Annotated in this window: 53 protein-coding genes and 1 riboswitch (2 of these 54 cut by a window edge); of the genes, 35 read left to right on the forward strand and 18 right to left on the reverse strand. The window is 54.6% G+C overall.

The window, feature by feature from the left end; all coding sequences use genetic code 11:
- The 6 genes from EDC52_RS14270 to EDC52_RS14295 all read left to right on the forward strand — a co-directional run.
- A protein-coding gene (locus EDC52_RS14270; RefSeq protein ID WP_131866018.1) for an alpha-2-macroglobulin family protein crosses the window boundary here: on the forward strand, window positions 1-1,346 show its final stretch. 3,655 nt of this gene lie to the left of the window's left edge; the window shows 1,346 of its 5,001 coding nt (coding positions 3,656-5,001); its start codon lies beyond the left edge, outside the window; it ends in the stop codon at window positions 1,344-1,346.
- Between the two features lie 27 nt (window positions 1,347-1,373).
- On the forward strand, window positions 1,374-3,704 hold the full coding sequence (gene pbpC, locus EDC52_RS14275; RefSeq protein ID WP_268990368.1) for a peptidoglycan glycosyltransferase PbpC: 2,331 nt from the start codon (window positions 1,374-1,376) through the stop codon (window positions 3,702-3,704).
- 243 nt (window positions 3,705-3,947) lie between these two features.
- Window positions 3,948-4,778, forward strand: coding sequence for an ABC transporter substrate-binding protein (locus EDC52_RS14280; protein ID WP_131866020.1), 831 nt, complete (start codon window positions 3,948-3,950; stop codon window positions 4,776-4,778).
- Between the two features lie 13 nt (window positions 4,779-4,791).
- On the forward strand, window positions 4,792-5,616 hold the full coding sequence (locus EDC52_RS14285) for an amino acid ABC transporter ATP-binding protein (RefSeq protein WP_131866022.1): 825 nt from the start codon (window positions 4,792-4,794) through the stop codon (window positions 5,614-5,616).
- Window positions 5,616-6,443, forward strand: a complete 828-nt coding sequence (locus tag EDC52_RS14290) for an amino acid ABC transporter permease (protein WP_131866024.1) — start codon at window positions 5,616-5,618, stop codon at window positions 6,441-6,443. The genes EDC52_RS14285 and EDC52_RS14290 overlap by 1 nt, the downstream gene beginning before the upstream one ends.
- Window positions 6,433-7,119 (forward strand): amino acid ABC transporter permease, encoded by a 687-nt coding sequence (locus tag EDC52_RS14295; RefSeq protein WP_131866026.1) that lies wholly within the window; start codon window positions 6,433-6,435, stop codon window positions 7,117-7,119. The genes EDC52_RS14290 and EDC52_RS14295 overlap by 11 nt, the downstream gene beginning before the upstream one ends.
- A 17-nt stretch (window positions 7,120-7,136) precedes the next feature.
- Here EDC52_RS14295 and EDC52_RS14300 read toward each other — a convergent pair whose 3' ends face one another.
- From EDC52_RS14300 to EDC52_RS14340, 9 genes are all read right to left on the reverse strand, one after another.
- Entirely contained in the window at window positions 7,137-7,736 is a 600-nt protein-coding gene (locus tag EDC52_RS14300) for a trypsin-like peptidase domain-containing protein (RefSeq protein ID WP_131866028.1), read from the reverse strand.
- Between the two features lie 222 nt (window positions 7,737-7,958).
- On the reverse strand, window positions 7,959-8,243 hold the full coding sequence (locus EDC52_RS14305) for a hypothetical protein (RefSeq protein ID WP_131866030.1): 285 nt from the start codon (window positions 8,241-8,243) through the stop codon (window positions 7,959-7,961).
- A gap of 228 nt (window positions 8,244-8,471) precedes the next feature.
- The gene (locus EDC52_RS14310; RefSeq protein WP_131866032.1) at window positions 8,472-9,497 is read right to left on the reverse strand and encodes a magnesium transporter; all 1,026 of its coding nucleotides are present in this window, start codon (window positions 9,495-9,497) and stop codon (window positions 8,472-8,474) included.
- 72 nt (window positions 9,498-9,569) lie between these two features.
- A riboswitch (M-box (ykoK) riboswitch) is annotated at window positions 9,570-9,740 on the reverse strand.
- 244 nt (window positions 9,741-9,984) lie between these two features.
- Complete coding sequence (locus EDC52_RS14315) at window positions 9,985-10,560, reverse strand: TerD family protein (RefSeq protein WP_131866034.1); 576 nt, start codon at window positions 10,558-10,560, stop codon at window positions 9,985-9,987.
- A 73-nt stretch (window positions 10,561-10,633) separates the two neighbouring features.
- Window positions 10,634-11,212 (reverse strand): TerD family protein, encoded by a 579-nt coding sequence (locus EDC52_RS14320; protein ID WP_131866036.1) that lies wholly within the window; start codon window positions 11,210-11,212, stop codon window positions 10,634-10,636.
- Between the two features lie 54 nt (window positions 11,213-11,266).
- Entirely contained in the window at window positions 11,267-12,298 is a 1,032-nt protein-coding gene (locus EDC52_RS14325) for a TerC/Alx family metal homeostasis membrane protein (RefSeq protein ID WP_131866038.1), read from the reverse strand.
- A 12-nt stretch (window positions 12,299-12,310) separates the two neighbouring features.
- Window positions 12,311-12,766 (reverse strand): tellurite resistance TerB family protein, encoded by a 456-nt coding sequence (locus tag EDC52_RS14330; RefSeq protein WP_131866040.1) that lies wholly within the window; start codon window positions 12,764-12,766, stop codon window positions 12,311-12,313.
- A 19-nt stretch (window positions 12,767-12,785) separates the two neighbouring features.
- On the reverse strand, window positions 12,786-13,991 hold the full coding sequence (locus EDC52_RS14335; RefSeq protein ID WP_131866042.1) for a TerD family protein: 1,206 nt from the start codon (window positions 13,989-13,991) through the stop codon (window positions 12,786-12,788).
- Entirely contained in the window at window positions 13,991-14,575 is a 585-nt protein-coding gene (locus tag EDC52_RS14340) for a TerD family protein (protein WP_131866044.1), read from the reverse strand. Before EDC52_RS14340 ends, EDC52_RS14335 begins: the two co-directional genes overlap by 1 nt.
- Window positions 14,576-15,130: 555 nt before the next feature.
- Here EDC52_RS14340 and EDC52_RS14345 point away from each other — a divergent pair.
- From EDC52_RS14345 to EDC52_RS14365, 5 genes are read left to right on the forward strand one after another with little or no spacing between them, the layout of a single operon-like run.
- Window positions 15,131-16,180 carry an ATP-grasp domain-containing protein gene (locus EDC52_RS14345; protein WP_131866046.1) on the forward strand — a complete coding sequence of 350 codons (1,050 nt, stop codon included), beginning with the start codon at window positions 15,131-15,133 and terminating at the stop codon, window positions 16,178-16,180.
- A gap of 7 nt (window positions 16,181-16,187) precedes the next feature.
- A complete protein-coding gene (locus EDC52_RS14350; protein ID WP_131866047.1) occupies window positions 16,188-17,306 on the forward strand; it encodes a phosphoribosyltransferase domain-containing protein in 1,119 nt (372 codons plus the stop codon).
- The gene (locus EDC52_RS14355; RefSeq protein WP_131866049.1) at window positions 17,299-18,063 is read left to right on the forward strand and encodes a hypothetical protein; all 765 of its coding nucleotides are present in this window, start codon (window positions 17,299-17,301) and stop codon (window positions 18,061-18,063) included. The genes EDC52_RS14350 and EDC52_RS14355 overlap by 8 nt, the downstream gene beginning before the upstream one ends.
- A gap of 10 nt (window positions 18,064-18,073) precedes the next feature.
- Window positions 18,074-19,156 (forward strand): cysteine protease StiP family protein, encoded by a 1,083-nt coding sequence (locus tag EDC52_RS14360; RefSeq protein ID WP_131866051.1) that lies wholly within the window; start codon window positions 18,074-18,076, stop codon window positions 19,154-19,156.
- On the forward strand, window positions 19,156-20,100 hold the full coding sequence (locus tag EDC52_RS14365) for an HpcH/HpaI aldolase/citrate lyase family protein (protein ID WP_131866053.1): 945 nt from the start codon (window positions 19,156-19,158) through the stop codon (window positions 20,098-20,100). Before EDC52_RS14360 ends, EDC52_RS14365 begins: the two co-directional genes overlap by 1 nt.
- Before the next feature lie 29 nt (window positions 20,101-20,129).
- On the opposite strand, the gene mdtI is transcribed toward EDC52_RS14365, so the two are convergent.
- Together mdtI and mdtJ are read right to left on the reverse strand one after the other, a co-directional pair.
- Window positions 20,130-20,459 (reverse strand): multidrug/spermidine efflux SMR transporter subunit MdtI, encoded by a 330-nt coding sequence (mdtI, locus tag EDC52_RS14370; RefSeq protein WP_131866055.1) that lies wholly within the window; start codon window positions 20,457-20,459, stop codon window positions 20,130-20,132.
- Window positions 20,446-20,811, reverse strand: a complete 366-nt coding sequence (gene mdtJ / locus EDC52_RS14375) for a multidrug/spermidine efflux SMR transporter subunit MdtJ (RefSeq protein WP_131866057.1) — start codon at window positions 20,809-20,811, stop codon at window positions 20,446-20,448. The genes mdtI and mdtJ overlap by 14 nt, the downstream gene beginning before the upstream one ends.
- A gap of 733 nt (window positions 20,812-21,544) precedes the next feature.
- Here mdtJ and EDC52_RS14380 point away from each other — a divergent pair.
- From EDC52_RS14380 to fusA, 3 genes are all read left to right on the forward strand, one after another.
- Window positions 21,545-23,062, forward strand: a complete 1,518-nt coding sequence (locus EDC52_RS14380) for a sensor domain-containing diguanylate cyclase (RefSeq protein ID WP_165911724.1) — start codon at window positions 21,545-21,547, stop codon at window positions 23,060-23,062.
- A gap of 213 nt (window positions 23,063-23,275) precedes the next feature.
- On the forward strand, window positions 23,276-23,974 hold the full coding sequence (locus EDC52_RS14385) for an extensin-like domain-containing protein (RefSeq protein ID WP_230468064.1): 699 nt from the start codon (window positions 23,276-23,278) through the stop codon (window positions 23,972-23,974).
- Window positions 23,975-24,081: 107 nt separating this feature from the next.
- Window positions 24,082-26,178: an elongation factor G gene (gene fusA, locus EDC52_RS14390; RefSeq protein ID WP_131866063.1), complete on the forward strand. Its 2,097-nt coding sequence runs from the start codon at window positions 24,082-24,084 to the stop codon at window positions 26,176-26,178.
- A gap of 122 nt (window positions 26,179-26,300) precedes the next feature.
- Here fusA and EDC52_RS14395 read toward each other — a convergent pair whose 3' ends face one another.
- Window positions 26,301-27,005: a DUF2076 domain-containing protein gene (locus tag EDC52_RS14395; RefSeq protein WP_131866065.1), complete on the reverse strand. Its 705-nt coding sequence runs from the start codon at window positions 27,003-27,005 to the stop codon at window positions 26,301-26,303.
- 199 nt (window positions 27,006-27,204) lie between these two features.
- On the opposite strand from EDC52_RS14395, the gene EDC52_RS14400 reads away from it, so the two are divergent.
- From EDC52_RS14400 to ppnP, 9 genes are all read left to right on the forward strand, one after another.
- Window positions 27,205-27,858 carry an epoxyqueuosine reductase QueH gene (locus EDC52_RS14400; RefSeq protein WP_131866067.1) on the forward strand — a complete coding sequence of 218 codons (654 nt, stop codon included), beginning with the start codon at window positions 27,205-27,207 and terminating at the stop codon, window positions 27,856-27,858.
- A gap of 528 nt (window positions 27,859-28,386) precedes the next feature.
- The gene (locus EDC52_RS14405) at window positions 28,387-29,610 is read left to right on the forward strand and encodes an L-lactate MFS transporter (RefSeq protein ID WP_131866069.1); all 1,224 of its coding nucleotides are present in this window, start codon (window positions 28,387-28,389) and stop codon (window positions 29,608-29,610) included.
- Between the two features lie 151 nt (window positions 29,611-29,761).
- Entirely contained in the window at window positions 29,762-30,124 is a 363-nt protein-coding gene (locus EDC52_RS14410; protein WP_131866071.1) for a type III secretion system chaperone family protein, read from the forward strand.
- The gene (locus EDC52_RS14415; protein ID WP_131866073.1) at window positions 30,121-30,771 is read left to right on the forward strand and encodes a hypothetical protein; all 651 of its coding nucleotides are present in this window, start codon (window positions 30,121-30,123) and stop codon (window positions 30,769-30,771) included. Before EDC52_RS14410 ends, EDC52_RS14415 begins: the two co-directional genes overlap by 4 nt.
- Before the next feature lie 90 nt (window positions 30,772-30,861).
- Entirely contained in the window at window positions 30,862-32,403 is a 1,542-nt protein-coding gene (locus EDC52_RS14420) for an FAD-dependent oxidoreductase (protein ID WP_230468065.1), read from the forward strand.
- A 368-nt stretch (window positions 32,404-32,771) separates the two neighbouring features.
- Window positions 32,772-33,296 carry a shikimate kinase AroL gene (gene aroL, locus EDC52_RS14425; RefSeq protein ID WP_131866075.1) on the forward strand — a complete coding sequence of 175 codons (525 nt, stop codon included), beginning with the start codon at window positions 32,772-32,774 and terminating at the stop codon, window positions 33,294-33,296.
- Window positions 33,297-33,406: 110 nt separating this feature from the next.
- On the forward strand, window positions 33,407-33,598 hold the full coding sequence (locus tag EDC52_RS14430) for a YaiA family protein (RefSeq protein WP_131866077.1): 192 nt from the start codon (window positions 33,407-33,409) through the stop codon (window positions 33,596-33,598).
- A gap of 270 nt (window positions 33,599-33,868) precedes the next feature.
- Window positions 33,869-34,639 carry an IclR family transcriptional regulator gene (locus EDC52_RS14435; protein WP_131866079.1) on the forward strand — a complete coding sequence of 257 codons (771 nt, stop codon included), beginning with the start codon at window positions 33,869-33,871 and terminating at the stop codon, window positions 34,637-34,639.
- Window positions 34,640-34,760: 121 nt separating this feature from the next.
- Window positions 34,761-35,048 (forward strand): pyrimidine/purine nucleoside phosphorylase, encoded by a 288-nt coding sequence (gene ppnP / locus EDC52_RS14440; RefSeq protein WP_131866081.1) that lies wholly within the window; start codon window positions 34,761-34,763, stop codon window positions 35,046-35,048.
- Between the two features lie 208 nt (window positions 35,049-35,256).
- Here ppnP and rdgC read toward each other — a convergent pair whose 3' ends face one another.
- Window positions 35,257-36,168 carry a recombination-associated protein RdgC gene (gene rdgC, locus EDC52_RS14445; RefSeq protein WP_131866083.1) on the reverse strand — a complete coding sequence of 304 codons (912 nt, stop codon included), beginning with the start codon at window positions 36,166-36,168 and terminating at the stop codon, window positions 35,257-35,259.
- A 365-nt stretch (window positions 36,169-36,533) separates the two neighbouring features.
- Here rdgC and mak point away from each other — a divergent pair, with 365 nt between their 5' ends.
- Window positions 36,534-37,439, forward strand: coding sequence for a fructokinase (mak, locus tag EDC52_RS14450; protein ID WP_131866085.1), 906 nt, complete (start codon window positions 36,534-36,536; stop codon window positions 37,437-37,439).
- Window positions 37,440-37,482: 43 nt separating this feature from the next.
- On the opposite strand, the gene EDC52_RS14455 is transcribed toward mak, so the two are convergent.
- Together EDC52_RS14455 and sbcD are read right to left on the reverse strand one after the other, a co-directional pair.
- Window positions 37,483-41,175, reverse strand: coding sequence for an AAA family ATPase (locus EDC52_RS14455; RefSeq protein ID WP_131866087.1), 3,693 nt, complete (start codon window positions 41,173-41,175; stop codon window positions 37,483-37,485).
- A complete protein-coding gene (sbcD, locus tag EDC52_RS14460; RefSeq protein WP_131866089.1) occupies window positions 41,172-42,404 on the reverse strand; it encodes an exonuclease subunit SbcD in 1,233 nt (410 codons plus the stop codon). The genes EDC52_RS14455 and sbcD overlap by 4 nt, the downstream gene beginning before the upstream one ends.
- Window positions 42,405-42,613: 209 nt before the next feature.
- On the opposite strand from sbcD, the gene phoB reads away from it, so the two are divergent.
- From phoB to proY, 6 genes are all read left to right on the forward strand, one after another.
- Complete coding sequence (gene phoB, locus EDC52_RS14465) at window positions 42,614-43,303, forward strand: phosphate response regulator transcription factor PhoB (RefSeq protein ID WP_131866091.1); 690 nt, start codon at window positions 42,614-42,616, stop codon at window positions 43,301-43,303.
- A gap of 24 nt (window positions 43,304-43,327) precedes the next feature.
- The gene (gene phoR, locus EDC52_RS14470; protein WP_131866093.1) at window positions 43,328-44,665 is read left to right on the forward strand and encodes a phosphate regulon sensor histidine kinase PhoR; all 1,338 of its coding nucleotides are present in this window, start codon (window positions 43,328-43,330) and stop codon (window positions 44,663-44,665) included.
- Complete coding sequence (locus EDC52_RS14475; RefSeq protein WP_131866095.1) at window positions 44,662-45,600, forward strand: PstS family phosphate ABC transporter substrate-binding protein; 939 nt, start codon at window positions 44,662-44,664, stop codon at window positions 45,598-45,600. Before phoR ends, EDC52_RS14475 begins: the two co-directional genes overlap by 4 nt.
- Window positions 45,601-45,805: 205 nt before the next feature.
- On the forward strand, window positions 45,806-46,909 hold the full coding sequence (locus EDC52_RS14480; protein WP_131866097.1) for a cobalamin-independent methionine synthase II family protein: 1,104 nt from the start codon (window positions 45,806-45,808) through the stop codon (window positions 46,907-46,909).
- Between the two features lie 361 nt (window positions 46,910-47,270).
- Window positions 47,271-48,587: a branched-chain amino acid transport system II carrier protein gene (gene brnQ / locus EDC52_RS14485; protein ID WP_131866099.1), complete on the forward strand. Its 1,317-nt coding sequence runs from the start codon at window positions 47,271-47,273 to the stop codon at window positions 48,585-48,587.
- A 76-nt stretch (window positions 48,588-48,663) separates the two neighbouring features.
- Window positions 48,664-50,028 (forward strand): proline-specific permease ProY, encoded by a 1,365-nt coding sequence (gene proY, locus EDC52_RS14490; protein WP_131866101.1) that lies wholly within the window; start codon window positions 48,664-48,666, stop codon window positions 50,026-50,028.
- A gap of 80 nt (window positions 50,029-50,108) precedes the next feature.
- Here proY and EDC52_RS14495 read toward each other — a convergent pair whose 3' ends face one another.
- Window positions 50,109-50,711, reverse strand: coding sequence for a peroxiredoxin C (locus EDC52_RS14495; protein WP_131866103.1), 603 nt, complete (start codon window positions 50,709-50,711; stop codon window positions 50,109-50,111).
- A gap of 188 nt (window positions 50,712-50,899) precedes the next feature.
- Window positions 50,900-51,499, reverse strand: a complete 600-nt coding sequence (locus EDC52_RS14500; RefSeq protein WP_131866105.1) for an acyl carrier protein phosphodiesterase — start codon at window positions 51,497-51,499, stop codon at window positions 50,900-50,902.
- A 105-nt stretch (window positions 51,500-51,604) separates the two neighbouring features.
- Here EDC52_RS14500 and queA point away from each other — a divergent pair, with 105 nt between their 5' ends.
- The 5 genes from queA to secF all read left to right on the forward strand — a co-directional run bounded on the left by queA (window position 51,605) and on the right by secF (window position 57,114).
- A complete protein-coding gene (gene queA / locus EDC52_RS14505; RefSeq protein WP_131866107.1) occupies window positions 51,605-52,678 on the forward strand; it encodes a tRNA preQ1(34) S-adenosylmethionine ribosyltransferase-isomerase QueA in 1,074 nt (357 codons plus the stop codon).
- A 98-nt stretch (window positions 52,679-52,776) separates the two neighbouring features.
- On the forward strand, window positions 52,777-53,925 hold the full coding sequence (tgt, locus tag EDC52_RS14510) for a tRNA guanosine(34) transglycosylase Tgt (RefSeq protein ID WP_131866308.1): 1,149 nt from the start codon (window positions 52,777-52,779) through the stop codon (window positions 53,923-53,925).
- Window positions 53,926-54,261 (forward strand): preprotein translocase subunit YajC, encoded by a 336-nt coding sequence (gene yajC / locus EDC52_RS14515; RefSeq protein ID WP_131866109.1) that lies wholly within the window; start codon window positions 53,926-53,928, stop codon window positions 54,259-54,261.
- A gap of 27 nt (window positions 54,262-54,288) precedes the next feature.
- Complete coding sequence (secD, locus tag EDC52_RS14520) at window positions 54,289-56,136, forward strand: protein translocase subunit SecD (protein WP_131866111.1); 1,848 nt, start codon at window positions 54,289-54,291, stop codon at window positions 56,134-56,136.
- 9 nt (window positions 56,137-56,145) lie between these two features.
- Window positions 56,146-57,114 (forward strand): protein translocase subunit SecF, encoded by a 969-nt coding sequence (gene secF / locus EDC52_RS14525; RefSeq protein ID WP_131866113.1) that lies wholly within the window; start codon window positions 56,146-56,148, stop codon window positions 57,112-57,114.
- A 262-nt stretch (window positions 57,115-57,376) separates the two neighbouring features.
- Here secF and EDC52_RS14530 read toward each other — a convergent pair whose 3' ends face one another.
- Window positions 57,377-57,671, reverse strand: partial view of a cupin domain-containing protein gene (locus tag EDC52_RS14530; RefSeq protein WP_131866115.1) — the 3' portion only. It continues 29 nt past the right edge of the window; the window shows 295 of its 324 coding nt (coding positions 30-324); the start codon falls outside the window, past its right edge; the stop codon is at window positions 57,377-57,379.

Genomic DNA, 57,671 nt, shown 5'->3' on the forward strand with positions numbered 1-57,671 from the left:
AACTGGCCTCATTGGGCATCAAAGGTGAGAATGACGACACGCGCCGACAGGCGATTGATATCGGTATTGAACATCTGCTCGGTATGCAGCGGGATAACGGCGGCTTCGGGCTGTGGAGCCAGAGCTCTCAAGAAGAATACTGGTTAACGGCCTATGTTACCGATTTTCTGGTACGCGCTCGGGAACAGGGCTACAGCGTCTCTTCCCAGGCGCTGGACAAGGCTAACGAACGGTTAAAACGCTATTTGCAGGATGCCAGCCAGATAGATGTGCCCTACAGTTCCCAGCAGGATTACACCCGCTTTGCGGTGCAGGCTTATGCCGGACTGGTGCTGGCGCGGCAACAGCAGGCGCCGCTTGGGGCCCTGCGGCAAATCTACCAGCATCGGGATCAGGCGCTATCCGGCTTGCCGGTAGTACAGCTTGGCATAGCGCTGCGACTGATGGGCGATATGCCCAGGGCGCAAACCGCCATTGCGGCAGGACTCGCACTGCCGCGGCAGGAAGACAGCGACTCTTTGGCGGATTACGGCAGTCCGGTGCGCGACAGTGCCTTGATACTGGCCCTGCTCAACGAATATCAGTTGCTGCCGACCGAACGCGACAAGCTGATGATATCGCTGGCCGACCAGCTCTACGGCAGGAATTGGCTGTCTACCCAGGAGAGCAACGCGGTCTTTTTGGCCGGCCGTAATCTGATTGGCGCTAGCGAACCTGCCTGGCAGGTCTCTTTCAATCAGGGCAGTCCGACCGTCAGCCAGAAAGCGCTGAACCTGAGTTACGATGCCCGCCAGCTCGAGGGCGGACTGCAGTTGACCAACACGGGTGATGCGCCGCTTTACAGCCGTTTTGACCTGACCGGCTATCCGCAGCAGCCGCCGGCAGCCTCGGGCGACAGTATGTCAATCAGCCGGGAATACTTTGATCTCAACGGCAATCATCTGTCGCTGGCACAGATACACAGCGGCCAGTTGGTGCTGGTGCATCTTAGGGTAACTGCCGAAGTACGGGTACCCGATGCGCTGGTTGTTGACCTGCTGCCGGCCGGGCTTGAACTGGAAAACCAGAATCTGACCCAAAGTAGCGCCAGCCTGGGAGAGGCCGCCAGCGGCGTCAATTCCCTGCTTGAGGCCATGGAGCAAGCGGATATCAAACATCAGGAGTTCAGGGATGACCGCTATGTCGCGGCGGTGGATATCTCGCCGCATATGCCGGTTTCTTTGCTGTACCTGTCGCGGGCGGTCACGCCGGGAAACTATGCCGTACCGCCGCCGCAGGTCGAGTCAATGTATGTTCCCCAGCGGCGCGCCACTGGGGAAACGCCTGAGCGGCTTAATGTCCGCTGAGGCCGAGAGAAATAAGGGGGCCGGAGATTGCCGATAGACCCTCGGCCCCGGCGACGTCATGCTTGGCTGGCAATGATTATCCTGCTGCCGCCGCTCTTATTGTCGGCGGCCAACAGGTTGTTTCCGCTGCCGTTGGGCGAGGTGGTCAATGCCCGGGTAGTGACCGCCAGGGACGGCACGCCGCTGTGGCGCTTTGCCGACAGCGAGGGTGTCTGGCGCTACCCGGTCACTGTCGCCGAGGTATCGCCTTATTACCTTGACGCGCTGTTAACCTATGAAGATCGCTGGTTTTGGCATCATCCGGGCATCAATCCGCTTTCGCTGGTCCGGGCCGCTTGGCAGGACCTGCGCTACGGCAAAGTGGTGTCAGGCGGTAGCACGCTGTCGATGCAGGTCGCCAGACTGATTGACCCCCACCCCCGTACCCTTGGCGGCAAAGTGCGTCAGGTATGGCGGACGCTGCAGCTGGAGTGGACCTTATCCAAAACACAAATCCTTGAGCTCTATCTCAACCGGGCACCCTTTGGCGGCACCCTTCAAGGTATCGGCGCCGCCAGCTGGGCCTATCTGGGTAAGCCGCCATCAGCGCTAACGCCCGGCGAGGCGGCGCTGATGGCGGTTTTACCCCAAGCGCCCAGCCGACTGCGGCCCGATCGCTATCCTGAACGCGCGCAGGCTGCCAGGGATAAAGTGCTTGAACGGCTGGCGCAATATAACGTCTGGCCACGACGGCAAGTAGACGAAATACGCCAGGAAGCTATCTGGCTGGCGCCAAGACAGGTGCCGCAACTGGCGCCTCTGCTGACCCGACGACTGGCCACGTCGGCTTCCGGTGCGGTGGTGGCGACGACCATAGATGCCGGTCTGCAGCGCCGGCTGGAGGAAATGGCCCAGGACTGGGGTAGCCGGCTGCCTGAAAAAACGTCTCTCGGTCTGCTGGTGGTTGATCACACTACGATGGAGGTCAAGGCTTATCTGGGCTCGGCAGATTTTACCGATAATAGTCGTTTTGGCCATGTGGATATGATCAGTGCCCAGCGATCGCCGGGCTCGACGCTGAAACCCTTTCTATATGGTCTGGCGCTGGACAGCGGCCTCATCCATGCCGAGTCTCTGCTGCAGGATGTGCCGCGACGTTTCGGTGACTATCGGCCGGGTAATTTCGATACCGGCTTTCACGGGGCGGTCAGCGCCAGCGAGGCGTTGACCCGATCGCTGAATCTGCCGGCAGTGCAGCTGCTGGAGGCTTACGGCCCCAAGAGTTTCACCGCCAATCTGCGCAATGCCGGCATTAACCTGCGCTTTCCGGCCGGTAGCGATCCCAGCCTGGCGTTAATACTCGGCGGTACCGGCAGCAGCCTCGAGCAACTGGTGCAAGGGTACAGCGCCTTTGTCCGGCGAGGAAAAGTGGCCGGCCTGATTCTTCAGCCAGGCCAGCCGCTGGTCGAACGGCAACTGATGTCACCCGGGGCTGCCTGGATTATTCGGCGCATCCTGGGCGGTCAGGCGCTGCCGCAGCCTGACGGCGTTTTGCCGGCGACAGTGCCGCTGGCTTGGAAAACCGGTACCAGCTATGGCTACCGCGATGCCTGGTCTATCGGCATGAATCCACGTTATCTGATCGGCGTCTGGGTCGGCCGCCCGGACGGCACACCGGTAGCAGGGCAGTTTGGCTTCGCTACCGCCGTGCCGGTCATGAATCAGGTGAATAACCTGCTGATGGCTTCCCTGCGTCAGCAACACGCGATGATACCGGCGGATCCCCGTCCGCCCGAGGTCAGCCGGGCCGATATTTGTTGGCCGGGTGGACAGCCGTTGCCGGCTGGGGATAGCAATTGCCGTCAGCGTCGTCAGGCATGGATCCTGTCGGGGACCTGGCCGCCGACGCTGTCAGCGCCGGGCCAGGAAGCGACCGGCGGCGCTGCACTGACGCTATGGGTCAATGAGCAGGGGGAGCGGGTGGCCTCTGATTGTCCATCTGCCAAATCGGAACGATTGCTGTTGTGGCCCACCCCATTGGATCCCTGGCTGCCATTTGCCGAGCGTCGGGCCCAGCGGTTGCCGCCGGCGTCAGTCGCCTGTCCGCCACAGGCAGCGCCGTCTTATCCGCCGGTGGTTATCCTCGGCGTGACCAATGGGATGGTGCTTAAACGGCTGCCAGGCAGGAAAAGCCTTGATCTGCGGCTGCATGCCCAAGGCGGCAGCGGCACCCGTTGGTGGTTTATCAACGGTACGCAGATAGGGGAAACCACGCCGACCGGCTCTCTCGGCTATAGTCTGTCAACAGCCGGTAGCTACCAGCTCACGTTACTCGATGAAGGCGGCAGCGTCAGCCAGCTGGGCTTCAGCGTGGAGTAATCCGCAGGGTTGACACGCTGCGGCGCAGCATCATGAGATGCGGCTTTTATCCCTGTACGTGAGTTAATGTCCGGTTGCCGAAATGTCATAAGATTCGCTTATGTCTTAATCGTATTAAAATAGATGAATTTGTAAGTAGTGCCGTCCCGAGGGCTGTGCAATATTCCAGACATAATAAGTGTTTAAACCGCCGTTGATTGAACCCACGGCCGTTTTCCCCGCTATCATGTTAAGGAAAAACCTATGGCTACCTCCTCCTTTTTAAACGCCAGGCAACTGACCGCATCCGGCCTGTTGTCATTGGCCATCGCGGCATCATTCGGCGTCCAGGCAGATCAACTGGCCGATATCCAGAAAGCCGGCGTGGTGCGAGTCGCCACCTTCGACTCCAACCCGCCGTTCGGATCGGTTGATCCCAAGACCCACGCCATTGTCGGCTATGATGTGGATTTCGCCAAGGCGCTGGCGGCTAAACTGGGCGTCAAACTGGAGCTGGTAGCGACGAATCCGGCTAACCGCATTCCACTGCTGCAGTCCGGTAAGGCTGATATCATTGTTGCTGATATCACTATCACCCCGGAACGTGCCAAGGTCATTGATTTTTCAATCCCTTATTTTGTGACCGGCCAACAGTTCCTGGTACCAAACTCGTCATCCGATAAACTGGATGACTATGGCAAAGCCCGCATCGGCGCGGTCAAAGGCACCACCGGCGAGCAGGAATTACATAACCGCTTCCCGGACTCACGGGTCCTTTCCTATGATGATATCCCTCAGGCCCTGACCGCCTTGCGTAACGGCAATGTCCAGGCTATCACTCAGGACAGCACTATTCTGGCTGGCCTGCTGGATGGCGCCCCGGACAAAGATAAATACAAGGTATTGCCTGAGCTGCTGAGCAAGGAAGAGATAGGCGTCGGCGTTAAGAAAGGCGAAACCGCACTGCTGAAACTGATTAACGATGAATTGCTGACGCTTGAACAAAACGGCCAGGCAACCTCGATTTATGACACCTGGTTCGGTCCCGGAACCACATCGCCTCAGCCGCGTTTATTCAAAATAGAAGCTCGCTAATCAGGTCATTACTATGCATTCCCTGCATTATCCTTCTCAATCCGCTGACACGTCAGCGGATACGCATTTTGGTGCCCCGGCGGCGGTGGAACTCTGTCAGGTCGATAAATATTTTGGCCAGCACCATGTTATTCGGCAGGTCGAATTCAGCGTGGCCAAAGGCGAAGTGGTGGCTATCTGCGGACCCTCAGGTTCGGGAAAATCGACCCTTATTCGCCTTATCAATCAACTGGAAACCCTGAGTAGCGGTGAGATCTTCATTGAGGGGCAGCCCACGTCCGGCCTGAAGGGAAAAGCGCTGCGAAAATTGCGTACCCGCATCGGCTTTGTCTTTCAGCAGTTCAATCTGTATGCCCATTTGACTGCCCTGCAGAATGTCAGCCTGGCGCTGGTGCATGTGCTGCAGATGCCGACAGATAAAGCTCGGATCAAGGCTGAAAATCTGCTGGCCAGGGTTGGGCTGGCGGATAAAGCGGGCCATTTCCCGTCCCAGTTATCCGGCGGCCAGCAACAGCGGGTGGCGATTGCCCGTGCGCTGGTTACCGACCCGGCCATTATCTTGTTTGATGAACCGACCTCGGCGCTGGATCCGGAAATGATCGGTGAAGTACTGCTGGTAATGCAGGAATTGGCGCAAAGCGGTATCACGATGATAGTGGTAACCCATGAAATGAGCTTTGCCCGGGAAATTGCCGACCGGGTAGTCTTTATGGATGGCGGCGTGATTCTGGAACAGGCGGACCCGAAAACCTTTTTCAGCGCCCCCGCGCATCCCCGGGCGCAGCGCTTCCTGCAAAAAGTGCTGTTCCCGCTGCATGCGCAGCCAGGAGAGGAATAATGGACTGGCATCCCGACTGGGCCGGTGTGCTGACCGGCCAGCCATGGCAGTGGATCCTCTCAGGCTTTAGCGCCACCTTGTATATTACCTTGGTCAGCAGTCTGCTGGCGACCGGCCTGACCGTGCTGCTGCTGGGGCTGCGGCTGGTGCCTGGGCGGCTTTGCCGGGGGCTGGTGGCGGTGTATGTGTCGATATTCCGTAATACGCCGCTGCTGGTGCAGTTGCTGTTCTGGTATTTTGCGGCCTGGGCCGGACTGCCGCAATCATGGCGATTCTATATCGGCGACGTCCATTCCTGGGCGATACTGCCGGTCAACGTCTCCTGGCTGGCACCGGAGTTCCTGTCCGCTGCCTGGGGGCTGGGGCTGTTTGGCGCCGCATTTTTTATCCAGGAGATCCAGGCCGGGCTGAACGCAGTGCCGGCCGGGCAGCGTGAAGCCGCCCTATCTCAGGGGTTCTCCTCTTGGTCGCTGTACCGACTGATCTTGCTTCCGCAAGGACTGACCAACGCCTGGCAACCTCTGGTCGGGCAATATCTCAATCTGATGAAACTTTCTTCGCTGGCGAGCGGCATCAGCTATGCCGAGCTGACCTATCAAATCAGCCGGATCGAAAGCTATAACGCCCATGCTCTCGAAGGGTATGCGGTGGGCACGCTAGTGTATCTGCTGATTGGCGTGGTGATGAGTATGCTGCTGTTAGCCGTCGGACCTGAACGTCAACACCGTGCGCGACTGGCCGCCAGTGGCGTTAATCCCACTGAAACGCTGTTTCCGGGAGCGGTCGCTGCATTGCATGATCAGGAGAGGCGAAAGGATGACGCTTGATTTCAGCGTAATTATCGACAATCTGCCCTATCTGCTGTGGCGCAGGGCGGCACAAGGCCAGCCGGGCGGTGTATTGCTTACGGTGCTGATGGCCGTGGGTGCGGGGGCTTTGGCATTTATCGGCGGTCTGCTGATGGCCGGTTTAGCCTGGCGTTTCCCCGGCTGGCCGCGACGGCTCATCATCATCTGGGCTGAATTTATCCGCGGCATTCCGCTGATTTTTGTTATTTTCTGGCTGTTCTTCCTGTTACCTATGCTTTTTGGCAGCGCCATTCCCGGCCCGATGACCGTAGTGCTGGCACTGGCATGGTTTTCATCTGCGGCAGTGATGCATGCCACCCTGGCCGGCCTTCAGGCGCTGCCCCCCGGCCAGACCGAGGCGGGGGTAGTGTCTGGCCTAAGCGAATGGCAGATTCTCAGATGGCTGCTGCTGCCGCAGGCGATGCGTAACGTGCTGCCCTCTTACATTGGCCTGATGGTGTCACTACTGAAAGATACATCGCTGGCGTTTATCGTCAATGTCCCGGAACTGACCACGGTTGCCGGCCAGGTTAACAACCGGGAGCAAATCTACCCGGCAGAGATTTTTATTTTCACCGGTGTGGTGTATTACCTGTTCTGCGCCAGCCTGTCGCAACTGACCACCAGGCTGGGCAAGGCCAAAGCGGCCGCCTGAGGCTGTGGGCCGGTAATTTAGAGGACAGCGCTTACCGTTTCTTTTTCTACCCAGGCGGATATCTGCTGCCAGGGGACAAAAAGCGTCTGCTGGCGGGCGGAGTGGGTCGCTGTGAATATGCCGACCACTGCGCCGTCCTTGCCATAGACCGGACCGCCGCTCATGCCCTGGATCCCGCCGGCATTGCTGAGGCCCATCTGGCAACTGACCTCGGGTTGGTCCCACCAGCCAAACTCATCCACGGTACCGGTAGAGGAAGTCGGCATGGCGGTATAGGCGTTGTAACCATAGATAGCAATGCCGTCGCCCTGCTTGGCCGATTGCAATTGCGGCAATTTCCGGCCTTTATTATCGCGATAGATAATCGCCACGTCACACAGCGGGTGATAGGCTTTTACGCGTACCAGCATAAATTTTGCCACATGACCGGCAGTGAGGCTGTACTGTTCAGTGAGCGGGAAGCTGCTGCCGATAGCGCCGGCCAGCACCGGAATGCCAATGAAGTGTAAATCGGCCCGCTCTCGGGCGCCAGCATCCATGTGATAATCACCCACTGCACTGCAGCCGGCCAATAGGGTCGCTGCAATCCCTGCCAACCCTTTTTTCTTGAAAACCATAATCTGACGCCTGTATGAACCTCACCCGGAGAAAAGGTCTCAAGGCAGGATCATTATCGGCAGCAACAGAAGATACTTGAGGCAAAAAAAAGCGCATCAGTCAGAGCTGGCCGAGGGCTATGATTGATGGCGACAGGAGGCTAAGACACCGACAGGGAACGTTGCGCTGCTGGACGCTCCCGACGAGTTGATGAGGTGTAGCAATATGTCGAACGGAGGAGCTTAGGACAGTGGACGAGGTTTGGCAGCAGCGTTACTGATAAGATCGTCAATCTCGGCACTGCTTAACTGCGGGCCGGCTACCGCAACCAGGTAACGTCTCCCATTGGCGCTGGTGTGAACAAACGATTCATAATCCTTGGGTAGCATAACCTGATTCAGCTTGGCGCCATGAGCTATTCCCTGCAGGGTTATTTTTTGTACCAGTGAGATTTTACCAATCTCGAATTCCGCTTTATGAATTGAAGTTTTACCGTCGTGTTCTATTAAAAAAAAATCAGCTTCCATTTATCACCCCTATTGTTGATTTTAGGACGTTATACGTCGGGTAATGAGGCAAGCATCTTACGCTAACTTAAGTAAATAAACACTGTTTTACCCAAGGTTAAGCCGCATATAAAGGGGAATTTAGTGTTAATGAAAGGAACTTCAACCTGGCGGCAGGCTGAAATTCCTTTTTTTTCAAGCAGGCTATCCATGGTCGGCAGGCATAATGTCCTGCCAAACTGCCTCGGGTCATCTCAACTCGGTCATCACCAGTTTGGCTATTTCGAAGTAGATTATCAGGCCGGTGCCATCAATGAAGGTGGCGATAAACGGGGCTGAAACAACTGCCGGGTCAACCTTGAAGCGCCTGAGGACCAAAGGAATGATTGATGAAACAATGGCACTCCATACGGTAATCGCTGCCAGACTTAAACAGACTACCAGGGTAATCTGGGGACCGACATCAAGGAACCAGGCGCGGATCCAGGCAACCATACCAATGGTTGTGGCGACCAGAAAGGACGTCGGGATCTCTTTTTTCAGCACCGTGCCGAGATTGCGCAGGCTGACTTCCCCCAGCGCCATGGCACGCACCAGCGTCGAGGTTATCTGTGTCCCGCTGTTTCCGCCGGTCCCTATCAACAATGGAATAAAGAAAGCCAGGGCAATGGCGGCTTCCAGCTGATCTTGGAAAGATTTCAGTACGGTACCGGTATAGGCTTCGGCTACAAATAACAGCATCAGCCAGGTGATACGCTTTTTCCATAATTGCCAAGGCGTGGTGGCCAGATAGGCGACATCCAACGGCAGGCTTGCCCCTTGGCGCTGGGCATCTTCCGTATCTTCATCCTTGATAAGGCGGGCAATGTCTTTTTCATTCAGCACCCCGACCAGTTGGCCCTGTGTGACCACCGGCACCATGCTGAATCCACCGCGGATGAGGATGTTTGCCACTTCGTGACGCTCTTGCTCTGGAGAAACCGAGAAAAAAGGTTGCCCCATTAATTCGGACACTGCGAGGGCAGTATCTGGCTCTGAGAAAAGTTTCTTAACCGAGAGTTGGCCAAATAAAAAAGAATTGTCGCCGGTAATGAATATCTGCGATGGTAATTCATCACCCGCTATATTATTTAGAATATGATCTCTTGCAACACCTACCGACATATTTCCCGGAATTGAGATGAAGTTTTCATCCATATAATAAGTGATGGTTGCGTCAGCGTTTTTTTCGCCAATAAAGAGGTCGTTATTCACTACTTGAGTTGAATGATGCATGATGGTCCCCATAATCTGTTGTAAACTGCAACAGTTCTCAATAGGGGCGTAAACCTGAAAATGGAGGCAGAAAGCCTATCTCCGCGTCAAGGTTTTGGCACTATACAACGTATCTTTATCACTAAAGAAGTTACTTGGGCTGAACCTTAATCCGATAAAGCCTGTCTTAACCTTGGGCGTCTCTCGACGTCGTCAGATCAGTAACCTGTGTTTGTATAGGAGCCTCGCCAAACGAGATACTGCATAATTAAAGCGCCCGAATTATAGGCTTTCAATCTGTTTTTAGATAACTAAGATCGACTATTGTTTAATAAGCATTTAGGAAGTGGCGATTATCTCGCGAATAAGACGTCAAAATAAATGAATGAGTTTAATCAGTGGTTGGCGTGCGGTACCAACAGGTGGCAGCAAATGGCAAGCGGGGGAATTAACCGCGGCAATAAAGCGCCCCGCCAAAAGGCGGGGCAGAAACGGCAATCGGCAATGATTAGATATTAACGCCGTGCTGGGAAGCCAGGGCCGCCAGTCCGCCGGCAAACCCCTGGCCGACGGCTTTAAACTTCCACTCTTCTCCATTACGGTAAAGTTCACCGAAGATCATCGCGGTCTCGGTGCTGGCATCTTCAGTCAGATCGAAGCGAGCGATCTCCTGATTATTGTCGTGATTAACCACGCGCATAAAGCTGTTGCTGGTCATGCCAAAATTCTGTTTACGTGATTCAGCTTCATGGATCGTCACGGCAAATACCAGTTTCTTGACGGCGGAGGGGACGTTGGTCAGGTCTATTTTGAGCTGTTCATCGTCACCATCGCCTTCACCCGTGCGGTTGTCGCCGAGATGCTCGACCGAACCGCATTCGCTTTTCTTGTTATTGAAGAAAATAAAAGCAGCGTCAGACAGGACTTTGCCATCATCGCCGACCATGAAAACCGAGGCATCCAGATCGAAGGCAGCGCCGTCGGTGACCCGCATATCCCAGCCCAGACCCGCGATAATCACTTTCAGGCCGGGAGCCTCTTTTGTCAGCGATACATTACCGCCTTTAACCAGGGAAACTGCCATCTTCAACTCCTTAATGAGATGAGGGTATCGGTCCGTCGCATGACGGACCGCAAAACGAGCATGTGCCGTGAATTCAGGAGGCGTTAACGCCGAATTGAGCACACATGGCCTGCAGGCCGCCAGCATAACCCTGGCCAACCGCGCGGAATTTCCATTCATTATTGTGGCGATACAGCTCGCCGAAAATCATGGCGGTTTCGGTTGACGCGTCTTCTGACAAATCATAGCGCGCCGCTTCGACGCCGGACTCTTCATTTACCAGTCGAATAAAGGCGCCTGAAACCATGCCAAAGCTCTGACGACGGCTGGCGGCATCGTGAATGGTCACGGTGAAAACGATTTTGTCTACATCGGCAGGCACCTGGGCCAAGGTGACTTTTAGCACCTCATCGTCACCATCACCGGCGCCGGTGCGGTTATCGCCGGTATGTTCAATCGATCCCTCAGCGGAGCGAAGGTTGTTGTAAAAGATAAAGTCAGCGTCGCTGCGTACTTTGCCGTTTGCCGCCAGGATAAAAGCGGATGCGTCCAGATCGAAGTCTTGTCCGTCAGTGGAGCGGGTATCCCAGCCCAGGCCGATCAACACTTTACGCATTGAGGGGTCTGTTTTAGTCAGTGAGACGTTGCCGCCTTTTGATAAAGACACACTCATGGTTTAATCCTCTTTTTGGCTAATTAATTGACATCGTAAGTTATTTCCGGCCGGTTAATCTTTAACGTCCGGTTTGCCGGGGAACAACCAACTGGCCACGATGCCGACCGCCAGAACCACCAGAACAACGATAAGGCTGGCCGTGGCGGATATGGCGTAATCATGGTGCCAGATATGCGCGGTCGCGTTTAACCCCAGTTTGAAAGCAATAAAGAACAGCAGGACGATAACCGCCTTTTCCAGATGCACCAGATACTGCTTCATGGCTTCCAGCACGAAATACAGCGTACGCAGGCCCAGAATGGCAAACATCATGGCGCTGTATACGATAAGCGGCTCGCGGCTGACCGCTATGACTGCTGGCACTGAATCGAAGGCGAACATCACATCCGACAGCTCAACCACCGCCAGGCACAACATCAGCGGCGTGGCGTAAAAGGTGGCTTTCTGGGTAAAACTTTTCTTAAGCTCGCTGTTTTCGGGTTTAACCAGTTCGGCATCCACTTCTTTTTGCGTCAGCAAAAAGGTATTGCTGGACAGTTTTGGCCAAATCGGGAAAAACCGCTTCACCAGTCGGTAAGCAAAATGCTGGGAATAATCCTCGATTTCGTCGTCGTCGTCGCCGCTTTTGATCATCATCACCGCCGTCCAGCCAACGATCACCGCGAACAGCAGCTCCACCCAGGGACCCAGCATCAGCAGGCCGGTACCGATGGCGACAAAAATGCCGCGGAATACGATAGCGCCAATAATGCCCCAATATAGGACGCGGTGACGGTAACCATCCGGAACGGCGAACCAGGAAAAAATCGCCATCATCACGAACAGGTTATCAACCGAGAGGACTTTCTCCAGCGCGTAACCGGTAACAAACAGACTTGCGGTTTCCGCACCATGATGAATATAGAGAAAGCCTGCGAACAACAATGAAACCAGGATCCAGAATAAAGACCAAAGAACTGCGCTCTTGAACGGAATCGGTTTGTTGCCCCGATGCATAAATAGATCGATGAAAATGGCACCAACCGACAGCACCACGAACACGGCGACGGTCTCGAGCGGAAAACCTAAATGGGAAGATTGCATGTTTCAGTCTGCTTAAAGTTGATAATCTGCGGGCGAAAGGCCCAGTGCTAAACATATCTCCCTGGCGGTCGCCTGTTCGGCGCTGTCAAAATCGCCGTCGCTTTTGGCAACCGCTATCCCGACACGCAGCGCCAGTTGAGCGGCGTCAGGTTGATCTTTAAGGCGAAGGATAAATTTCATTGCTTCACCCTTGCCGATATCTTTATCGAAATCGAAGTTGGCGGTCAGTTTGTTAAAGAAATCGATGACATCATGGGTATCGAATACGCCCAGTTCAGGCGAGCTTTTGATAAATGCCATCATCTTCTGCTTTTCTTCCGCGCCGGCTCCGTTACTTGACATGGCTATGGCTGCGCATACCGCCACGGTGCCTTCCATGAACTTACGGTTCTTGAAGCGTCCTACCTGATTTTTCAATTCAGTCCTGCCGCCTTCAAACGCCGTTTTTACTTTATTGAAAAATGACATTGCAGTTACTCCTGTTGAATTAGTCTTTGCTGCCGCGGCTCCAGTTGAAGCCCCAGTTAAATGCGTTGTCCATTTTTTTATGACCGGCAAAGTACTGATTAATTCGCTCTACCTGAATCGCGCCGTTGCGATTTACCAATCGGGCGATAGCGCACATGCCCATTCCGCGCTCGCCTTCGGTCATACGGGTTTCAATCGGCGGTTGATCAGGTATGTGCAGCGTGACTACACCGTCGGTGCTGCCCCAGTTAGGCGCCCCTTCGTAGATAAAAGCGTAAATAAGTACTTCTTCAATGTCCTTCCAGCGGCGACCATTGATATCAAGCCATTCGCCATCGGAGACGGCGCCGGTGCGATCATCACCCTGCAGTTTCACGTAAGGTTGGTCATCAAAATTGCCAAATGCATTACCCAACGCCTGGATAACGTGCTTGCCGCCATCACGGGTGCGGACAAATGCGCCCAAATCCAAATCAACCCCTTTGCTGGATGAGGAACCAAAAATCCCTCCCAATAAGCCTTTGGGCTGTCCCTGGGCCTGGGTACCCCGATTCCAGTTCAGGTTGATGCGTATCTTGCCAAAGTCGTCCTTCTTCTCCAGGCTGATACTGGGCTTCTCTTTGGTCAGGGAGACCTTGCTGAGATTAACCGGCCTGGGGACAGGCGATGGGGCGGGTGGCGGCGTAGGCGCCGGAGGAGGCGTGGCGTTGCTCGCCGTCGGCACATCCTCCGCTGCAACGTCGATGCCGTAAAGCTCAGCCAGTGGTTTCAGCCCGCCCTGGAAGCCTTGGGCCACCAGCCGAAATTTCCACTCATTATTGCGCCGATAAAGCTCACCCAGAATCAGCGCCGCTTCATTGCGCCCACTGATATCAATATGGCCGCGCAGCAAAATATTGCCTGTCTGTTCAACCTGTATGCTCAGTGAAGACAGGCCGCTCACGTTCTGTCCGGCTTCACAAGACAGGGTAAAAGCCACTTTCTGCACCTCGGCGCGCATCTTGATAAGGTCTACATTGAAGGTGGTATTAGTGCCTTCATGGGTGAGTTCCACGGTGCGGTCGTCATTGTATTTTTGACCATAAAAAACCATGTCACTGTCGCCATTGACTTTACCATTGGCATATAAGCGAAAAGCGCTGATATCAGCGGCACGCCCGGAAATAATCCGGACAGTCAGCAGGGCGGTGCTTACCGCCGCGTTTCCTCCAGGCGTCAATTCCATCAGCGTAATACCTCTTCCTTGATTTCAGGCAGCATATCTTCGACCGTACGTCCACGGCAGGCTTTACCGTGGGCCTTGAATACCCATTCGCCGCCTTGGCGGGACAGCGAAGCAATCAGAATACCGGTGTGGGAGCCTTGTTCGGCCAGCTTATAATTGACCAGTTCTTCCCGGCCATTGTTCACAACGCGGCAGAAGGCATTGTCCACATCATTGAAGCTTTGTCCGCGAAAGCTGTTTACCGTAATGGCAATGTATTCGACCGCGGCGGGAAGACGCGTCAGGTCGACATTGATCACTTCGTCATCTCCATCGCCTTCACCGGTCAGGTTATCGCCCTGGTGTACCACTGACCCACATTTTGAGGTCAACTGCCGAAACCAAATCTGATCGGTTACCTGGCCCTGGGCATCCAGCAGGACGCAAGAAGCGTCTAAATCAATCGAACCGCCTCCTCCGCGCAATGCAGCGAAGAACCCGCTTTTTTTAATCGGATCCCACCCCAGGCCAATGTTAATTACGCTCAGCGCGGATGCGGACGTTTTGCTCAATGAAACGGTCTGATTCTTTTGCAGCGAAACCATTTTTTAGCCTCTTGTTTGATGTAACAAACTATTTAATACTTTACTTTCTATTCATATTTACCGCAATAATGTCTAGTATTCAGATCATTGATAACACAGATCTGTTAATTAGGCTGTTAATTAGTTCAAATGGCAGTAATTTATGAGTAAGTAACTGATAACATTTGATTTGATTTATCAGGTTCAGGCGCCGCAATCAGATAATTCCTAACCGAAACGTAAAGAACAGTACAACCCTTCCTTGGCCCGGTGTGACGAAGATCAGCCGGTCGTTCGGTTGTTTTTGACCAGTCCGCTGTCGCGCGAATCGGGCCGGCGTGATAAATGATCCGGCGGATAACCCGTGAGCAATTTGGAACTTAAGTTTCCAGTTGTTATCACAGGAGATATATTGGCTTTATAAGGTTTGTTGTTCGTCACATTTCCGTTATAACGGCGGAGACGGGAAAGCATTCATTTTATTTAGTTTAATTTATTGAAATTTATGAAAAGTAATGACGCTATCTATGGAAAAAGGATGGTTTCCTCCGTTCTGTCAGCTAGGTGTGAGAAACAATGAAGCCGAGTATCTGGTTCGTGGAAGGACTTTCGTCCCAACGAGAAATCCTGCAGTTGGCAAAGCAGGTGGTGGGTGATAAAGGGCAGGTTTTAGCCTCTCATCGCCAGTTAAGGCCGGAGATTCTGTCTGTTGCTGATTGGGGATTTATCGAGCCTGAATCCGATCATCAACGTTTACAAATAATTACAGAGACAGTGGCAAAGTTTCAGGTTAAAGCCATTGTTGCGGGTCGTAATTGCCAGTGGTTTGAGCAACACCGGCGACAGATTGAGCAAACCGGGACACGTGTCATTACCGGCGCCACATCGCTGGCAACCCATCAATTGGCGGACGATAAACTGCGTTTTGCCGAATTGATGGCGGGTTATCAACTGCCGGTGGTGCCGGCGATCCTTATTGAGGAAGCCGGTGAGCTGCGCCGTCAACTGGCGCTCAGACCTTTCGGCGACGCTGCGGTTTGTATCAAACCGGTGACCGGTATTTATGGCATGGGATTCTGGCGCTTTGATGATAACTGTTCACCGATGGCGTGCTTTAGCTCTCCTGAGCAGCGTCGAGTAAGCCCCAATATCTATTTACAGATCCTGGAGCAGGCGCCGCTAACGGCACCCATGATGCTGATGCCTTACCTGCCAGGGCCGGAGTATTCGGTCGATATGCTGGTTGAACAGGGCAGGGTCATCGCCGCCGTCGGACGGCGCAAGCAGGACGGTTGCCAGTATCTTGAAAATCAGGGGCCGGCTATCGATTTAGCCAGACACTGTGCCCGTATTTTACAGGCTGACGGACTGGTGAATGTACAGACTCGCAACGACAGCCGGGCTAAGCCCGTGCTGCTTGAAATCAACCTGCGGCCCTCCGGCGGCATTGGTTACACCCGCCACAGCGGAGTGAATCTGCCGGGACTGCTGACGCTGCGCCAGCTTTCACTTGTTACCCAGAGCCAGGCGGAAGCTATGGCCCTACAGGCCTTTTCCCCGGCCACTGTTCGTGCCATTTCCGATTCAGTAAATGTGACCGGCCTGCAATTTCCAGCTATTCCATAAGGAAGCCATGTACCAGAAAACATTATCCACCGGCACGTTGACTGTCACTCCCCGGGCCGGCGCATGGGACCTTGATGCACTATTTGACATCGCCGAGCGTAACAACCCGAAGCGATCCTTCCTGTTTGTCAGTAAAGTGCTGGGACGGCATATTCCAGTCAGGCCGGCGGTGATGCGTTCGGTATATGTTGATTTAGCCTGCCGATTGCCGGCAGATCTCACCGGACCGGTGGTATTTATCGGCATGGCCGAGACCGCGGTCGGCCTGGCGGCCGGCGTATTTCAGGAAGCGCGCAAGTGGTTAACGGAAAGCGTGCTGCTGACCACGACCCGTCATCCTGCCGCCAATGGACGCTTGTTGTGCGAATTTCAGGAAAGTCACAGCCATGCTACCGATCATCTGGTCTACTGGCCTGCCGACGAGGAAAATGTCCAATTATTCCAGCGGGCTGAAACCCTGGTGCTGATAGACGATGAGGCAACTACCGGCAATACCTTCGCCAACTTGCTCAGTGCTCTTGCCGCAAGGGGGCATAACCAGTTTTGTCGCGTGATTACCGTTACGCTGACCGACTGGTCAGATAATGCTTTGTCAACGCGTACTGATCTGCCGGTGCAGCCGATCGCGCTGGCTTTTGGCGACTGGCACTGGCAGGCCCGGCCGGATGCGCCGATACCGGTAATGCCAGATGTCAATGTGACCGCTACCGGCAGTGTCAATATCAGCTCGCGCCAGAGCTGGGGCCGTCTGGGGATGACCGATACGCAGGACGATCTGGGCGCCGATCTCGTCACTGCGCCGGGCGAGCGGATCCTGATTCTGGGCAGCAGCGAATTCATCTGGTTGCCGTTCCTGCTGGCAGAACGTCTTGCCCGCCAGGGGGCAGAGGCCTATTTCTCATCAATCACCCGTTCCCCCATCGCCCAGGGTCATGCCATACAGTCGATCATGGCATTCAGGGATAACTACGGCCTGGGAATTCCTAATTTTCTTTACAACGTCATTCATCAGCGATGGGACCGGATCATTATCGGCTGCGAGACACCGGCTGCGTCGATCGATCCGGCGTTCCTGGACCAGTTGCGTACGGTTGCTCAACGGGTAGAGGTGATTGCCTATGACTAAGCCGGTATTCCTGGTCGATCTGGACGATACCTTGTTTCAGACCCAACGCAAAATGCGCGACGAACTGGGACAGATCCCTTGGCGGGTAGGCGCGCTGGACAGACAGAATCAGTGTCGCAGTTTTATGACTGAAGAACAGGCGATGCTGGTGGACTGGTTGCTGGAACAGGCCGATCTGATTCCGGTAACCGCGCGCGGAACCGAGGAAATCAGCCGCGTTACCATCAATTTCACCTCGTGGGCGGTCACCACGCACGGGGCGGTGATTCTGACACCGGCTGGCCTGGCCGATGCCGGCTGGCAGGATATCGTCCTGTCCAGGCTGGCCAGCTATAGCCATCGTATCCTTGATATGCAATCGGGCATCACCCGCCTGCTGGCCAGCCGCAACATCGATGGCTGGGCGCGTATCAACCATGAGTATGACGGTACGCCGATTTATCTGGTGATGAAGCATCGGGACAGCAGCCGGCTGGATGAACTTTACGCCGTGGCGGACCAGGTCGCAGAGCAATTCAGCCTTGAGGGATTTTATGTTCATCGCAATGGCAATAATGTTGCCTGGCTGCCCACTTGTATCGACAAGGGACAAGCGGTGGCTTACCTGCTGGAGCGGCTTCGTGCCGAACGCGGCGTCTTCCCGATCATCGGTCTGGGAGACAGCCTGAGCGATCACCATTTTCTCAGATTATGCACCTGGTTTGGCATGCCTTCCCAAAGTCAGTTTGCCAATCGTATCCAATCGCTCTTTTCATGAAGGATTGCCAATGACAACAGTGGTTACGCCATTTTCTGGGACGTATCTGCCCGGTGATGTTGAATTCCTGCTGCGACCGGTGCAGCTTGAAATGACGCCGGTTGAAGAAAAGGAAACGTTGATACAGTCGGGCGCCAGACATTATTCAGACATGCTCAGCCAGGAGCCAGAGCCTTCGGCCGCCCATTTGGCGCTGTTCGAGCAGGCGCTGGCGCAGGGTGCCGATCGGTTAGCGCGGGAAGTCGCGGGACTGGCTGCGGCGCTGGCTGAGCGTTTTGGCGATACGCCGATTATTCTGGTCAGTCTGGTCAGGGCAGGCGTTCCGCTGGGCGTGATGCTCCAGCAGGCTTTACGCGACATGGGCCGGGCTTCATTCCATTACGGTATCAGCATCATTCGCGATCGGGGAATCGACCCGATTGCGTTGTCGCATATCGAGCAGCGACATGGTACGGATGGCATCGTGTTTGTCGATGGCTGGACCGGAAAAGGCGCTATCGGTAGCGAACTGCAACGCTCGTTGAGCCGCCGACCGGGTTATGGACCTGAGCCTCGATTGGCGGTATTGGCCGACCCGTGCGGCAATGCCTGGCTTGCCGCCTCCCTTGATGACTGGCTGATTCCCTTCGGCATTTTGGGGGCGCCGGTTTCCGGCCTGGTGTCCAGATCGCTGTGGTCAGAGGATAACCTACATGGCTGCGTCATCTGCCACCACCTGAGCGGCTATGATTGCAGCCGGCGACTGGTTGATAACGTAGCCCGACGACGGGCGATGCTCAGCGCTGGCGAGGCAACCGCCGCCCTTTGGGCGATGCAGAGCAAACCTGAATTATTCGCCGCCAGTGCAGCGGTGGTCAGTCTGCTGGCCGCACGCTATGACATCAGCAGCCGCAATCGTATCAAACCCGGCATTGCCGAGGCTACCCGCGCCGTCTTGCGCCGCGTGCCTGATCATATCCTGGTCAGGCGTCTTGATGATCCTGATGTCGCGTTGCTGGCCCATTTGGCGGGACAGAAAAACCTGGAAATCACCGAAATGGGCGATCTATTGGGGCCCTATCGTGCAGTCACCATTATCAAAAAGGTACTGTAATGAATACACTTTCACCCAATAGCCTGGGCGCGACGCTTTACATGCCCGCTACCCGGCACGATATTGTCGATGTGGTGCTGAACAATAAAATTCCCGGCTTACGCTCGTTGGTGATTTGTCTGGAAGATGCAGTCAGTGAGATTGATGTACCGCTGGCACTGCGAAACCTGCATCCGATTACCGACCGACTGGCCTCGGCCGGGTACCATTCGGCCCAGCCGGTCGTGTTTATCCGGCCACGCGATGCCGATATGGGCGATTACCTGACGCAACATTATAATCTTAAAGGTATCGCCGGCCTGGTGCTGCCGAAATTTACCCATGCTTCCCTGGCGCGGTGGGAACGGATCCTCAGCGGCAGCCACCTGTACTGGATGCCGACGCTTGAGACCGAAGAAGTATTCGACGTGGTCCAGATGCGCGAGCTGGCGCTGGCCTTGAGCGAGCATGCCTGCCGCGATCGTATCCTGGCGCTGCGCATCGGTGGCAATGATTTGATGAATATCCTGGCGCTGCGCCGCTCCAGAGACTCGACGCTGTATGACGGACCGATGGGCTATGTGATTAAGATGCTGGTCAGCGTGTTTGGCGCCAGAAATTTTTCCCTGACTGCGCCGGTGTGCGAATTGATCGATAATCCGTCGATGCTTGAGAAAGAACTGCGGCAGGACATTGAACATGGCATGGTAGGCAAAACGGCTATACATCCCTGTCAGATAGCCCCGATTCATCAGGCGCTGATGGTCAGCCAGACTGATCATCAGGATGCGCTCAGGATAATGAACTCCAACCAAGCGGTGTTCAAGCATAATGGCGCGATGTGTGAGCCGGCGACCCACAAACGTTGGGCGAACAGCATCATGCTCCGCTCTCAATTCTTTGGCGTTAGTCCGTCGGTCGGGCAGGTCAGCGGCAAAACTTTGCTGCTCGGTAGCAATCAATGAACCCGCAGTCGGCCGTTCCGGCGGCGGTATCAGGCCAGTTTGATCATTACCATGCCGGCCAGCAGCAAACCGAGCCCGATCCATCCCCGGACGTTGATGCGCTGGTTGAACATGATCCAGCCGGCGGCGATGGTCGCCGCTATACCAAAGCCGCCCCAGAGCGCATAGGCGATAGACAAGTCCATTCCCTTCACCGCCTGCGCCAGGGCGCTAAAGGCGCCAAGCACCGCGACCAGGGACAGCATGCCCATCGTCAGCTTTTTGAAGCCATCAGATAATTTCAGAAATATATTGGCGATTATTTCAAGCACAATAGCCAGCGCCAGAAATCCATAGGAATACAGATCAGACGGCGACATGTTTATCTCCCTGGACTGAGGTGAGTTTATCACTGGAAGCACTGATTTTTAGCAGCAATATGCCGGCAATCAAGACAGCTAAACCTAATATTTTAAGCAAAGAAATAGGTTCATCAAACCATAGAACGCTGCAAAGTGTTATAAAAAGAATGCCTATGCCTTCCCATAATGCATAGGCCACGCCCAGTGCTATTTTTTTGACTGCCAGAGAAAGCAGTATATAAGAAACGGTGATCATCACGTACATGGCAATGTGGCCGGTCATTCCACCACTCACGCTGGCATGTTTCATTGATAAGGTGCCGGTAATCTCGGCCAGAATGGCAAACCCCAGATATATCCAATAGATCATAAAAACTCTCACTATGCGAAATTAGGTACATTAAGCATGAAATATAATTACGCTTGGCCGAGAATAATAAACATAGCTGAGCGAAAAATTAATTGGATTGCTTAATATAAAATATAATGGATTCGAAATAATATCAGTGGGTAGCGTTGATATTTATACGATCCGTTTGCATAAGAGAGGCGCTAAAGTTCACTGCACCAGTGATGCTCGCTGGCAAGAATAGTAGGGAGAAAAAGCGGACTGATCAGGATTTTGTGGATGATGCCGTTGCTCATTTTCATAAATTTTTTATTTTTCAGTCACACACCGTGTGATTTGTCTAATATCCTCAAGGAAAAAATCTAATACAAGATAACTCTAACATGGCCCTGTGAGGGAGTAAAGGGGCAGTTTTGAGTTCGGACTGAGAGATAAGCATTTTGATATTATGCACTTAGGTAAACTATTCTTTTTCTTTTTAACGTCAGCCTTTTAAATCTACTCTCATATAAGTTGTTAGAAGTAAAAGAATTTATGTTGAAAGGTTTCTGCTCGTTCTTTACGGTCAAAGGGTGGGTTTTGCAGCAGTTCAAGCAGTCAGAATATTCAGCCGTTGTTCATTTCCGATACTGGTTTGCCTCATAGTAAAAAAGTATATGTCTAGGCTACACTAGATGAATGTGAACTTTTATTTTTCGATTATGGCGGCAACGACATTATGGTATCTCAGCCTGAACCTGCGAAAGAACCCGCTGTGAACTCCTCATTGCAACTGATGATTATGCTGTTGATCATCTGCATTGTTCTGGCGATCCTTGGGCTCAACGCCTGGTCAATGTTGGCGTCTTATCAACGGGATATTCGTGAAACCGAGGAAAATGCCACTAATCTGGCATTGTCGCTTTCACGTCAGGCAGAAGATACTTTTCTCCAGGTTGACATTACGCTGCGTGACCTGGCCGAACGTATTGAAAACAGTAGCGATGACCCCGCCAGCCTCGTTCCACTGCAAGAAATCATGAAGACCAAAAATGAGAACTTACCTCAAGTGCTGGGTATTTTCTTTTACGGCAATACCGGTAAATGGTTGGCCACCAGCAGCGGTGAAGCAAACCCCACCGGCGATAACTCGGATCGCGCTTATTTTAGATACCACCAAACGCACGACACTGTTGAGATGCATATTGATAACGTTGTCAAAAGCCGCTCGACCGGGCAGTTCATTATTCCCGTTTCGAGAAGAATAAATAACGCAGATGGCAGCTTCAGAGGGGTTCTGCTGGCCACGGTCGCGGTAGATTACTTTAAGCAGTACTACGGTTATTTTTCCTTGAGCCAAAATGATGTCCTGTCGCTACTGATCGCGGATGGACATGTTCTCTATGGCAGGCCTTACATGGACCGGGTGATGGGTAAAGATATGTCGGTAAGCCCACTGTTTAAACGCTATCTGGCTGATTCGACCTTCGGCACAGCCACTTTTATCTCAGCATTGGACGGTATTGAACGTATTTATGGCTATGCCCGCCTCAAACGTTACCCCCTGGTTGTGGCAGCTGGTTACGATAAGGCCGACCGGATAAAACAGTGGCGAAATGACAGTATCGGGCATGCAATCGGCAGCCTGATGCTTATTATGATTATCTGCGCGCTGGGATATGTCATTATTCGACAGGTACGCGAAGGTATGGTCACCCAGTATGAATTGGTCAAGGTACGTAATCAGCTTATGCAACTGAACAGTAATCTGGAAATGATGGCGATGATTGATGGCTTGACCGGTCTGTCCAACCGACGCTTTTTTGATCTATCCCTGGATGAGCACCTCAGACAGGCCTTTATGCATAAACGCCCGCTGGCGCTTATTCTACTGGATGTTGATTACTTCAAAAATTATAACGACCGTTATGGCCATGTGGCGGGTGATATCTGCCTGCAAAATGTTGGCGATATTCTGCGGCATTTACCGGGCAGGAAAAATGATGTTGTGGCCCGCTACGGCGGTGAGGAATTTGCCATTATTTTGCCCGATACCGATATCCATACCGCCTTGACGGTTGCAGAGAATATTGTCCACTTGGTACGCCAGCGCCGAATCCCCCATGAATCATCTCAGCTGCCCAGCGGCGTGGTCACTATCAGCGCAGGCGTATTTGCCGCGATCCCGACGACAGCCGATGAAGATAAGCGCCACATGATCGCCCATGCTGACAAGGCGCTTTATCTGGCAAAAAGTTCAGGGCGGGATTGCGCAAAAATATCTCAAATATAAGTTACCCATTACGGCACATCTTTTTATACTGATCAATACATAATGATATTGATCTCTCCTCACTTCGGCAGTATGATTAAATTATCGATCATTAATTATTAAACGCATTGGCAATCGGCAAACAAGTGATAAATGCCGGGTTTGCTATCTATACTGATACCCAGGGTCGGAGCCATTAGCCGACTATGCATGAGAATCAGGAGACAGCAACGAGTGAGATGGCTGGCAGGTATTGTGATTTTGGCATTGTTGGTCTGGGCAGCGCTTCCCAAGCTGAGACCCTATCTGCCACCGGGCTATGATCCACTGGCCCCCTTGTCGGTGGACGATCCACCGACTTTTGTGACCCGCTATAAACTCAGGCAATTGTCGGCGGATATTCCGGCCTGTCTCGAGGTGCTGGCGCAGGCGCGGCAGGCAGGGAGAATCTCTTATAGCCTGCCCGGCGATACCAAGGGAACCTGCCCGCTGGCAAGCCCGGTGCGGGTCCAGGGATTCGGGCCGGTTTCGCTCAGTTCCAGCTTTTTGGCGAGTTGTCCGCTGGCGCTCAGCAGCGCCATGTTTGTTTCCCAGTCGGCCAGGCCTCAGGCGCAGGCGGTTTTGGGAACAGCCCTGACCAGGGTAGATCATCTGGGCAGCTATGCCTGCCGTACCATCTATAGCCGGCCAGGGGCAAGGTTGAGCGAGCATGCCAGCGCCGAAGCGCTGGACTTATCGGCGTTTCGTTTTGCGGATGGTCGGCGGGTAACCGTGCTGGCAGGCTGGCAGCAGGAGGGTCAGCCAACTGCATATCTCAAGACAATCTTTAGCCAGAGTTGTCGCTATTACGGTAATTCGATTGGTCCAGACTATAACACTGCTCATGCAAACCATTTCCATCTCGGAATGCGTGGCTTCGGGGTATGCCGCTAGATAGCGTCAGCGCGACCGGCATAACCTTAACGATTCGCATCCCGCACGCCATGCGAGCGGAAGTTTCACCACAGGTTATGCCGGTATAAGGCATATAAGGTAAAATCATGGCCCGTAGAACGCCTATCGAACGCTATCGAAATATCGGCATCAGTGCCCATATTGACGCCGGTAAAACCACCACGACAGAACGCATTCTGTTTTATACCGGCGTCAGCCATAAAATTGGCGAAGTCCATGATGGGGCTGCCACAATGGATTGGATGGAACAGGAACAGGAACGCGGCATCACCATTACCTCCGCCGCGACCACTGCCTTTTGGAAAGGTATGGCCGGTAACTATGCAGAACATCACATCAATATCATCGATACCCCGGGGCATGTGGATTTTACCATTGAAGTTGAGCGTTCCATGCGGGTGCTTGATGGCGCGGTGATGGTTTATGACTCGGTTGGCGGCGTGCAGCCCCAGTCAGAAACGGTATGGCGTCAGGCCAATAAATACCGCGTCCCGCGCGTCGCATTCATTAATAAAATGGACCGTATCGGGGCGGATTTTTTCCGCGTGCAACAGCAAATTGCCACGCGGCTGAAAGGCGTAGCGGTGCCGGTGCAAATTCCGGTGGGCGCGGAAGAAAACTTCCAGGGCGTCGTCGATTTGGTCAAAATGAAAAGCATTGTCTGGGATGACGAGAATCATGGCGTCACCTTCCACTATGAAGACATCCCGGCAGATTTGCGTTCCCAGGCCGAGCATTGGCATCAGCATATGGTTGAAGCTGCGGCTGAGGCCAATGAGGCCCTGTTAAGCAAATACCTCAATGGCGAGGCGTTGTCGGAAGAGGAAATAATAGCCGGCTTGCGTCTGCGCACCATTGCCAATGAAATTGTCCCGATGCTCTGCGGCAGCGCCTTTAAAAACAAAGGGGTCCAGGCATTGCTGGATGCGGTAATCGACTATCTGCCGTCGCCGGTGGATGTGCCGGCCATTGTCGGCCACACCGAACGAGACCAGGAAGTCGAACGCCATTCCAGCGACGATGAGCCCTTCTCTGCGCTGGCGTTCAAAATCATGACCGATCCATTTGTCGGCCAATTGATTTTCTTCCGGGTTTACTCTGGGGTGATTAAAACCGGCGATCAGATTTACAACCCGGTAAAGGGTAAAAAGGAACGCCTTGGCCGGCTGCTGCAAATGCATGCGAATGAGAGAAAAGATATCAAGGAAGTGTATGCCGGCGATATCGCCGCTACCGTTGGTATGAAAGAGATTACCACCGGCGATACGCTGAGCTCACCGGAAGAACCGATCATTCTCGAAAGAATGGTATTTCCTGAGCCGGTGATTTCTCAGGCCATCGAACCCCGCACCAAGGCAGATCAGGAAAAAATGGGTATCGCGCTTAACCGCCTGATGCAGGAAGACCCTTCATTCCGAGTTAAAACCGATGAAGAATCAGGTCAAACCATTATCTCGGGCATGGGTGAACTGCACCTTGAAGTGCTTATGGAGCGCCTGCGCCGAGAGTTCGCCGTCGATGTGGCGATCGGTAAGCCCCAGGTAGCCTACCGGGAGACAATTAGAAATACCGTTGACGAAGTTGAAGGTAAATTCGTCAAGCAGTCTGGCGGACGGGGCCAGTACGGCCATGTAGTGCTGAAGATTGAACCTCAGCCGGCCGGCAAAGGGTATGAATTTGTCGATGCCGTCAAGGGGGGCGTAGTGCCGCGCGAATTCATCTCTGCAGTCGATAAAGGCATTCAGGATACGTTGACCGCAGGTGTGCTGGGCTCATTTCCGGTAGTAGATGTCAAGGCCACGCTGTTTTTTGGCTCTTACCATGAGGTGGACTCCAATGAAAATGCATTCCGAATGGCCGGTTCTATGGCTTTCAAAGAGGGCATGAAGCGCGCGTCACCGGTTCTACTTGAGCCGGTGATGTCGGTTGAAGTGGAAACGCCGGAGGAATTCATGGGTAACGTTATGGGAGACCTTTCCTCACGACGCGGTATGGTACAGGGCATGGATGATCTCGCCGGCAGTAAACTTATCCGGGCTGAAGTTCCATTAGCTGATATGTTTGGTTATTCCACTTCCCTGCGATCGCTGACCCAGGGCAGGGCGACATTCACCATGGAGTTCAAGCACTATGCTCAGACGCCAGGCCAGGTTGCGGCCGAGGTGCTCCAGCATCGCAGCTAAACACCCCATAAGTATCCAAAATGCGCCATCGCACAGTGGCGATTTGGTTGGCAAACAGCGCAGTGCAAATAGCTGCAAACCCGAACGCATTACGCGTTCGGGTTTTATTCGTTCAGACTCACTCAGGAGTAGTCATCGTCAGCGATGAAGTCGTCATTGTCATCGCTGAAATCACCGTCTGTGTGACTTAGACCGCCATTATTCAGCTCATCGAAATGAATATCGGAGGTATCATCAAAGGTGTTCAGGGGATCGTTTTGAAAGTCCGTCGCGCTGAAATTGTCCGTTGCCTGATCGGGCTGCTCAATGATGTTACCAATTTCCTCCGGCTTGGAACTGTCGAACATACCGGTTAGCATATTAGCCAGCATCACCCCGCCCGCAACGCCGGCAGCGGTCTGCAGTGCGCCTGAAAGGAATCCGCCGGCCCGCGATCCGCCTGATGGCGGCAGGGAACTGCCGCCCGGGTTTACGGCAGTGGGGGGGGCAGGCTGAGCCGGTGACTGGCTTGCAGGCAGCGTCCGCTTAGGGTCGGCGGAAGTCCCGCCGCCAAACAGTCCACTCAGAAAACCGCTGCTGCGGGACTGGGCTTCGCTCTGTAAACGGGCTTTATCGTCTTCCAGTTGTTTGACCTGCTGACTCAACCGGGTAAGCGCTGCTTCCTGAACGAGAATGGACTGAACCATATAGTAAGGCGCGGTGGGCTGCAGGCGGAGAGATTGCTGGATTTTTTGCTCGGCATGGTCATCCCGTTGGCCGCTTTGCTGTTCTGCGGTATTAAGCCGCTGAAAAAGACCTTCAATAAGACGCTGTTCTTGCGGTTGCATCGGTAATCCCCTTATAAGTGCTGCTGTTTCTGGGTTGGTCAGGGGTAATGTAGGCGCAAAACCTCCTTTGTCATAAGCCGAGAAGGTCACCAAAATTATCGATATGTTACCGATTGGTTGACGGTTTTTGTGTGTTTCGGCTTAAATATAACCTGATGAATATGGTATAGTTGAAGCACTATTAAATCAGGAAATTGTAATGACTGACTATGTTCGACCCCGACTTGAATTGCCCGTAAAGGCCGAGAAACTTCTGCTTCACTCTTGCTGTGCGCCTTGCTCGGGCGAGGTGATGGAGGCCATTACCGCGTCGGGAATCGACTACACCATCTTCTTCTATAATCCGAATATCCATCCCCAGCGCGAATACCTGATCCGTAAAGATGAAAACATCCGCTTTGCAGAGCTGCACAATGTGCCTTTTATCGACGTTGATTATGATACCGACAATTGGTTTGCGCGCGCCAAGGGCATGGAAAATGAGCCAGAGCGCGGCATCCGCTGCACGATGTGCTTTGATATGCGTTTTGAGCGCACCGCGCTATATGCTGCCGAAAATGGCTTCAGCGTAATCTCCAGTTCACTGGGTATTTCACGCTGGAAGGACATGAAGCAGATAAATGACTGTGGAAAGCGGGCTGCTGAGCACTATCCCGGTATTACCTACTGGGATTATAACTGGCGCAAGCAGGGCGGTTCTGCCCGCATGATTGAAATCAGCAAGCGCGAACGCTTCTATCAGCAGGAATATTGCGGCTGCGTTTATTCCTTGCGGGACAGCAATCTGCACCGTAAATCCCAAGGGCGGGATATGATTCGTATTGGTACTACCTACTACGGCGATGCTGAGTAAATCAGCGCCTGCCGGCAGCCCACCGGTCAGCCTTTCTCTGATTGCTGCCGGCAGCCCACCGGTCAGCCTATCTCCCTGATTGCTGCCGGCAGCCCACCGGTCAGCCTATCTCCCTGATTGCCGCCGGCAGTCTACCTGTCAGCCAATTTCCCTGATTGCTGCCGGTCGATTGCCCGAGATCAAGTAAAAAATAAATAATTTCTCCCGGGGCGAATTATTTTTATTTTTTTCGCGTAGTGTTTTTCGGAGCAATATGAAATAAATGTTAACAGAGTTATTTTTAGGATCATTTTTCCTGGTTTATTTTGTTTTTTGTCTACTTTACATCACCTTTAAATACATCATTTTACCCGCCTATAGCCCCGCCAAATGCGCTTGCGCAATTCGTTCCGCTACAGATGCATTTCATTCCATATAATCGGTATCTCATTCCCATTTTGATCTGTCGGTAAGTCGCTTCATTTATAGTTGGCCTCATAAAGCCGCTAGTCGGCATCGGTTCAATCTTGAATTGTGATGAGGCCAACCATGAATACTCAAACTAACAGCCGCGCCCGGTGGTTTACCCTGGCCGGGACCATCATCACCCAGTTTGCGCTGGGGTCGGTGTATACCTGGAGTCTGTTTAACGGACCGCTGGCCAGTAAGCTGGACGAACCGATAAGCCAGATAGCGTTTGCATTCGGTTTGCTGAGTCTGGCTTTGGCCGTTGCATCAAGCCTGGCCGGCAAATTTCAGGAACGGTTTGGCGTGCGTAATGTCACATTGGGGGCCGCTATGCTGTTGGCTATTGGCCTTTGTCTGACGGCTTACGCCAGCAATCTTGTTATGCTGTGGGCCTGTGCCGGTATTCTGGTCGGCTTTGCTGACGGTATCGGCTATCTGATGACCATGTCCAACTGCGTCAAATGGTTTCCAGAACGTAAGGGTCTGATTTCCGCCTGTGCCGTAGGCGCTTATGGTTTAGGTAGCCTTGGATTCAAATATATTAACAGTCAGTTGCTGGCGCATTTTAGTCTGGAAACCACTTTCCAGCTATGGGGACTGATTGCTTTGCTGCTGGTGGCCGCCGGTGGCTTGCTGATGAAGGATGCGCCCAGGCAGGAAGCGAAAGCGTTGCGCAACACCAACGACTACAGCCTGGCTGAATCAATGAAACTGCCGCAGTACTGGTTGCTGGCAGTGATGTTCCTGACTGCCTGCATGAGCGGTCTCTATGTCATCGGTGTTGCCAAAGACATTGGTGAGAGTCTGGTGCAGATGACTTCATCCGCTGCCGCCAATGCGGTGACTATCATCGCAGTGGCAAATCTCAGCGGTCGCCTTATCCTGGGTATCCTGTCAGATAAGATGTCGCGTATCCGGGTGGTCTCCATCGCCCAGGTAATTTCCCTGCTGGGAATGGCAACGCTGCTTTTCGTCCATTTGAACCCAATGCTGTTTTTTATCTCGGTTGCCTGTGTGGCATTCAGCTTTGGCGGCACCATTACGGTCTACCCCTCATTGGTAAGCGATTTCTTTGGTCTGAACAACATGACCAAAAATTATGGTGTCATCTACCTGGGTTTTGGTATCGGCAGTATCGTCGGCTCAATCGTTGCCTCCTTGTTCGGCGGTTTTATGGTGACCTTCCAGTTGATTACCGTGCTGCTGGCGCTTTCGCTGATGATCTCCCTGACTATTCGCCAGCCTGGTGAAGCCAGCAGGCCGCGCAAGACTCACTTCGAACTGGGACAGGCACAGGGTAAATAATACTCGCAGCCCCTCACTGATATCGCTATCAACCCGCCCTTTAACCGGCGGGTTTTTTATTTATTTTGATAAACAAAATCTGCAAGTAACTTCCTGCCAATGACGTTTTAATGAGCCCTTGAGATTATTTAATCCTTACCAGGGGTTCAATGTGAACAATACTATTGTCGAAGCTTTTGCCTATTGGGGAATAGTCCCCGAAAGCGAAGCCGAAATGCAAGTAATTATCGACAGACACCATCGGCGATGGGTCATTGAATATCCCCGCAATAGCGAGGTATTTACCTTGTACTGCAAACTGAACCGGCAGCCCTGCTCGGAATCGGAGGCGCGAGAATGGCTGGGGCTTAATTTTCAGCGTTCGATAATGTCCTGTGCCTGGGCCGGTCTTAATCACGATGGTTTGGTTTTGGGCGTGACGCTGCCTAACAGTTCGGTAAATGCCTCGCAACTCTTAAGCCTGTTTGAAAATATGTTCTTATTACGTGCAACGCTTGAAATGAAATTCAGTTGATTTGCAAACCTCGAATAATCATAGGAAATGCCATGAACAATTCATCCGTTAATGCTGGACATATCATAACTAACACACCTTTATCCACTTCTCGATCAGATATATCAGATCACATTAAATTAGAGAGAATCGATACAGGGACCGTCAATCAGAAAGTACAGGCTTTCAGCAGCAGAACCAGCTCACCGCTGAATGGGAATACCGGCGCCGGCAGCAGCGTATTGAGCGCGGCCACGGCGGTGAATCAGAACCAGACATCTGCCGCTGCGGCCAGCAATCCTGGCGCAAAGCCCTCCTTGCGCGAGGCGCCGACGGCCAATATTCATAAAAATTATCCGCCCAAGTTCATTTCGCAACTCAGTAACCTATCCCAGGTTTCTCCCCAAGCGGCTAATGACAGATTGAAACCCCAAGCCGCCAAGCAACAGGCAATGTCAGCAAAGGGCAGCGGCAAGCCCTCTTTGATGCAGTGGGTAAAGAAGATATTTACCTTTATCTGCCAGGCACTGGGCTTTGGCAAAGCCACCGAACGCAGTGTAAAAAGCCCTGCCAGCCCGGTTTCAGTCGAGATTCGGAATAATTATAACTCGGTTATCAAAGAACTCAATCAACAGGCTCAGGATGATGCCCACCTAAAGAGGAATTGATTGCCCTAATTTATCTAAGGCCACCATTTGCTGCTAGGCTTAATAATAGTGCCTCAAATACTAGGGGCTTATAATTATAAGGAGCGTGTTGTGGCCTATCAGAATGTGATGTCGTTGAGCAACTTAGCCGAATTAACACCCAAAAAAGTCAGCGTAGGTGATACCGATGTCCTGTTGCTGAGAAAAGGTGATGAGGTGTATGCCCTTGAAGCCACCTGCCCGCATGCTGGAGCACCGCTGGAAAAAGGCGCTGTCTGCGAGGGAAAACTGGTGTGCCCCTGGCATAAATCGGTGTTTACCCTTGAAAAGGGCCAACTGTGCGAGCCCCCGTCGCTCAGATCGTTAAACAGATACCCGGTCAAAATCGAGCAGGATGCACTGTGGGTCGATGCTGAACCCGAAGGCGGCCAGTCTGCACTGCAGAAAATAGATGAAGACGAAACATTTGTCGTACTGGGCGTCGGCGCCGGCGGCAGCGCGGCTATCAAGGCGCTGCGCGAGAAAGGCTATCAGGGCAGGCTGGTGGTTATCGAGCGTGAAAAACAGGCGCCTTACGATCGTACCACGCTGTCCAAGTTCGTCCCGCAGGGCGATATGAGCCTTGATGAGGTTCCGTCTTTACTTAACGACGCGTTTTATCAGCAACAACAGGTTGAGCGCATCAACGGCAATGTGGCGTCGCTGGATACCCAACGCCGCCATATCACGCTGGATAACGGCACCGTTATTCACTACCAGCGCCTACTGCTGTCGACCGGCGGTATTCCTCAAAGGCCAGAGTTGCCCGGAAAGGCCTTGCAGGGGGTAGCGGTACTTCGTAGTTGGGAGCAGGCGGCAGCACTGATTCCACAGGTTGAAAAACAGCAACGGCTGGTCATTATTGGAAATAGTTTTATCGGGATGGAAGTGGCTGCCGCTTTTCGTAAGCAGGACATCGACGTTACCGTCATTTCGCCGCACCCTTTGCCGTTTGAGAAGAATTTTGGCCCAGAGCTGGCGACCTTCTTTAGGAGACGTCATCAGCAAAAAGGCGTCAGGTTTGTCGACGGCGAACCGGTGGCCCTGCAAGGGGATAAAACAGTCAGCTCGGTCAAACTCAAGCAGGGGGCGGACATACCGGCCCAACTGGTGCTGCTGGCGACAGGCGTCGCGCCGGCTACCGATTTTATCTCTGATCTTCCGCTCAATAAGGATGGCAGCCTGACGGTGGACGCCTCCATGGCCGCCGGGAAAGATGTTTTCGCTATCGGTGACATTGCCACCTTCCCCCATAAGGGCGAGCCGGTACGTATCGAACACTGGCGGGTGGCTCAGCAACATGGTCGGGTGGCGGCCGGCGCGATGCTGGATAATAACGATACTTATGACTCGACGCCGTTCTTCTGGACTCAGCAATACGGTGTGCGCTATGAATACATCGGCCACGCAGAAGCGTGGGATAAAGTCGACATTATCGGTGATTTGGATAAAGATGATTTTGTGGCGCTGTATGTTAAGGACGAAAAGGTGGTGGCGGTGGTCGGCGCTGGCCGTATGCGCACCACCGGGCTGCTGCTGATGCGGCTGAAGGACGAATTGAGCCTGGTCGACGCGCGCAAGATTGTGGATGAGACCGTCGAGGACGCGAGTTAACCCGTGTCGGGTCAACTGGGGTAACCCCGAATGCAGTATCTATGCCCACCGGCTTAGCTGCGTTCGGGACACTGGACGACTCATCATCCATACCCCCCTGTATTAAGCGGGCCGCCGTCGGGCCGCGCAGCGAGTTTCCTGAGTGTCGTCCGTCACCGGCAGTGCCGTTTGGCTTATATCCGCGATCGCGCGCAGGGTTGTATTTGTTCGCCATCACCCATTCCTCAGTTAGTGCTTCTCCCAGGTCTTTGTTATGATGGTTTACCGGACCAAGCAGATGTTAAATGGCGCGTTTTATGCCGGTATTCAACAGGGATGAGACAACGCGGCTCATCCGACGTCCGGATTAACAAAAGGATAAGCAGTACATGACTCAGCCTATATTTATGGTTGGCGCTAGGGGATGTGGCAAAACTACTGTAGGACAGGCGTTGTCCCAGATACTGGGATATGAATTTTCAGATACCGATCAGACCCTGCTTCAGGTCAGTGGGCTCAGCGTGGCGCAGATTGTCGAAAAGGAAGGATGGTCTGGTTTCAGAGACCGAGAGAGCGGCATCCTCCAGGCGGTGAGCGGTAAAAACAAAGTCATCGCTACCGGCGGCGGTATTGTTCTTTCAGCCGCCAATCGCCAGTTCATGCGCTCTCAGGGATGCGTTATCTATCTCAAGGTGCCGGCTAATGAACTGTTGCGCCGTTTGAAGGCTTTTCCTGAAGAACACCAGCGCCCCAGCCTCACCGGCAGGGCAATGACTGATGAAATCGAGCAGGTGCTGGCTCAACGTGAAGCACTCTATCAGGAGGCGGCTCATCATGTTCTGGACGCCAGCAGGACACCTGACGACGTCGTTTTTGCCATTTTGCAGCAACTCCACCCTAGCGCCGCCAGTTAATAACCCCGTACGGTTGCCCGGACGCCGCGCCGGGCGGCAAACTCCGCGAAGCTGGCTATACTTACCTGAGTGTCTATAACACCACAATAACATCACTGGAGGGATTCTTTATGGCCGGCAAACCACCCTATCCGCGCAGAGCGGAAATTGTAGCAAAGGAACGGGGCAAACCAGGTAACACCCAGACTATTTATGAGCTCAGGGCCGATCATCCCAAGCCAGATACCCTGATAAGTGAGCATGAAACCGAAGCCGAAGCGCTGGATGCCAAGGCGCGTTATGAGGACGAAGACAAGTCCTGATGCCCGCTCCCGCACGACGGAATACCATCATAACGCTCCGTGTCCATTGCGCCCGGAGCTATTTGCATCTTCAGCCTGACGACACCCTTTGTTAATGTGTAATTAAACACTCTTTATATTATTTTTATTAAATATTAGTGACCCGCTATCAGCAGGGTTAATCACCTTTTGCTGTTAATGCGATGAGATAAAATATTGTCTTGACTGCAAGGGGCATACCTTTTAATTATTGTGCAACCTGCATAACAAAATGAAAAATGAACCCATGCTATGTCAACTCTGGAAAATGCGTCCGCCGTCTTAAAATTATTTACCGCTGATGGGACGGGGTTATATCCGCTTGGGCTTTCATTCAGTGATGTCGCCTCACACCTGCAATTACCCAAAAGCACCGTTTCCCGTTTATTGATTGCTATGGAATCCCAAGGTTTGCTTTCCCGCAACCCCAATAATCGGTTATACACCATAGGCGACTTACTGCTGGCGGTCGGCAGCAACTATTTATCCAGGCCGCTGGCGGAAATAGCTGCCTCTGGTTTATTTCCCTTGGCGAGTCAATACCAGTGTACAGCCTACCTTTCCCGCCTGGAAAATGACCGGGTATATGTTATTGATTTTTTTCATGGACATCCATCGATGCCTTTGCCCTTTAGTCGGGGTGAAAGCCTGCCGGCTATGCAAACTGCTGCAGGCAGGGCATTGCTTTCCGCCTTCACTGAAAGCGAAGTCATGGCGCGACTGATTTCACGCGACGCCTGCCGAGGCGTGTTTGATAAGCCGGGTGCGGCGCGACTCTGGCAGCGCTTGTCGCTGGTGCGCAGGCAAGGATGGTCATTTTCCCGTAATGAAGCCAGGGAAGGCGTCAGTGCCCTGGCCACCATGCTTAGCCACAGCGCTCGCCGGGAGAATATCGCCCTCAGCCTGACCTATAATTCGGCCGGTGAAAATGACACTTTTCCTGAAGAGATGTTGGCCAGCCTGAAATCCGTTACTCGTCAGTTAGCCGATAAAATAGGTGACGACAGCTGGCGCAGACGTTAAACCTGCCGGGTGACCAGCATTTTCAGCCAATAAGGCGTGACAGCATCGGGATCCTGCTCTTACTATGCATTTAATGCATATCATATAAATGATATCCAAATCGATATTAAGGAAACGATTTATGCTGAAGGTGAATGAGTATTTTTCAGGGAAAGTAAAATCCATTGGTTATGAAGGCGCCAGCATTGGCCGCGCCAGTGTAGGCGTAATGGATATCGGGGAGTACACCTTCGGTACCGCAGAGGCGGAAGAAATGACGGTTGTCACCGGCGCATTGAAAGTGCTGCTGCCTGGCTCCCAGGATTGGCAGGTCTTTATGCCGGGCGAGAAGTTCTATGTGCCGGCACAAAGCGAGTTCTTTCTGCAGGTGGCGGAAGTCAGCGCCTATTTGTGCAAATATCTGCGATGATCATCGTCCCCGCCCACGTGGGGGCATGATGGTTTCGCCAGCCACGTAGGGGCATGATGGCTGCGCCAGCCACGTAGGGGCATGATGGCTGCGCCAGCCACGTAGGGGCATGATGGTTTCGCCAGCCACGTAGGGGCATGATGGTTTCGCCGCCCAGGTAGGGGCATGATGGCTGCACCGCCCACGTAGGGGGTCTGATGGCTGTCTGCTAGCGCTGGGCTTCGCCGCCCAGCGCTTCGGTGAGTTCGCTTATCAGGCTGGCAAGTTCTGCCGTCATCAAAGTGAAATCCGCATCAAAGCGCAAGGCAAAGTCTTCACGATCGATATCATCGTTCTGTTCGCGCAGGGTGTCGGAAAACGTCAGTCGTTTCAACGTACCGTCATCTGACAGTACAAACTGCACTCTGTCCTGCCAATCAAGTGCCAGTTTGGTCACCTGTTTCCCCGCTTCAATATGCACGGCAATTTCATCGCTGGCCAGATCCTGCTTCTTGCAGCGGATAATACCGCCGTCTTCCAGCAATGCCTTCAATTCAGCTTCGTCCTGCACCACAAATCCGGCAGGCGCCTGGTTGCTGCGTACCCACTCAGTCAGCGTCATCTCGATAGGCTTTTCCAGCGCCAGCGGGACGACCGGCAGCGATCCCAGTGATTTACGCAGCAGGGCGAGGGTATCCTCCGCCTTTTTGGCGCTACCTGAGTCGACGATAACCAGGTTATTCACCGTATCCAGCCATAAACTGGTCTGGCTGAAACGGCTGAATGCACGTGGCATCAGGGTATGCAGCACTTCGTCTTTTAACGCGTCTTTCTCGGTCTTGCGCAGCTTGCGGCTTTGCTCTGCCTCGAGCTTTTCAATTTTGCCCTGCAATTCCTGTTTAACGACCGAGGAGGGAAGGATTTTTTCTTCTTTGCGTACGCAAATCAGGATGTGGCCATTGACTGAATGGGTCAACGCATCGCTTTTGGAGCCCAGGGGCGCTACCCAGCCTGATTTAGCCATGTCCTGACTGCCGCAGGGGGAGAATGTGTTGGGGGACAACTGTTGTTCCAATTGCTCTGTAGACAGCTCCAGGGAACGATTCAAACGGTAAATGATGACATTCTTAAACCATAACATAGCTTTTTCCTGACCTGGCGCGCCCTCAGGCACGCTGTTTGACCATATGCAGCGCGCATGATAGCGAATTCACCGCCGTTACCCCAGCGAAAAGCTCAGCGATTTATCCGGTTTTTCACCTCTTTACAGTACAGAATAAGGCTTGATAGTCAGTCAGAATAATAGGGTGAACAGTCGTTTATTTTATATTTGTTGAGCTTTAGTCAATCCATAGTAATAACAACAACGCAGGGTAAATAATAAAACCAGCAGGAGACGACCGGGTTCAGATCTTCTTTTACCTTTTCATTCCCATGAGTCACTATTATGCGGATAGAATTATCCGTGGCCTATAGCCATGTCAGAAGCGAATAAGGAGAGCCAGTTTGCGTATTGGGATAGATTTAGGCGGTACCAAAACCGAGGTGATTGCGCTGGATGAACAAGGGAACACTCTGTTTCGCGAGCGTAAGCCCACGCCACGGGATGATTATAAAGGCACCCTGCAGACCATCGCCTCGCTGGTCTCATCAGCCGAACAGGCGACTGGCCAGCAGGGCAGCGTCGGCATAGGTATACCTGGCACGCTCTCCCCGTTCACCGGCACTGTTAAAAATGCTAATTCAATCTGGCTGAACGGCCAGCCATTGGACAATGACCTGGAGCGGGTACTGGGGCGTCCGGTAAGGATAGCCAATGATGCCAACTGCATGGCGGTATCGGAAGCGACTGATGGCGCCGGCGCAGGTATGGCGACGGTATTTGCCATTATTATCGGTACCGGTTGCGGTGCCGGGCTCGCCATCAACGGGCGGGTCCACCGGGGCGGCAACGGCGTTGCCGGCGAATGGGGCCATAATCCCTTACCCTGGATGGATGAAGAAGAGCGTCTTTTTGCCGAACAAGTGGATTGTTACTGTGGCAAAAATGGCTGCACCGAGACCTTTATCTCCGGTACCGGTTTTGCCGTGGATTACCATCGCTTGGGCGGAAAGGCGATTAAAGGGCCAGATATCATCCGCCTGGCAGGCCAAGGGGATGCCCTGGCCAGCACAGCGTTAAGCCGTTATCAGCAGCGATTGGCCAAATCCATTGGTCAGGTCATCAACCTGCTTGATCCCGATGTGATCGTGCTGGCCGGCGGCATGAGCAATGTTGACGTACTTTATCAGTCACTGCCCGGTCTGGTGACGCCTTGGGTTTTCGGCGGTGAATGCCAAACGCCGATCCGCCGCGCCGTCCATGGCGATTCCAGCGGCGTCAGGGGTGCCGCCTGGTTATGGCCTGAATAACTCGCCGGATCAACAGGCCGCCATCGAGAGGTGAGCATTCACTTTACTCGGTGGCGGCACTGTCGAAGGCAAAATGGTTTTCCAATCGGCTCAGCCCCAGCCCGTTTATCTTCCTGACCTTGATCTGCACCGGGATACGTTGTTTCATGGCATCCACATGACTGATAACGCCGATCATTTTGCCCGAGGCATTGAGGGTATCCAGCGCGTCCAGAGCAATATCCAGCGTCTCGGCATCCAGGGTGCCGAAGCCCTCGTCCAGGAACAGGGAATCGATGCGCGTCTTGTGGCTCACCAGATCAGATAATGCCAGCGCCAGCGCCAGACTGACCAGAAAACTTTCGCCGCCTGATAAGGTCCGGGTATCGCGCACGGCGTCCGCCTGCCAGGTGTCGATCACTTCCAACTCCAGTTCTTGTGCCGTTTTACGTCGCAGCTGATAGCGGCCGTGAAGACGCAGCAACTGCTGATTAGCCAGGTAAATCAAGTGCTCCAGCGTCAAACCCTGGGCAAACTTGCGAAATTTATCGCCATCCCTGGAGCCAATCAATTCATTCAGCCAGCTCCAGTCTTCATAGCGTTGCCGGCACCCGGCAATCTGCTCCAGCAACTGCTGCTGATCCCGCTGGCGGGAGGCATGGGTAGACAGTTGTTGCTGAATTTCACCCTGCTGGCGGGCAAGTCCGTTCAACTGCAGTCCCAGGCTCTCCGACTGCTGTTGCGGCACAGCGAGGTCGGTATCGGCATTCAGGCCCGCAGGACATGAGAGCAGATGGTTTTCGATGTCCTGCCGGCTGCGCTGGACCAGAGCATCGGCACGGTCAGCCTGGCGAGACAGGCGTTCTTTCAACTGCAACAAAACGTCGCGATCCTCCCTCGACAGCAGCGCCTGCTCAAGCGCGGCCAGATTGGCATACGGACTTTCAGCCAGCGCCCGGTTGAGCTGGGTCTGGGCTGCGTCGAACTGCTTGCTCAACTGCTCAAGCTGGCGCAGGCCGGCTTCTGTTTGTCCGGACAGTTGTGAGAGACGTTCCTGGGCTTGCGCCATCAGCTCGCTGGCGTCGCGCACCGCAGCTTCAAGCGTCTGGGTACGCTGCCGGAGCTCAGCCGTCAGTTGGGCGGCCGTCTGGTCGCCCGCCAGTTGCCGCCGGATCCCTTGGGCATCGGCCAGCGCCGATCGCAGCCGGGCGGACTCCGCGTCCACCGTGGCGAGGCGAGTTTCCCGTTCAAGGCTTGCCTCAACACTGGCGGCAAGCTCAGAGTCCAGCCCTGCCAGCCGATGCCGCCCCTGTTGCTGCCGATCAAGTTGATGCTGATAATCCAGCGCCTCTTGTTGCCGGTCCTCAAGCCAACGGTCACTGCTGTCAGAGGGCATCGACAGGCCAAGCGGCGTCAGTGATTGCGTCAGCGATTGAAGCAGCGCGGCCAGGGCCGCGTCCTGCGATTGCTGTTGCTGGCAGGCCGCCTGCAGGCTGTCAGCCAGGGCGCGCAGTTGCTGTTTTGTCAATTCCTGTGTGGATCGTAGCGACTCCAGCTGAGATGAGCAGGCACTTACTCTCTCCCTGGCGTCCTGCAATTGCCGGTCGGCGGTCTGTCGTTGTTCCTGCTGCTGTTGGAAGGCGAGCTCATCGGCATCATACTCTGCCAGCCAGTGGCTGACGGCTGCGGTATCATCAGCGGTTAAAGCCAGGTTCAGCGCGGCAGCCGCCGGTTGCCATCGGGACTCGAGCTGTCGCTGCTCTGATGCCAGCTCGACGGTTTCCTGTGTCCACTGTTGCTGCTGCCCCGACAGCATCTGCAGGCGTGTTTCATCGCCGATGCGGTCCCGTTCAAGCGTTTCCAGTTCCTGCTTCAAGGCATGGAGGCGCGCCAGGGTGGCCGAAGGTGAGGCATGGCGATATTCCGCTATGGCGGGATGTTCTGTCGCACCGCAAAGCGGGCAGGGGCAGCCGGCCTTGAGCTGCTCGCGTTCGGACTCGAGCCTATGGACCCGCTGCTCCAATTCGTAGCGAGACTCAAGATCCAACCGGTGTGCATGCTTTAGTGCCCACTGCTGTTCGCGCTGGATGCGCCGTTGGCTAAGGTTGGCGCTTTCCAGGTCGGCCTGTTCGAGTTGATTCAGCAGGGCCGCTTGGCGTTGTTTAAGCCATTGCAACTGCGGCATCAGCGTGGATAACGCTGAGCGGTGGGGGCGCTGCGCGGCGAAAAGCTGCTGCCGGTCGCTCAGGGCGGAGGCGGGTAATTGCGCTTCCCATTGTTCCCACGTTTGCTGCAACTGAAAGAAATGCCGTTGGGCGTCTTCTGCCTGGCGACGCAGCGGGTTAAGCTGTTGTTCGCCGTTGTGCTGCTCCTGCTGAAGCCTGGATTCGCTCTGCCGGAGGGCTGCGCTGCGCTGCGCGTACCGCTCGGCCAACTGACGTTCGCTGACAAGGCGGGCAAACTGCTCTCGCCACAGCGGCAGCTGGTTGGCGTAAAAGCGGCGAGCGTCGTGCTGGCTGAGCCAGGCGTCAAGGGTTGCCAGGTCCTGGCGTATTTCCGCTGCCTGCCGGCGCAGCAGGGCTTCGGCATCGCGGCGCTGCTGATGCTGGGCCTTCACGGGTGCCAGCTCCTGCTGTTGCCGTGACAACTGTTCACTCAGGGCGGCGATGCGACTGTCTAACGGAATCAACTGCTCGTCGATAAGCTGCTGGCGCCCCGCGGCAAAGCGGGCATGCTGCAGGCCGGCCTCTCTGGCCGCCGTCGCCGATTGATTGAGCGGATCCAGCGCCCGCAGTTGATCCTGCTGGTGGCGCTGGAGAGCCGACAGTTCAAGCTGATGCTGGTCGAGTGCCGTTTGGCTGCGGCGCTGCTCGTCCAGTAGCGGACGAAGCCGATCGGCAGGTTCGCTCCTGGCAAGGCGCTCCAGCTGCGGCTTGGCCTGCTGGTCGGCATCGGCAGCCAGGCGTTGCTCATGGGCGGCCTGGTGCGCTGCCTGTTGCATCTGACTCAGCTGTGAAAGCCATGACAGGTGGCTCTGCAGGCGCCGCTGTTCTTCTGCAACCCCGGCCTGCTGCTGTTTCAGCCCATCCAGCTGCTGGTGCAGTTCCTGTAGCTGCGCTTCGCTGAGCAGACTGATGCCGGCGGCATGGGCCTGCAGGTTTTCGAGCTCTTGCCTTACCGCTTTGTTGCGCTCGAAAACGTCGGCCGATATCCGTCCATAGATATCAGTGCCGGTCAGCTCTTCCAGCAATTCGGCGCGTTCGCCGGGCGCGGCATTCAGAAAGGCGGCGAAATCTCCCTGCGCCAGCAGGATGGATTTGGTGAATCGACTGAAATCCAGACCGGTGATGGCGGTGGTCAGGCGAATTTTGTCTTTGATTTTATCCGCCAGAATATGGCCGTCACTGACGCGGGCAAGTTCGACCTTCGGGTCCTGCAAGTTGCCTTCGGCGTGGTTGCGGGCGCGTCGCTGGCTCCAGAACGCCCGGTAAGCAACGCCTTTAACCTCGAACTCAACTTCCGCCAGGGATTCTGCGGTGTGCCGGGTCATCAGCTCCTGGCCCGGACTGACGCCCAGCCGCGGCGTTTGGTGGTATAGCGCCAGGCAGATAGCATCCAGCAGGGTGGTTTTACCGGCGCCGGTCGGGCCGGTAATGGCGAACAGCGTGCTGCGGTCAAAGGGCGCGGCGGTGAAATCTATTTTCCATTCCCCCTGCAGGGCATTGATGTTTTTCAGACGCAGGCTGAGAATTTTCACGAGGGCTCCTGTTGCTGGGCGTCGGCCGGCTGCAGGTCACCGGCGACCTCGGCAAATAACTGCTTTATGCGCAGGACGCGTTGATGATCCTCAAGGTTTGCCACGGCCAGGCGACGTTCAAACACCTCGCTGACGCTGAGTTCGGTCAATGTCTCATGAGACTGGCGCGTCAGGGACTGAGACTGAGGGGAGCGGCTACGGCGCAGCAGCACAATTTCTACCGGCAGTTGCTCGGCGATGGCCTGAATACGCTGCTGGATATCATTGAGGTACCCTTCGGTTACCACCTCGATATCAAGCCAGACCGCGGTGCTGTAATCCTGGGGGCTGAACTGCGCCAACTGCGCCTCCACTTGCTCCGGGGTGCCTTTGAGCACCTTGAGCTCCTGCACCTGCGGAATGAAAATCGGCGTTACTCGAGGCGGGTTTCCCGGGATAAAATCCACCAGATTTACCTGTTTCGGCTTGCCGGCTTCGTCAAAGCTGAGCGGGATCGGCGAGCCGCAATAGCGTATAAACTCGCTGCCGCCGATGCGCTGGGCACGATGAATATGCCCGAGGGCAATATAGTCCGCCGGGGGAAAACGCTGGGCCGGGAAGGCGTCAAGGCTGCCGATATAGATTTCCCGCACCGAGTCGCTGCTGGAGGCGCCGACGGTGGTCAGATGTCCGGTGGCAATCACCGGCAGCGCTGCGCCTGATGTTTCTCGCAGCGCCAGCGCCTGCTGGTAACAGAGCTGATAATGACTGGCTATCGCTTCCAGCAGCGCGTGCTGTTTATCGCCGCCGGAATCCCCGGCGCGGCTCACCAGCAGATCACGGGCGCGCAAAAAGGGAATGGCGCAGAGTATGGCGCCGGGCCTGCCGTCTTTTTCATTCAGCACCAGCGCCTGGGGTTGGTTGCCGACGCCGGCGACCACCCGGGTGTTCAGACAGCCGAACACGTCGCGGGATTCATTGAGCGTCGCCACCGCATCATGGTTTCCCGACAGCACGATAAGCTGGCAACCGGAAGGCTGCAGGTCGACCACGAACCGGTTGAATAACTCGCGGGCATAGCTGGGCGGCGTGCCAGTATCAAAGATATCACCGGCGACGATAATCGCATCAACCTGATGTTCGCTCACCTGAGTCACCAGCCATTGCAAAAAGGCCCGGTGTTCTCTGGCGCGACTTTTGGTAAAAAATGACTGTCCAAGATGCCAGTCCGATGTATGAATGATTCGCATGAGACTCCAAGGATACGTCCAGTCAAGGCCGAGAGTATAAACCGACCTCCAGGGTCTGTCGTCCTCATTACCCGACACTCTGACCCGCATCTGGAAAATGAAAGATTATACTCATCAAGTGGATGGTGTATTTTAATAAATCTGTCATAAAAGTGACGCATAATGCCCCGGGCACGTTAACCGCAACGATTAATGGCAGGGAAATAATCATGGCAAGACGCATACTGGTCGTGGAAGATGAAGCACCTATCCGTGAAATGGTGTGTTTTGTACTGGAGCAAAATGGCTTTCATGCCATAGAGGCTGAGGATTACGGCAGTGCGGTCAATCGCATGGTCGAGCCTTATCCGGATCTGGTATTGCTTGACTGGATGCTGCCGGGAGGCTCGGGCATACAATTCATCCGGCATATGAAACGAGAGACGCTGACGCGGGATATACCGGTGATGATGCTGACCGCCCGCGGCGAAGAGGAAGATCGGGTCAAGGGGCTGGAAGTTGGCGCGGATGACTACATTACCAAGCCCTTTTCTCCCAAGGAACTTCTGGCGCGGATCAAAGCGGTGATGCGTCGGATTTCACCGATGGCGGTAGAAGATAAAATCGATATGCAGGGACTGAGCCTGGATCCTTCCTCACATCGCGTGACCTCCAACGATCAACCGCTGGATATGGGGCCGACCGAATTCAAGCTGCTGCATTTCTTTATGACCCACCCGGAACGGGTCTACAGTCGCGAGCAATTGCTCAATCACGTGTGGGGCACCAATGTCTATGTGGAAGACCGAACGGTGGATGTGCACATTCGTCGCCTGCGCAAAGCGTTGGAAAACGGTGGTCACGACCGGATGGTGCAAACCGTCCGCGGCACCGGCTATCGCTTCTCGGCCCGTTATTGAACAGCTTCAGAAGGGGAGCGGCGGGTGTTAGAACGATTATCCTGGAAAAAGCTGCTGCTTGAGCTGGCGTTGTTCTGTCTGCCGGCCATCCTGCTGTCGCTGTTTATCGGTTATCTGTCCTGGCTGCTGGTGCTGGCGCTGTTGTTGGCTCTCGTGCGCAATTACTATTATCAGCTGCGACTTTCATGGTGGCTGTGGGTTGATCTCAAGCTGACGCCGCCGGTCGGGCGGGGCAGTTGGGAGCCGCTGTTTTACGGCCTGCACCAGATGCAACTGCGCCATCGCCGCCGCCGCCGCGAGTTGGCCGCACTGTTCAAGCGCTTTCGCAGCGGTGCGGAATCCCTGCCCGATGCTCTGGTCATGCTGACCGCTGATGGTCACATCTTCTGGTGTAATGGTCTGGCGCAGCAATTACTCGGTTTCCGCTGGCCCGGAGACAATGGCCAGCACATTCTCAATCTGCTGCGCTACCCTGAATTCAATCACTATCTCCAGGCCCAGGCATTTGATCGCCCGCTAACGATGCAGATTAACAATCAGCGTTATGTAGAGTTCCGCGTGATGCCCTACACCGACGACCAACTGCTGATGGTGGTGCGCGATGTCACCCAGATGCGGCAGCTTGAAGGGGCAAGGCGCAATTTCTTCGCCAATGCCAGCCATGAACTGCGCACCCCCCTGACGGTGCTGCAGGGCTATCTCGAAATGATGAACGATGAAACCATGGACGAAACCATGCGCGGCCGTGCCGTGCAGACCATGCAGGATCAGACTCAGCGTATGGAGCGACTGGTCAAGCAGCTGCTTGCATTGTCGCGTATTGAAGCCGCACCCCAGGGGGAGGCCAGCGAACGCATCGATATGCCGCAGTTGCTGAGGCGCCTGCAGCAAAGTGTTGACGGGTTGAGCCAGGGCAAGCACGACATCATGTTTCGCATCCACGATCAATTGCAGGTGATGGGTAATGAAGACCAACTGCGCAGTGCGGTATCCAATCTTATTTATAATGCGGTTATCCATACGCCCCCGGGTACCCGCATTGAGGTGACCTGGCAGCGGACTGCCGCCGGCGCGCAATTTCAGGTCAGTGATAATGGGCCCGGTATCGCGCCTGAACATCTGCCTCGTCTGACCGAGCGCTTTTACCGGGTTGATAAGGCACGTTCGCGTCAGACCGGCGGCAGCGGGCTGGGGCTGGCGATAGTCAAACACGTTCTCAGTCATCATGACTCAAGGCTTGAGGTCACCAGCCAGCAGGCCCTGGGCACCCGCTTTAGCTTTACGCTGCCTAACCGGCTGATTGCTTCAGCCCCGTTGCCGGAAAAGGAAACGCTATCATCACAGGGTGTCAAACAGAAATGAAACCGGCAAAACGCTTTACCGCCGGTCTGCTGATGCTTGCGTTGACCGCCTTTGCGGCACCGGCTCAGCCGGTGCCGGCGCTGTCGGGCAATCTGACCAGCACCGGTTCCGATACACTGGCCAACCTGATGACCCTGTGGGCCCGGGCATTCAGTAAGCAGTATCCTGAGGTCAGCGTTCAGATCCAGGCAGCCGGTTCAGTCACGGCCGCAACGGCTCTGGCTACCGGCACTGCCCAACTTGGCGCCATGAGCAGGCCAATGACCCCCGCCGAAACCCAGGCTTTTATCGGGCATTATGGTTATCCGCCGCTGGCGGTGCCGGTCGCGCTGGATGCGTTGGTGATCGTTGTCAATCAGGCCAATCCGCTGACGTCCATCACTCTGGACCAATTGGATGCCGTGTACTCTATTACCCGGGCCTGCGGGCAGGGGGCCGCGATAAAAAACTGGGGCGATCTTGGTCTGCAGGGCGAATGGGCTAAGCGGCATCTGGTCCGGTACGGGCGTAATTCGGCATCGGGCACCTACGGCTTTTTTCGCCAGCACGCGCTGTGCGGCGGCGATATGCTGCCTGTCGTGAATGAATTGCCTGGTTCAGCATCGGTCGCGCAGTCGGTCGGCGCGCTTATCAATGCCATCGGCTATGCCAGCATGGGCTTTCATCAGAGCGGCATCAAAACCCTGACGCTCACCGACCGTCAGGGGAATGCATTCCGCCCTGAAGATGCCGGCAGCGGCGAAGGGCGATATCCTTTCGCCCGTTTCCTTTACCTGTATATCAATAAACCCCCGGGCAAACCCTTGGAACCGATAACCGCCGCCTTTCTCAATGAGGTCTTGTCCGCTAAGGGTCAGCAAACGGTACACGACAGCGGCTATTTACCGCTACCCGAAAGAGTGAGGACGCAGACCCGGCTTACTCTGGAACTGTAGTGACTGCTCACAGGGGCTGGAGGCAGCAAAGTGAAAATAATTCAACTTACATGAATTTTCTTCGTTTGCCGCAGGAGGGCGCCCATGCCAGTATGAATAAAGACATATGGACGTCTAGATGTCCATGGGTAACGTGCTGAAACTATTTAGTTCCGAAACTATTCATATTCATGGCATCCTGTGGGTGCCTGCCCCGGAGTTATCAATGCAAAGAAATCTTCCTCCCTTCCGCGCCGATGTCGTCGGAAGCTACCTGCGTCCCACTGCCATCAAAAAAGCCCGTTTACAGTTTCAAAATGGTGAAATTGATGCCAGCGCGCTCAAAGCCGTTGAGGACCAGGAAATCAAGCAAGTGGTAGATAAGCAGCGTCAGGCTGGTTTGCAAGTGGTCACTGATGGAGAATTCCGCCGCTCGTGGTGGCATTTTGATTTCTTTGAAGGTCTGGACGGCGTTGAAGGTTATGAACCTGAGCAGGGCATTCAATTCACCGGGGTACAGACCAAGGCGCGCAGCATCAAAGTTACGGGAAAAATAGGCTTCAGCCAGCATCCGATGCTGGACCACTTTCGTTATCTGAAAAGCGTCGCCGGCGATGCGGTGGCCAAAATGACTATCCCCAGTCCCAGCGTGATGCATTTCCGCGGCGGACGAAAAGCCATCAGCACTGAGGTTTATCCGGACTTGGCGGCCTATTTCGATGATCTGGCAATTGCTTATCAGCAGGCCATACGCGCTTTTTATCAGGCAGGCTGCCGTTATCTGCAGTTGGATGACACGGTCTGGGCCTATCTGTGTTCCGAAGATCAGAAAAGGCAAATCCGCGAGCGCGGTGATAATCCGGATACCCTGGCGCAAACCTACGCCGATGTACTGAACAAGGCGTTGGAAGGCAAACCTGATGACCTGGTAGTGGGGCTGCATGTGTGTCGCGGCAACTTCCGCTCAACCTGGATTTCCGAAGGCGGCTACGAACCGGTAGCGCCTATTTTGTTCGGCCAGGTCAAGGTCGATGCTTTTTTCCTGGAATATGATACTGAGCGCGCCGGCGGTTTTGAACCGTTGCGCTTTATCAAGCCCGGCCATCAACAGGCGGTGATCGGCCTGATAACCTCCAAAATCGGGACACTTGAACAACCCGAAGCGGTGCTGGAACGTATTAAAGAGGCCAGCCAGTATATCAGCCTGGATCAGCTGTGCCTCAGCCCGCAGTGCGGCTTCGCTTCCACAGAGGAAGGCAACACGCTCACTGAAGCCCAGCAGTGGGACAAACTGAGACTGGTGGTCGACATTTCACGCCGCGCCTGGTGAATGATACCCGGGGCGCTGGCCCCGGTTTATCACATTGGGTTATCAAAAAAATAACAGTCTATTCAAACATCATGTAGCGCTAATTTCCTTGAGGCCAGCCACATAAACTGCTTCGTCAATTCTTTTCAGCTTATCCTACTGGTTTTATCGTGCGCACTTGCCTTTCTGCGCTATAAACATTTAAATTATCGCCCATTATAGGCGCACCGTCAGATGCCGTTTCGGTGCGTACAAGTGCCTTCCAGGCCGTATCATCGTCAAATCCGTCCGAATACGCCATGAGCTTTCCGGCACAATCAGACGATTGGTCATAACTTTTACTTATTATTAATCTGCTAAGATACAGGCTGTACCACAATCTATGACTCGACGCTTATCCTCTAAAGATATCCTCGCCCTGGGTTTTATGACCTTTGCCCTGTTTGTCGGCGCCGGTAATATCATTTTTCCACCGATGGTTGGACTGCAATCCGGCGAACATGTCTGGTGGGCTGCCGCAGGCTTTTTGATAACGGCAGTCGGTCTACCGGTGGTCACGGTGATAGCGTTGGCCCGGGTTGGCGGCGGCATTGACGCGCTGAGCTACCCGATTGGCCGTAAAGCGGGTCTGGTGCTGGCGGTAGTGTGTTATCTGGCGGTAGGACCGCTGTTCGCCACCCCCCGCACCGCAACAGTCTCGTTTGAGGTGGGTATCGCCACGCTGACCGGCAATAGCGATGTTGCGCTGTTTGTCTATAGCCTGGTTTATTTTGCTCTGGTGATAGGTATTTCGCTGTATCCAGGACGGTTGCTGGACACGGTCGGCCATATCCTGGCGCCGATCAAAATGCTATCCCTGGCGCTGCTCGGCATTGCCGCGCTATTATGGCCAGCTGGCAATACCATCCCGATTACCGAAGCCTATGAAAATATGCCTTTTTCGACCGGCTTCGTAAATGGCTATCTGACAATGGATACGCTGGGGGCGATGGTATTCGGCATCGTCATCGTCAATGCCGCCCGCTCCCGGGGAGTGGAAAATGCCCGGCTGCTGACGCGTTACACTATTTTTGCCGGCCTGATGGCCGGTATCGGTCTGACGCTGATTTATATCATGCTGTTCAAACTGGGCTCAGGCAGCGGTGTACTGGTTCCGGATGCGCACAACGGCGCTGAAGTGCTCCATGCGTATGTGCAGCATACCTTCGGCGGCGCCGGCAGCAGCTTCCTGGCATTGTTGATTTTTATCGCCTGTATGGTCACCGCGGTCGGCCTGACCTGTGCCTGCGCCGAGTTTTTCAGCCTGCATACCCGGCTTTCCTATCGTTCGCTGGTGTTTATGCTGGGCCTGTTCTCGATGGTGGTATCCAATCTGGGGCTGAGCCACCTTATCCAGATTTCAGTGCCGGTCATGACCGCGATTTACCCGCCCTGTATCGTGCTTATCCTGCTGAGTTTCACGTTGCGGATGTGGAATAATATCACTCGCATGGTCGCGCCGGCGATGCTGGTCAGCCTGTTATTCGGTATGGTCGACGGCATTAAGGCTTCCGCCTTCAGTGCCATACTGCCGCAATGGGTAGGTAATCTGCCGCTTTCCTCTCAGGGACTTGCCTGGTTGCCTCCGAGCCTGGCAATGGTGATAATAATGGCGGTGTACGATAAGTGCCTCGCCAGGCAACGCGCTACGGCACACTAGCAGGCGTTCACGGCTGTAAACGAACCACGGCATCGCTGCTGTGGTTTTTTCTTTTGGTAATCAGAGTAATACGGACATGGAATCTTCTACTGCCGCTCCTTCGCTGAAACGTGGACTCTCCACGCGGCATATCCGCTTTATGGCCCTGGGGTCAGCAATCGGCACCGGCCTTTTTTATGGTTCGGCGGATGCCATCAAAATGGCCGGACCGAGCGTACTGCTGGCCTACATGATAGGCGGTCTGGCGGCATACATTATTATGCGCGCCCTGGGAGAGATGTCTGTCCATCATCCGGATGCCGGCTCTTTCTCCCGCTATGCCCAGGATAATCTCGGGCCGCTGGCCGGTTACCTTACTGGCTGGACCTATTGCTTTGAAATCCTTATCGTCGCCATCGCCGACGTCACCGCGTTCGGTATTTATATGGGCGTCTGGTTTCCAGAAGTGCCCCATTGGGTATGGGTATTAAGCGTGGTGCTTATCATCGGCGCGGTTAACTTGATGAGCGTCAAGACCTTTGGCGAGCTGGAATTCTGGTTTTCATTTTTCAAAGTCGCCACCATCATTGTGATGATTATTGCCGGGCTGGGGATTATCGTCTGGGGGATCGGTAATGGCGGACAGCCGACCGGCATCCACAACCTGTGGACCAACGGCGGTTTTTTCAGTAACGGTGTCTGGGGAATGATCCTGTCATTGCAGATGGTCATGTTCGCCTATGGCGGAATTGAAATTATCGGTATTACCGCCGGCGAGGCCAAAGACCCGCAGAAGTCCATCCCTCAAGCGATAAACTCGGTACCCTGGCGCATTCTGCTGTTTTATGTGGGTACACTGTTCGTCATTATGTCGATCTACCCCTGGGATCAGGTTGGCACCGGCGGCAGCCCGTTTGTGCTGACCTTTCAGAACCTGGGCATCCATACCGCCGCCGGCATATTGAATTTCGTGGTGCTGACCGCTTCATTGTCAGCCATCAACAGCGATGTATTCGGCGTCGGCCGTATGCTGCACGGTATGGCGGGGCAAGGACATGCGCCGCGGATCTTTGCCCGGGTGTCCCGGCGCGGCATCCCCTGGGTGACGATACTGGTAATGATGCTGGCGATGCTGGTGGCGGTTTTCCTCAATTACATCATGCCGGAAAATGTATTCCTGATGATTGCCTCCCTGGCGACTTTTGCCACGGTATGGGTATGGATCATGATCCTGTGCTCGCAAATAGGCTTTCGGCGCAGGCTGGGGCCGGAGCAGGTCAAGGCGCTCAAGTTCCGATTGCCTGGCGGCGCGGCGACCTCTATGGCGGGTATTGTATTCCTGCTATTCATCATCGGTCTTATCGGTTACTTCCCGGCAACGCGGATATCACTGTATGTCGGTGGCTTGTGGCTGTTGGCGCTGCTGTTGGGTTATCAATGGCTTAACTATCGCAACCGCTGATAGCGAATGCCCTTCCTGGCGGACGGGCAAAAAAAAACCAGTCAGGGTTGACTGGTTTTAGCAGAAACGGTTTGACGCTGTTACAGCTTGGCGGCGTTCTCAGACAGGTATTTAGCCACACCTTCCGGAGACGCGCCCATGCCTTCCTGGCCTTTTTCCCATTGGGCCGGACACACTTCACCGTGCTCTTCATGGAACTGCAGGGCATCGACCATCCGCATCATTTCATCAATGTTGCGACCCAGCGGCAGATCGTTCACCACCTGATGGCGAACCACGCCCTGCTTGTCGATAAGGAATGAACCGCGCAACGCAACGCCGGCATCGGGATGTTCAATACCGTAGGCTTTGATGATTTCGCGTTTGATATCCGCCACCATCGGGTACTGGACTTCACCGATGCCGCCTTCGGCGATAGGGGTTTTACGCCAGGCATTGTGGACAAATTCAGAGTCGAAGGAAACGCCGATAATCTCAACGCCGCGGTTACGGAATTCAGCATAGCGCTTATCGAAAGCGATGAGCTCGGACGGGCAGACAAAGGTAAAGTCCATCGGCCAGAAGAAAATAACGGCGGCTTTACCCTGGATATGCTTTTTCAGGTTGAAGTTTTCGACGATTTCGCCGCTGCCTAGAACGGCAGCTGCTGTAAAATCAGGCGCTTGACGCGTTACCAATACCATATTTACTCCTGTAAATAGCGGTTATAAAAGCAGTAATCAAACTAATCCAGCCAAGTATAGGACTTTGCCGACGGCGAATAAAGAGCAGGGCGTCAATCATTGACAGCTTACGGCCGGGGAGCTTACCCATGCCGCATGAGCAGCGGCAAGTGGTCCGACCCGGTCTGGCCGTCACCGGGCAGAGTGCTTTAACCGGCGGCAATATCGAGGCCGAAGCGGTTCCTGGCTTCGTTCATCATCGACGGGTATAGCCTAAAGAAACAGTGTTCAAGCTGCTGATAATGCGCTTCGATCTCCGGAAAAATACCGCTTAGCGCGTGCAGCCTTGGCCGGCGGGCAGCCATGCCGTCCAACACCCGGCTCAGGAAATGGCGCTCGGCATAACGCTCCATCCAGCGATCACGCCACAGCAGCCTATTCAGATCCTGGAAGGGTTCCGGCGTGGCAGGCAATTGAGGAGTGATAACCTGCTCCGCCTGGCGGAGAAAGGTCTGCAGCTCAACCTCCGGCACCATCTGGCTCCAGTGGCGCGAGAGAAAATGGTCCCACAGCACATCCAGGGCAATCGGCGCCACCCGGCGGTAATCGGCGCTGAAAAACTGACGGGCTGCCCTGACCTCGGGGTGGCTGTCGGTGACTGCGTCTACACGGCGGTGCAGGCGAATGCCCGCCACCACTTCTCGGGAGTATTGGCCATCGGGGTTGCCGCGGACATAGTCCGCCATCAGATTGCCCAGCAGCGAGCTGCCGGCAAGGGTGGCGAGGTGAAGATGTGCGAGAAAATTCATATTGCCAGTATAGGGTAAAAGTGCCCCGCGTCTGCTTATTTCTTGCAGCGAAGCACACATAGCCCTAGACTAAGCCGCCTGTTTTTTTATGTTAAGTGAACCGTGATGCGCGTTGCCGATTTCTCCTTTGATCTGCCCGAAGAACTGATTGCCCATTATCCCCAGCCGGAGCGGAGCGCTTGCCGCCTGCTGTCCCTGGACGGCCCGTCAGGAGAAATCAGCCATAATGTATTTACCGATTTACTGGACAAACTGGCGCCGGGGGACCTGCTGGTATTCAATAACACGCGGGTCATACCGGCCAGGCTATTCGGCCGCAAAGTCAGCGGCGGGAAAATAGAAGTGCTGGTGGAGAGGGTGCTGGACAGCCATCGCGTCCTGGCCCACGTCAGGGCATCAAAAGCACCAAAAGCCGGTGCCGAGCTGCTGCTGGGCGACAGGGAGGATATCAGCGCTACGATGCTGGCGCGCCACGATGCGCTGTTTGAACTGCGTATCAATGACGAGCGGGATGTCCTGACGGTGCTGAATGATGTCGGCCATATCCCGCTGCCGCCCTATATCGATCGGCCTGATGAAGCCTCGGATCGCGAGCTCTACCAGACGGTGTACAGCGAGCGTCCCGGTGCGGTGGCCGCGCCTACCGCCGGCCTGCACTTTGACCAGCCGCTGCTTGATGCGCTGCGGGCCAAAGGCGTCGAAATGGCCTTTGTGACCCTGCACGTCGGCGCCGGCACTTTCCAGCCGGTGCGGGTCGACGCTATCGAAGACCATGTGATGCATGCCGAATATGCCGAAGTACCGGCCCAGGTCACCCAGGCGGTACTGGCCTGCAAACAGCGTGGCAACCGCGTAATCGCGGTCGGCACCACCTCGGTGCGTTCGCTGGAAAGCGCCGCTCAGGCGGCGACCGACAGCCTTATCGCGCCTTTTTTCGGCGATACCAGTATCTTTATCTACCCGGGATACCGTTTTCGCATCATCGACGCGCTGGTGACTAATTTCCATTTGCCCGAGTCAACGCTGATTATGCTGGTCTCGGCATTTGCCGGTTATCATCACACCATGAAGGCTTATCAAACCGCAGTCGCTGAACAATACCGATTTTTCAGTTATGGTGATGCCATGTTCATTACCCGTAACAATCAAGCTGATAAAGACCGCATCGGCGATGCCTGAAGGCTAGATACGGGCGGTCTTTGTTAGAATAATGGCCCTGCGCGAAGGTGCAGGGTGCTGGCAGCATCGGACTGTTTCTCCGGTGCCGGAGGATGAAGTTGAAATACGAATTACTGAACACCGATGGCCGGGCGCGCCGTGGCCGCCTGGTTTTTGATCGTGGCGTGGTGGAAACGCCGGCATTCATGCCGGTCGGTACCTACGGCACCGTCAAGGGCATGACTCCAGAAGAAGTGAAAGACACCGGAGCGCAGATCATTCTGGGCAATACCTTTCACCTCTGGCTGCGTCCAGGCCAGGAAATCATGAAACTGCACGGCGATCTGCATGATTTCATGCAGTGGCATGGCCCGATCCTGACGGACTCGGGCGGCTTCCAGGTGTTCAGCCTGGGCGACATCCGCAAAATCAAGGAAGAGGGCGTCCATTTCCGTAATCCGATTAACGGTGATTCGATTTTCCTTAGCCCGGAAAAGTCGATGGAAATCCAGTATGACCTGGGTTCCGATATCGTTATGATTTTTGATGAGTGCACGCCGTATCCAGCTGACTGGGATTACGCCAAGCGCTCAATGGAAATGTCATTACGCTGGGCGGCACGCAGCCGTCAGCGTTTTGATGAACTCGGTAATAAAAATGCCCTGTTTGGTATTATACAAGGGGGTGTTTACGAAGATTTACGAGATGTATCAGTAAAAAGACTGGTAGAGATCGGCTTTGATGGTTACGCTGTTGGCGGCCTGGCTGTGGGAGAACCCAAAGAGGACATGCACCGGATCCTGGAACATGTCTGCCCGCAGATACCGGCCGATAAGCCGCGTTACCTGATGGGCGTCGGCAAGCCTGAAGATTTGGTTGAAGGGGTGCGCCGCGGTATCGATATGTTCGACTGTGTCATGCCGACGCGAAACGCGCGCAATGGTCATCTGTTTGTCACCGACGGCGTGGTTAAAATCCGCAATGCCCGTTACAAGGATGACACATCGACGCTTGATGATCAGTGTGATTGTTACACCTGTCGCAATTATAGCCGCGCTTACTTGCATCATCTCGACCGTTGCAACGAAATACTCGGTGCCCGTCTTAATACCATCCACAACTTGCGATATTACCAGCGTCTGATGGCTGGTTTACGCCAGGCTATAGATGAGGGTAAATTAGAGCACTTTGTTGAAGAATTTTATGGTCGGATCGGTAAACCGATCCCGCCTTTAGCCGTTGAGTTTACTAACAATGAGGGAATTTAAATGAGCTTTTTCATTTCTGATGCCGCAGCAGCAGCTGGTTCGTCGGCCCAGGGAAGCAACCCGTACTCTCTGGTGATTATGCTGGTGGTGTTTGGTCTGATTTTTTACTTCATGATCCTGCGTCCGCAGCAGAAACGCAGTAAAGAACATAAAAAACTGATGGACTCCATTGGCAAGGGCGATGAAGTCCTGACCACTGGCGGCCTGGTCGGTCGCGTGACTAAAGTTGCCGATACCGGCTACATTGCCATCGCCTTGAACGACACCAATGAAGTTATCATCAAGCGTGATTTTGTGGCCGCTGTTCTGCCGAAAGGTACGATGAAAGCGCTGTAATTGTCGATTTTCCCGAAGGGAACTGCCGTGTTAAACCGTTATCCTTTATGGAAGTACATCATGCTTATCCTGGCAATTCTCGTCGGGCTGCTGTATGCGCTTCCAAACCTTTATGGTGAGGATCCGGCCGTACAAGTCACTGGCGCGCGGGGTGCCGCCGCCAGTGAAACGACGCTGGTCCAGATCCAAAATGTGCTGAAAGAACAGAATATTGCCAGCAAATCACTGGTGCTGGAAAACGGTGCCATCATGGCCCGGTTCGGCAACCCGGATGTGCAGATCCGCGCCCGTGAAGCGCTGGTGGCTGCTTTGGGCGAAAACTATGTCGTTGCTCTCAACCTGGCGCCGGCGACGCCGCGCTGGCTGGCGATGCTGGGCGCCGAACCGATGAAACTGGGCCTGGATCTGCGGGGCGGGGTGCACTTCCTGATGGAAGTGGACATGGATACCGCCCTTGGGAAACTGCAGGAACAGACCATGGATACCCTGCGCACCGACTTGCGCGATAAAGGGATCCCTTACGCCACCGTGCGCAAGATTGACAACTACGGCAGTGAAGTGCGCTTCCGTGATGCCGATACCCGCAACCAGGCGGTCAGTTACCTGGCGCCGCGCCACCGTGATCTGGTCATCAACAGCGGCAGCGACAATACGCTGAGCGCGGTGATGGCGGATGAACGCCTGCGCGAGGCGCGCGAATATGCGGTGCAGCAGAACATCAATATCCTGCGCAACCGCGTCAACCAGCTCGGCGTGGCTGAACCGCTGGTGCAGCGCCAGGGCGCAGATCGCATTGTGGTTGAACTGCCGGGCATTCAGGACACTGCTCGCGCCAAGGAGATCCTCGGCGCAACCGCCACCCTGGAGTTCCGTCTGGTGAACAGCACGGTAGACGATACCGCTGCCGCCAACGGCCGGGTGCCGGGCGACTCCGAAGTCAAACCCACCCGCGACGGTCGTCCGGTGGTGCTCTACAAGCGCGTGATCCTGACCGGTGACCATATTACCGACTCAACCTCCAGCGCCGACGAGTACAACCGCCCTCAGGTTAATATTTCCCTGGACAGCACCGGCGGTACCACCATGTCCAATTTTACCCGCGACAGCATTGGCAAATTGATGGCTACGCTGTTCGTCGAGTATAAGGACAGCGGTAAAAAAGATGCCAATGGTCGATCTGTGCTGGTCAAGCAGGAAGAAGTGATAAACGTTGCCACCATCCAGTCAAGATTGGGCAACAGCTTTCGCATAACCGGTATCGACAACCCTAATGAAGCGCGCCAGCTCTCACTGCTGCTGCGGGCGGGTGCCTTGATTGCGCCGATCCAGATTGTCGAAGAGCGCACCATCGGTCCGACCCTGGGCATGCAGAACATCACCCAGGGGCTTGAAGCCTGTCTTTGGGGCCTGGTGGCGTCCATCGTGTTCATGGTGGTCTACTACCGTAAATTCGGCATGATCGCGACCACCGCGTTGGTGGCGAACCTGGTGCTGATTGTCGGTATCATGTCCCTGCTGCCGGGGGCGACGCTGACCATGCCGGGTATTGCCGGTATCGTGCTGACGCTGGCGATAGCGGTAGATGCTAATGTGCTTATCAACGAACGTATCAAGGAAGAACTTAAAAACGGGCGGACGATACAGCAGTCTATTCATGAGGGATATCGCGGCGCGTTCTCCAGTATCGTTGATGCCAACGTCACCACGCTGATTACCGCCATCATCCTTTATGCGGTCGGCACCGGCTCTATCAAGGGCTTTGCCATTACTACCGCCATCGGGGTTGCCACCTCAATGTTTACGGCAATTGTCGGCACGCGTGCCATCGTTAACCTGCTTTACGGCGGTAAACGCATCGATAAGCTGTCTATCTAGGAGTGTGCTGTGGCTCAGCAACATAGTGTTGAAGATTTGAACTACGGCCGTAAAGTCTATGACTTTATGCGCTGGGATAATGTCGCATTCACCATTTCTTTGGTGCTGCTTATCGCCTCCATCGCGGTAATGTCGGTGCGCGGCTTTAACTGGGGACTCGATTTCACCGGCGGTACGGTGATTGAACTGAACCTGGAAAAGCCCGCTGAAATAGATGTCATGCGCGGCGCGCTGGAGAAGGCCGGTTTTCAGGACCCGCTTATTCAGAATTTCGGCAGCAGCCGTGACGTCATGGTCAGGATGCCGCCGGTGCAGGACGGTGCAGGGCAGGAACTGGGCAACAAGGTGCTCAGTATCATCAATCAGGAAACCGGGCAGCAGGCGACGGTCAAGCGGATCGAGTTTGTCGGGCCGAGCGTCGGCAGCGATCTGGCCCAGGCCGGCGGCATGGCGCTGCTGGTGGCGTTAATCTGTATCCTTATCTACGTCGGTTTCCGCTTTGAGTGGCGTCTGGCGATGGGGGCGGTGCTGTCCCTGGCTCATGACGTGGTGATCACCATGGGGATTCTGTCGCTGTTCCATATTGAGATCGACCTGACCATCGTCGCCTCGCTGATGTCGGTAATCGGTTACTCACTTAACGACAGTATAGTGGTGTCGGACCGTATTCGTGAGAATTTCCGCAAGATACGCCGCGGGACCTCCTACGAAATCATCAACGTGTCGCTGACCCAGACCCTGAGTCGCACCATCATGACCTCTGCTACCACCCTGATGGTGGTGCTGATGCTCTATATCTTCGGCGGCGCTATCCTGGAAGGCTTCTCGCTGACCATGCTTATCGGGGTGTCAATCGGTACTGTGTCGTCTATCTACGTTGCATCGGCGCTGGCGCTGAAAATGGGCGTCAAACGCGAACATATGATTCAGCAGAAAGTCGAGAAAGAGGGGGCAGATCAGCCATCGCTGCTGCCCTGATTGGCCGGTGAGGATGCCGCACTCTGGCATCCTCATACCAACGACCTTCTGGCCGTTGGTTGGATGCGTTCACAAAAGGAGTAAACCTGGTTTACTCTTTTTTTTCGCCTGGTGAAACCCGCTGGGGGACTAGGCCGGTAAGCGCGGGCCATTCAATGATTGCGGCAGCTTAAGATTGTCAATGCAGTTATTCCCGCGGCTGGAAATGACACCGGCGGCTCAGGGCCGCCGGTGCGTCAGCGTTAATGCGCGTGGAGGGTACTTAGCTCAAAAAGTCTTCGCGCTGCGGGGTGAACGTATCCAGCAGAACGCCCGCTTCCAGGCAGACGCAGCCATGAACGATATTTGGCGCTTTATACAGCGTATCTCCTTCGCTCACTACTTGGGTAATGCCGTCGATGGTAAATTCGAATTTACCTGACAGTACATAGGTCAGCTGCTCGTGCTGATGATGGTGAAGCGGACCGACAGCACCGGTTGCAAACGTCACTTTCACCGCCATCATAGTGCCGCCGTGGGCCAGTATACGCCGGCTGACCCCTTCGCCCAGATCCTGT

It is taken from the genome of Biostraticola tofi (genome assembly GCF_004343195.1).
GTDB lineage: Bacteria > Pseudomonadota > Gammaproteobacteria > Enterobacterales > Enterobacteriaceae > Biostraticola > Biostraticola tofi.

Coding starts and splice junctions, on each gene's coding strand:
- sbcD (WP_131866089.1), bottom strand. CDS start 42,404: ATGCGAATCATTCATACATCGGACTGGCATCTTGGACAGTCATTTTTT.
- EDC52_RS14300 (WP_131866028.1), bottom strand. CDS start 7,736: ATGGTTTTCAAGAAAAAAGGGTTGGCAGGGATTGCAGCGACCCTATTG.
- EDC52_RS14365 (WP_131866053.1), top strand. CDS start 19,156: ATGAATACACTTTCACCCAATAGCCTGGGCGCGACGCTTTACATGCCC.
- EDC52_RS14295 (WP_131866026.1), top strand. CDS start 6,433: ATGACGCTTGATTTCAGCGTAATTATCGACAATCTGCCCTATCTGCTG.
- EDC52_RS14430 (WP_131866077.1), top strand. CDS start 33,407: ATGGCCGGCAAACCACCCTATCCGCGCAGAGCGGAAATTGTAGCAAAG.
- EDC52_RS14360 (WP_131866051.1), top strand. CDS start 18,074: ATGACAACAGTGGTTACGCCATTTTCTGGGACGTATCTGCCCGGTGAT.
- EDC52_RS14500 (WP_131866105.1), bottom strand. CDS start 51,499: ATGAATTTTCTCGCACATCTTCACCTCGCCACCCTTGCCGGCAGCTCG.
- proY (WP_131866101.1), top strand. CDS start 48,664: ATGGAATCTTCTACTGCCGCTCCTTCGCTGAAACGTGGACTCTCCACG.
- EDC52_RS14395 (WP_131866065.1), bottom strand. CDS start 27,005: ATGCAACCGCAAGAACAGCGTCTTATTGAAGGTCTTTTTCAGCGGCTT.
- EDC52_RS14315 (WP_131866034.1), bottom strand. CDS start 10,560: ATGGCAGTTTCCCTGGTTAAAGGCGGTAATGTATCGCTGACAAAAGAG.
- mdtJ (WP_131866057.1), bottom strand. CDS start 20,811: ATGATCTATTGGATATATCTGGGGTTTGCCATTCTGGCCGAGATTACC.
- EDC52_RS14325 (WP_131866038.1), bottom strand. CDS start 12,298: ATGCAATCTTCCCATTTAGGTTTTCCGCTCGAGACCGTCGCCGTGTTC.
- brnQ (WP_131866099.1), top strand. CDS start 47,271: ATGACTCGACGCTTATCCTCTAAAGATATCCTCGCCCTGGGTTTTATG.
- EDC52_RS14405 (WP_131866069.1), top strand. CDS start 28,387: ATGAATACTCAAACTAACAGCCGCGCCCGGTGGTTTACCCTGGCCGGG.
- mdtI (WP_131866055.1), bottom strand. CDS start 20,459: ATGTCGCCGTCTGATCTGTATTCCTATGGATTTCTGGCGCTGGCTATT.
- EDC52_RS14320 (WP_131866036.1), bottom strand. CDS start 11,212: ATGAGTGTGTCTTTATCAAAAGGCGGCAACGTCTCACTGACTAAAACA.
- EDC52_RS14400 (WP_131866067.1), top strand. CDS start 27,205: ATGACTGACTATGTTCGACCCCGACTTGAATTGCCCGTAAAGGCCGAG.
- EDC52_RS14310 (WP_131866032.1), bottom strand. CDS start 9,497: ATGCATCATTCAACTCAAGTAGTGAATAACGACCTCTTTATTGGCGAA.
- EDC52_RS14285 (WP_131866022.1), top strand. CDS start 4,792: ATGCATTCCCTGCATTATCCTTCTCAATCCGCTGACACGTCAGCGGAT.
- EDC52_RS14280 (WP_131866020.1), top strand. CDS start 3,948: ATGGCTACCTCCTCCTTTTTAAACGCCAGGCAACTGACCGCATCCGGC.
- aroL (WP_131866075.1), top strand. CDS start 32,772: ATGACTCAGCCTATATTTATGGTTGGCGCTAGGGGATGTGGCAAAACT.
- EDC52_RS14330 (WP_131866040.1), bottom strand. CDS start 12,766: ATGTCATTTTTCAATAAAGTAAAAACGGCGTTTGAAGGCGGCAGGACT.
- EDC52_RS14355 (WP_131866049.1), top strand. CDS start 17,299: ATGACTAAGCCGGTATTCCTGGTCGATCTGGACGATACCTTGTTTCAG.
- EDC52_RS14495 (WP_131866103.1), bottom strand. CDS start 50,711: ATGGTATTGGTAACGCGTCAAGCGCCTGATTTTACAGCAGCTGCCGTT.
- EDC52_RS14345 (WP_131866046.1), top strand. CDS start 15,131: ATGAAGCCGAGTATCTGGTTCGTGGAAGGACTTTCGTCCCAACGAGAA.
- queA (WP_131866107.1), top strand. CDS start 51,605: ATGCGCGTTGCCGATTTCTCCTTTGATCTGCCCGAAGAACTGATTGCC.
- EDC52_RS14335 (WP_131866042.1), bottom strand. CDS start 13,991: ATGGAATTGACGCCTGGAGGAAACGCGGCGGTAAGCACCGCCCTGCTG.
- EDC52_RS14475 (WP_131866095.1), top strand. CDS start 44,662: ATGAAACCGGCAAAACGCTTTACCGCCGGTCTGCTGATGCTTGCGTTG.
- ppnP (WP_131866081.1), top strand. CDS start 34,761: ATGCTGAAGGTGAATGAGTATTTTTCAGGGAAAGTAAAATCCATTGGT.
- rdgC (WP_131866083.1), bottom strand. CDS start 36,168: ATGTTATGGTTTAAGAATGTCATCATTTACCGTTTGAATCGTTCCCTG.
- yajC (WP_131866109.1), top strand. CDS start 53,926: ATGAGCTTTTTCATTTCTGATGCCGCAGCAGCAGCTGGTTCGTCGGCC.
- EDC52_RS14290 (WP_131866024.1), top strand. CDS start 5,616: ATGGACTGGCATCCCGACTGGGCCGGTGTGCTGACCGGCCAGCCATGG.
- EDC52_RS14350 (WP_131866047.1), top strand. CDS start 16,188: ATGTACCAGAAAACATTATCCACCGGCACGTTGACTGTCACTCCCCGG.
- EDC52_RS14340 (WP_131866044.1), bottom strand. CDS start 14,575: ATGGTTTCGCTGCAAAAGAATCAGACCGTTTCATTGAGCAAAACGTCC.
- fusA (WP_131866063.1), top strand. CDS start 24,082: ATGGCCCGTAGAACGCCTATCGAACGCTATCGAAATATCGGCATCAGT.
- EDC52_RS14480 (WP_131866097.1), top strand. CDS start 45,806: ATGCAAAGAAATCTTCCTCCCTTCCGCGCCGATGTCGTCGGAAGCTAC.
- phoB (WP_131866091.1), top strand. CDS start 42,614: ATGGCAAGACGCATACTGGTCGTGGAAGATGAAGCACCTATCCGTGAA.
- EDC52_RS14305 (WP_131866030.1), bottom strand. CDS start 8,243: ATGGAAGCTGATTTTTTTTTAATAGAACACGACGGTAAAACTTCAATT.
- EDC52_RS14435 (WP_131866079.1), top strand. CDS start 33,869: ATGTCAACTCTGGAAAATGCGTCCGCCGTCTTAAAATTATTTACCGCT.